Source organism: Rhodococcus sp. Leaf233 (genome assembly GCF_001426165.1).
Classification (GTDB): domain Bacteria; phylum Actinomycetota; class Actinomycetes; order Mycobacteriales; family Mycobacteriaceae; genus Rhodococcoides; species Rhodococcoides fascians.
In genome coordinates this window covers 343,216-400,253 of record NZ_LMRO01000001.1, presented here as the reverse complement: position 1 = coordinate 400,253, position 57,038 = coordinate 343,216, and the positions used below count along the sequence as shown (strand labels likewise).

Sequence of the window (57,038 nt, the reverse complement as noted above, 5' to 3'; positions counted from 1 at the left end):
GGCCCGCAAGAATCCCGAATTCGACGGTCAGTAGTGGCCACCGCGGCTCGGCGACCACCCAGGACGCGATTTCGCCGCCGCCGGCTCCCGCAGCCGCCTGCGGGTCCAGGTCGGACACGTGAGCGAGTACTCGGGCGGCGAGATCGAGTGAGCGCTGTGCCAGCAGTTCGGCGAACAGCCCTTGCTTGGAATCGAAGTTGGAATACACGGCCCCCTTCGTGAACCCGGCCCGATCGGCAATGTCGGTGAGCTTGGCCGCCGCGTATCCGCGCTCGGTGAACTCGTCGGCCGCTGCGGCGAGCAGTCGTTCTCGCACATCGGTGCGCTGCGGCCTGCGCTGTGGCTGTGTCGATCGCCACTCTTCTTGCTGCTCGGCATTCACGATACCTAGAGTATTGAATACCTCGGGTATCGACAAGGTCTTCGAGTCTCGACATGTTCAGGAGCACTTTTCATGCGCAAGATGTCACTACTCGCCGCCGCAGTGCTGGTGCTGCAACTCGGCTTCATCCTCAGCTACGTGTCTGCGTTCCATCAGCCGACTCCCCACGCGATTCCGATCGCCGTGGTGACCGAGGCCGGGCTTCCCGCCGGCCTGGACCAGCAGACCGCCGACCGCCTCGACGCCATCGACGGTGCGCCGCTCGACGCGCGTACGGCAGTGGACACCGCCGAGGTTCGCACTCTGCTCCGCGATCGGGACATCCTCGGTGCCTACGTCGTCGGCTCGAGCGGCACCGACACACTGATCACCGCGAGCGCTGCCGGCAGCTCGGTGGCGACCGCCCTCGAATCGATCTTCACCGAGGTCGATGCCGCTCAGGGACGCCAATTCGTGGTGCGTGACGAGATCCCGGTCGGCGTGCATGACAACCGTGGATTGTCCGGCTTCTACCTGTCGGTGGGCTGGGTCGTCGGCGGCTACCTCCTCGCGGCCGCCTTCGGTCTGCTCATCGGGGCACCCACGACCCGACGCGAAACCTGTTTCCACGTCGGCATTCTCGCCGCGTACTCGATTGCCTCGGGCGCACTGGGAGCACTGCTGACCACCCACGTACTCGGAACCTTTGCCGGACACTGGTTTCCGCTCACCGTGTTGGGCACCGGGGTCGTCTTCGCCACCGGACTGTTCACGATGGGCCTGCGAGCCCTGATCGGAGTGGCTGCGGTACCGGCGGCGATCGTGCTGTTCGTCATCCTCGGAAATCCCAGCGCTGGAGGCGCTTTCGGGGCCCACGTACTGCCGCATGTGTACGCGTCGATCGGCCGGTGGATCACCCCGGGCATCGGCACCGAAGGAGTGCGCAGCATCGTGTACTTCTCGGGTGCGGGGGTCGGGCAGCCGGCACTCGGACTGGGTCTCTACATCCTGATCGGCGTGCTGCTGATGGCTGCGGCAGCGGTTCTGCGCCGTCGTCGCAGCGCCGGTGAATCGATGCCGAGCCAGTAAAGTGGCATCCCATGACTGCCACATTCCCTCTGCCGATGCCCGATCTCGCTGTCCGCACACTCGGTGGCGCAGTGGTGTGGGCGAACGACGAGACGTTCGCCGAGAAGGAAAATCTGATCACACCGGGCAAAGCCGACTACTCGACCGCGACGTTCGGGCACAAGGGGCAGATCTACGACGGGTGGGAGACGCGGCGCCGACGCGAGGCCGGCTACGACGAGGCGATCGTGCGACTCGGAGCTGCCGGCATCGTGTCGGCCGTCATCGTCGATACGTCCTGGTTCACCGGCAACTATCCGCCGGAAGTTTCGATCGAGGCCGCCGAGGTGACCGGATTCCCGTCACCGACCGAGCTGTACGAGACGGAATGGACGACCATCGTCGCCCGTAGTGCCGTCGATGGCGACAGCGAGAACCGATTCGAGGTCGCGTCCGACGCCCGGTGGACGCACGTCAAGCTGTCCATCTACCCGGACGGCGGCGTCGCTCGGCTGCGAGTACTGGGCCGCGGCGTCCCGGACCCGAAGTTCCTCGCCGTCGGGCCCGTCGACCTGGCCGCGCTCGAGAACGGCGCATACGTGTCGGCCTGCTCCAACATGTTCTACAGCTCCCCCAACAATCTGCTGTTCCCCGGCCCGCCGCGCTCGATGGGCGAAGGCTGGGAGACCTCGCGTCGACGCAACGACGCCAACGACTGGGTGCAGGTGCAGCTCGCCGGCACGGGCCGAATCCGGCTGGCCGAGCTGGACACCAGTTGCTTCCTGGGCAACGCCCCCGGCGCGGCATCCCTGCAAGGGCGACTGGGCGACGGCGACTGGATCGAACTCTTGCCGCGAACGACACTGCAGCCCGACACTCGGCATCGCTTCGTTCTCGACCACGACACTCCGGTGTCGGAGGTGCGAATGGACATCTTCCCCGACGGGGGAATGGCGCGATTGAGACTGTTCGGTGATCTCGCGGGAGTGGAGCCTGCGGAATGACCCAAGGAGGCGGGAGTGGAGCCTGCGGAATGACCCAGTTGGGCAAGCTGTCTGCGTAAACGGTCGTGTGGCAATAGGGTTGGGGCATGTCCCGGCTACTTCATCCGAATGCAGCCCACGTTGCCGACACCCTGATTTCTCGTGGTCATCACGGGGTGGTGGTGAACAGTCCCGAGGGCACCCACACCGCCGCCGACGCCGCGGCTGCGTTGGGCGTCGATGTGGGTGCGATCGTGAAGTCGATGGTGTTTCTGCTCGACGACGAGCCGGTGTTGCTCCTGGTGTCCGGGGCTCACAATGTTCATCTCGAGCACACCGGTGAGCGTCTCGGCGGCACGCTCGCCCGGGCCGATCTGCGTACCGCCAAGCACGCCACCGGCCAGCCGATCGGGGGAATCGCTCCGGTGGGCCATCCGACGAATTTGGATACGTTCGTCGATCAGGACCTTGCGGCCCACCCCGAACTGTGGGCCGCGGCCGGGCACATCGACACGATCTTCCGCTCGTCGTACACCGAGTTGCTGCGCATCACCGCAGGTCTGGCGATCGACGTCACCTGAGCTCGAACGACCTAGGAAGCAAGGGTCGGGGCAATTCGGGGTGCGCCGAGGATCGCGTCGACGACGTCGGTGTCGAGGCGGGTGCCGCGCGATTCGAGGAGCGGCAACACTCCCGCGGCCAGGAACGTCGACTGCCTCTCGATCTCGCCGTGTACCTGCAGCGTCACGCCGTCGGCGACGTCGGCCGCGGTGACGTCGGAGATCAAACTCGCCAGTCCCGACGGGGTACCGACGTAGCGGATGGACGACGGGCTTGCCGGCGCGTCGAGTGCGGCGAATTCCCGACGGGCCGTCCTGGCGTCGGCAGCGATGTAGATCTCGAGATCGAGGAAGACCGCGAGATTGTCGGCCGATTCACCGCGGTCGACGGCTTCTGCGTGCAACCGGGCGCGTTGTTGCTGAGCTTCCCGCAGGTCCGAGGCAACGATTCTGATGGTGTTCACCTCGGGCCCGGCGGTCAGCTCGGTCCAGACGTCATCGGATTCGATGGCTATGCGGGTGTGATTGTGCGACATGAGTGGTGGTCCTGATTCGTCGGTCGGGATGCGCATGCGGTCGGAGCGGAGCCGAACTCGAACACGACCCGGACGCAGTGCGGCACAGATCGACATACCTGTTGCACCAGTGGCGATTGCCACGCGACACGACACTCACGGTCATGACGCCATGCTAACTGCCTGTGGGGCTGCACGGGGATCCAACCCCGGCGGCCCCGTCGGCCAGGGCGGGGAACGGCCGAGGGTCCGGAACGGGGTTCCACCACCCGGCTTCTTCGGCGTAAGCCCATGTCGGCCCGGACTCGACGAACGCTGCCAAGGCGTCGACGAGTCGGTCCACGTCGGCCGAGGAACTGCCGAGACCGATACTGGCCCGCACGGCACCGTCGGAATGACCGAGCCGGCGCAGCAGCGGGTGGGCGCAGAACTTTCCGTCGCGCACTCCGATGCCGTGTTCGGCCGACAGGTACGCCGCCACTTCACCGGGGTCGTGGCCGGCGACGGTGAAGGTGACGATGCCGACGACGTCGGGCGCGTCGGCCCACACCTGCAGCAGTTCGACACCCTTCAGTGCAGCCAACCCGTCCCGCAATCGGGTGGACAATTCCCGCTCGTGCGTCGTCGCGGCATCCTCGTCGAACGACGCGATGGCCTCGCACGCCGCCGCCAGCGCGGCGACTCCGAGCACGTTGGGCGTTCCCGCCTCATGACGCTGCGGTGCGGGAGCCCAGTCGGTGTGCTCGATCGTCACACTGCGCACGGCACCGCCGCCGGCCAGGTGGGGCTCGCCCGCGTCGAGCCAATCACGGCTTCCCACAAGCACACCCGCGCCGAACGGGGCGTAGAGCTTGTGACCGGAGAACGCCAGATAGTCCACACCGAGTGCGGCGATGTCCACTCGACGGTGCGGAACGAGCTGTGCGCCGTCGACGACGATCCTGGCACCGTGACGATGCGCGAGATCGGCCAGTTGCTCGATGGGAAGCACTTCGCCGGTGACGTTCGATGCACCCGTGATGGCCAGTAGCGCAGCGGGTTTCGCAGCCAGTTCGGCGTCGAGCCGGGCGAGCGTTTCGGCCAGCGTCGATACCGCGACCACCACTCGGCGATTGCGCCACGGAAGGAGGTTGGCGTGGTGTTCGATATCGAGCACCACGGTATCCCCTGGCACGCACGCGGCCAGCAGATTGAGCGAATCGGTGGTGTTGCGCGTGAATACGACCACTGAATTCGTCTGTGCACCAACGAATCCAGCCACGGTCTCACGCGCCTTCTCGTACGCCGCGGTGCACACCCGGGACGCGTAGCCGGCCCCGCGGTGCACGCTCGAGTAGAACGGCAGCAACTCCGCGATCCGATCGGTCACTGCGGACAGCGCAGGCGCGCTGGCCGCGTAATCGAAATTGGCGTAGGTGCACGTGCCGCCGTGAACCAACGGAACCTGCAACTCCGTGCCGGAAACAGGGGCAAAAGGAGTGCAGGGACGGGAAAGTACAGACGTCATGACAGATCAAGCCCTCACGTTCGAGGGACCCGCAACGGAAGATATTCGTGAACGAGTCCGCGCTTGCCGCACCGATTTTTCGGTGTCAGCCTGGTCGTCACCCGGAGCACCCCACCGCGAAGGAGGGTTGCCGACCAGCAAGCCGGGGCTCGATGCTGGTACTCGTGACCGTGGTCAAGACACTGGCAAACCCGCCACGGTTTTGTCAAGCCGGGGATCGCTCCGACACAGCAGTAGGATTTCCGCGGTGGGAAGGCGCGCTCGTTCACCTGCTGGCAAACAGAACGTGAGATAACCAACGGCGCTGCTTTCCCCAGCACCACAAGAGTCATGTGCCAACGAACGAGAAGGACACCCGGTTGCCTGTGCACCAAGAGAACGATCTGCCGGGTTCGAGCACGGATATCGCACCTGCTCCGGCCGCGTTTCTCCGCTCGCCCCTTGCCCCGCCGGCCCGCACACTGATCGACGTACTGCAGGAGACCGCCGATCGCTTCCCGGATGCACCCGCGATCGACGACGGGACGGTGTCGGTCAGCTACGCCGAACTGCTGGACGACATCGCCGAGGGTGCCCAGTGGCTCGCCGACGCCGGTGTCCGGCGCGGCGACCGCGTCGGCATCAGGATGCCGTCGGGGTCCTTCTCGCTCTATGTCGCGATTCTGTCGATCCTCGACGTCGGGGCTGCGTACGTACCCGTCGACGCCGACGATCCGGAAGAGCGCGCCGAATTGGTCTTCGGTGAGGCGCAGGTGACGGCCATCGTCACTGCGGGCGGAATCGCTGCCGGCACCGCGCCGAAACAGAATGCGCCCGAACTGGGTGCCAGTACTCCGGTGCCCGAGCTGCCCACACCCGAGGACGACGCGTGGGTGATCTTCACCTCGGGTTCGACCGGAACCCCCAAAGGTGTTGCAGTCAGCCACCGTAACGCCGCGGCGTTCGTCGACGCCGAGGCCCGGATGTTCCTGCAGAAGGATCCGCTGGGACCAGGCGACCGAGTGCTCGCCGGCCTGTCGGTCGCGTTCGACGCCTCCTGCGAGGAGATGTGGCTGGCGTGGCGGCACGGCGCCTGCCTGGTGCCCGCCCCGCGCTCCCTGGTGCGATCCGGCTTCGACCTCGGTCCGTGGCTCGTCTCCCGAGACATCAGCGTCGTCTCGACGGTGCCTACGCTGGCGTCACTGTGGCCCGCCGTGGCACTGGAAGCGGTGCGGCTGTTGATCTTCGGCGGCGAAGCATGCCCACCCGAGCTGGCCGAGCGGCTGGCCGTCGAAGGCCGGGAAGTCTGGAACACCTACGGCCCCACCGAGGCGACGGTTGTCGCGTGCGCGTCCATCATGGACGGTAAAGGTCCGGTCCGCATCGGATTACCGCTGGACGGTTGGGATCTGGCGGTCGTCGACGCCTCGGGCACTCCGGTGGCGGTCGGCGAAGTGGGCGAGCTCGTCATCGGCGGCGTCGGCCTCGCCCGGTATCTCGATCCGGCCAAGGACGCCGAGAAGTATGCGCCCATGCCCTCTCTCGGGTGGAACCGGGCGTATCGCAGCGGCGATCTGGTGAAGCTCGAGCTCGAAGGGCTGCTGTTCCAGGGCCGCGCCGACGACCAGGTCAAGCTCGGCGGCCGACGCATCGAGCTGGGCGAGATAGACAATGCGCTGCAAGCACTTCCGGGCGTCGGCGGCGCGGCCGCGGCAGTCCGCAAGACCGCTGCGGGCAACTCGGTTCTGGTGGGATATCTCGCCAGTACCAATCCCGACTTCGACCTGGAGGCCGCGCGCGCCTTGTTGGCCGAGCAGTTGCCGTCGGCGCTCGTACCGCGGCTCGCGCTGGTCGACGAGATGCCCACACGTACCTCGGGCAAGGTCGACCGCAATGCGCTCCCGTGGCCGCTGCCCGGCATGGCGGGCGCGTCGGCGCTCGGTGGTACCGCGGGGTGGGTGGCCGAGTTGTGGACCAACATCCTCGGCGCTCAGGTCAACGACGAGAACGCCGACTTCTTCGCCAACGGCGGCGGTTCACTGTCGGCCGCTCAGCTGGTGACGGCACTGCGCGAGCGGTTCCCCGAGATCACCGTCGCGCAGCTCTACGACCACCCGCGGTTGGGTTCTCTGGCACAGTATCTGGACGACCTGAAGCCTGTCGTGGAGGCAATCCCCCGCGATGTGGCACCGACGTCCCGCACCGCGCAGTGGGCACAGATTCTGGCGACCGTGCCGTTGACGACCCTGACCGGGTTGCAGTGGGTCACCTGGCTCGGCCTGCTGTTCAACGTCATGGCCTGGTTCGACGACGTGCCGTGGGCTCCGACGCTGTCGTGGTGGTGGATTCTTCTCGCGTTCGTCCTGTTCATCACCCCGGTCGGGCGCATGGCCATCTCGGTGATCGGCTCGCGGATACTGCTGGCGGGGTTGAAACCCGGCGCATATCGACGCGGCGGCAGCATGCACATAAGACTATGGGCGGCAACGAGATTGACCGATGCCAGTGGCGCGTCCAACCTGTCGGGCGCACCGTGGATGGTCTATTACGCGCGCGCTCTCGGCTCGAAGATCGGTAAGGGCGTCGACCTGCACACCCTGCCGCCCGTGACCGGCATGCTCGAACTCGGCGACGGCTGCTCCATCGAACCCGAGGTCGACCTGTCCGGTCATTGGATCGACGGCGACCTCGTCTACATCGGCGGCATCGAGATCGGTGCGGGTGCCACTGTCGGTGCCCGCTCCACGCTGCTGCCCGGCACCAAGGTCGGCAAGAACGCGGTTGTGACGGCCGGCTCCGCCGTCGTCGGACGAGTCAAGGCCGGCCAGATGTGGTCCGGCTCGCCCGCGCAGAAAGTGGGCAAGGCCGATCATCCGTGGCCGGCGGAGACCCCGCCGCGCGCCACCAAGTGGGTGTTCGCCTACGGCGTCGCGTCGCTGTTCCTCTCCGGCATGGCCCTGTTCTCCATCGGCGTCAGCCTGGTGCTGATGGGCTGGTGGATTCACACCGCGGACTCCGTGCTGGGGGCCTTCGAGCGCGGCTTGGTGATGCTGCCCGTCGCCACTCTGGTGTCGCTGGCGGTGTTCGCGCTGATCACCGTCGTCGCGGTCCGGTTGCTCGGCATCGGTCTCGTCGGCGGCTACCACCCCGTGCGCAGCCGCATCGGCTGGCAGGTGTGGGCCACCGAACGCCTGATGGATTCGGCGCGCACCTTCCTGTTCCCGCTCTACGCGTCGCTGCTGACACCGCATTGGCTCCGGTTGCTGGGCGCGAAGATCGGCAAGGACGTCGAGGCGTCGACAGTGCTGATGATTCCCAAGTTCACCACCGTGGCCGACGGCGCGTTCCTCGCCGACGACACCATGGTCGCGAGCTACGAACTAGGCGGCGGCTGGATGCACCTGGGCGACGCCAAGGTGGGCAAGCGGGCGTTCCTCGGAAACTCCGGCATGACGGGACCGGGGCGGACCGTCCCGAAGAACGGTCTCGTTGCGGTGCTGTCGGCAACTCCGGACAAGGCGAAGTCGGGCTCGTCGTGGCTCGGTAGTCCACCGGTACGGTTGCGCCGCGCGGCAGGCAGTGCCGACTCGTCGCGGACGTTCGACCCGCCTCGCAAGTTGAAGATCGCCCGTTCACTCGTCGAGACGTGCCGGCTGATTCCCGTCGTCGTGACGTTCGGCATCGGCCTCGGTGTGCTGTTCGGACTGACCGCGATTGCCGACTCGATCGGCTACTGGCTCGCTGCCGCGCTCAGCGGTGTCGTGTTGCTCGTCGCCGGCTTCGTGGCTGCAGCGGTGTCGGCGGCCGCGAAGTGGCTGTGGGTCGGCCGGATCGGCAAGACCGATCATCCGCTGTGGAGTTCGTTCGTCTGGCGCAACGAGGTGGCCGACACGTTCGTCGAGACCGTCGCCGCACCGTGGTTCGCGCGCGCTGCCGAGGGCACCGCGGTGCTCAACATGTGGCTGCGGTGGCTCGGGGCGGACATCGGTCGAGGTGTGTGGTGCGAGACGTACTGGCTCCCCGAGGCAGACCTCGTGACGTTGGCCGACGGTGCGACGGTGAACCGAGGGTGCGTTGTGCAGACGCACCTGTTCCATGATCGGATCATGTCCATGGACACCGTCGATCTCGGCAGAGGCGCAACCCTGGGACCGCACTGTGTCGCTTTGCCTGCATCGGGTATAGGTGATGGTGCGACGGTGGGGCCTGCCTCTCTGGTGATGCGCGGCGATACGGTTCCCGCGCATACTCGTTGGCAGGGCAATCCGATCGCGCCGTGGGCCAAGGGTGATCCCTTTCCGCGGATTCGCGACGACCGAAACGAGGGGTGATCTTCAATGCCGGACAGGCTCGTGGCACCGGTGTTCGACGTCGACTCCAGTGACAATCCGATCGATACGTATCTTCCGCAGAACGGCAATCGCGGCTATCGCGTCTCGCGCTACGAACTCGACCTCGAGTACAAGGTCGAGAGCAACCGATTGACGGGCAAGGCGAAGATCACCGCGGTCACCACGGCGACGGTCTCGAAATTCGCGTTGGATCTCGGCCCGGCGATGAACGTGTCGAAGGTGTCGGTCAACGGGTCACGTTCGGTGAAGTTCAGCCACCAGCGGGGCAAGCTGAAGATCACTCCCGCCAAGCCCATTGCGTCCGGAGCGGCACTGGTGGTCACGGTGGCGTACGGCGGAACACCCAAGCCCATCAACGGTTTCTGGGGTGAGGTCGGCTGGGAGGAGCTCACCGAGGGATCGATCGTCGCGAGTCAGCCGAACGGTGCCGCGTCGTGGTTCCCGTGTGACGACCATCCGGTGTCCAAGGCCAGCTACGGCATCACCATCACCACCGACTCGCCGTACTACGCGGTGGCCAACGGCACGTTGGTACGCAAGCAGACTCGGGCCAGCCGGACCACGTGGGTGTACGAGCAGCCCGAGCCGATGGCCAGCTATCTCGCGACCATTCAGATCGGCCCGTACGAGCATCGCGTCGTCAGCCCGGGACCGGTGCCGATGAACGCGATCACGCCCCCGCGGCTACGAGCTCAGTTCGACCACGACTTCGGCCGTCAACCTCAGATGATGGACACCTTCGTACGGCTCTACGGCCCTTACCCTTTCGCGGCGTACACCGTGGTGGTGACCGACGACGATCTCGAAATCCCGGTCGAGGCGCAGGGCCTGTCCATCTTCGGTGCCAACCACTGTTCGGGTTCCCGGTACTACGAGCGTCTGGTTGCACACGAATTGGCGCACCAGTGGTTCGGCAATTCCCTGACCCTCGGCAAGTGGGCAGACATCTGGCTGCACGAAGGATTCGCCTGCTACTCGGAGTGGATCTGGGCCGAGAACTCCGGCGGCGCAACGGCTCACGACAAGGCCAAGCGAGCTCACACCATTCAGCGAGGGCTCGCGATGGATCTGCAGCTCACCGATCCCGGGCCCGCCCGCATCTTCGACGACCGCGTCTACAAGCGCGGCGCGCTGGCCTTGCACGCACTGCGACGCACCATCGGCGACGAACGATTCTTCGGCCTGATCCAGGAATGGACCTCCAAATACCGCTACTCCACCGTGGCGACCGCCGACTTCACCGACCTCGCCTCTCGCTTCGGTTGCCCCCGAACCCTGTGGGACGCATGGCTTGTGGATACGCAATTGCCGTCGTTGCCGTAGATCCGGCGCTCGAATCGGCTCCCCGGTTTCGGAAATGTGCCTCCGATCAGAGGCATATTTCCGAGTCTGGGGAGCCGATTGTCGTCAGCGATACCCGAGCGACACCGCGAGGCCTGTCACGGCGTAGCCGTACAGCGCGACCGTCGCCAGTGCTTGCAGCCAGAAATTTTGCGGGAACGACGCCGCCCAGCGTCCCTTGCCGTCCAGTTGCAGATCGCAGGGGAAGTCGCTGATGACCATCGCCGAAGCCGGTTGTTTCGAGTGCGCGAGCACCACACCGGTGGTGAACGGCAACCCCCGAACGAACAGGTGCCCGCGCGCATCCCCCACTCGATAGCGTACCGTGGATTCCGTCAATGCTCCTGTGTACCAACGCCGTTGGACGTTCCACCCGGTGGCGTGTGCGAGTCGGAGGTTGCGATCGCCGCGTAGTGCCGTGTCCACGGTCTCGACGTGTGCGATCACTCCCCAGCGCAGCATCGACACCCACGAGGCGATCCGTCGGTAGCGAAACACCAGAGCCCCGAACAGAACGATCGCGAACATGTAGGGCACCAGCGCGGGATACCTCGACCAGCAGGCAGCAGGCACGATCACCGCGACGAGAAACCAGTACGCTTCGCGTCGATTCCAGACCGTGGCAGCAGCTACCAAAGCTGTCGGGGGCACCCGATACGGCGGGACCGTGCGCGAGGACTGCACCATGATGGCGCTGATCCTAGCCTCCCTCGTGCGCGTTGTGCGTCCCTCCAGGTACGCACAACGCGCACGACCCCTAGGGCAGGTGAGCCGACGTTTTCGATCGCACCACCAGGCCACACAGTGCCGCCATCACCGCGCCGAATCCGAAGATGATCGGATACGTGACCACCCCTGGCCAGGTCTCGGTCAGCGCCGACAGCACAGCGGGCACCGCAAAGCCGAGATACGTCAGCGAATAGAACACAGCGGTGAGGCCGGCGAGATCGTCGGGGCCCGCAATGCGTTGCACCTCTTGCAGACCCGAAACCAGCGCCATGCCGTATCCGCACCCGAGCACCGCTGCCGCGATCAATGCCGCGGCGATGGTGAGCACCGACGCTGCCCACGCCGCGACAGCCATACCGACCACCAACAGAGACAGCGCAACCAAAGCGCCGCGGGCATTGGCGGGTGTGTCGATCCGACGCCCGACAGCCTGGATCGCGAATCCGGAACCGAGGGCGATCACCGCCATCGCAGCCGACAGGGCGACGGGGTAACCGCCCCCGGGCTCGTCGGCCAACGCGTCGGCCATCAGAGACGGCAGCACCGCATAGGCGACGCTGGCCGCACCGAAAACCCAGGGGGCCAAGGGCAACACGACGAACAGGAAGCGTCGATGCGACGCCGACGGAATTCTGAGATCGTCGACGAGGCTCTTCCTTCCCGATGATGCTGCGGCGCTGCGTGTCTCGGGGACCGACAGCATGCCGACGAACGCGGCGATGCAGATCAGCACGTGCACGCTGTACGCGAGGTGCGTCGGCCAGGGTGCCCACTGCGCCAGCACACCGGCGACGCCGGCTCCCAGGGCGAAGCCCGCCGTCAACGACATCGCGGCGCGGCGCGCTCCGGCCCCGGGTTTGGCGGTGGCGTCGCGACTGGAAAGTTCCTTGACCCAGCTGCCGCCGACGGCCATACCGATTCCGAGCGCGACGCCGCTGAGCACTCGTCCGCCGAAGAGCATGTAGGCGTTGTCGGGTCCGAGGGCGATCAGAATGGACCCGGCCGCGGCAATTGCGGGCGCGGGCAACATGATCGGGCGTCGGCCGAGTCGATCGGACAACGGACCACAGATCAGCATCGCCGGAATGATGCCCAGAACGTACGCGAACAGGAACGTATCGACCACCACGGCAGAGAAGCCGTGGTCGAGTCGATACATCACCAAGAGCGGTGTGAATTCGTTGCCGCCCCAGGCGACGGCGAACATGCCGACGGCAACCAACAGCCAGCGTTTGGCCGTCGTCTGTCGGACGTCGTCGTCGATCATGTCCTCGGTCATCGTGTTCCCCCTCTGTCTGTGCGCAAGCCGTGCACCCTGAGCATGTGTTGTTCGACGGCTCGCTCGAATTCGTCTGCGTCCCCGGCTTCGATCAGGTCGGCGAGTCTGCGGTGGTCGTCGACGATGCGCGAGATCTGACCCGGATCACGGGTCAGGGATGCCGCGGTCATCCGCCGCTGTCGCTCGCGAAGTCCGTCGTAGAACGCGTCGAGCAACGGGTTGTTGCCGGCGCGGACGACGGTGCGATGGAAATCTGCGTCGGCGGCGCTGAACTCCGCTGCGGTGCCGTCGACTGCCAGCTTGTCCTGGATTCGCAGGTTGTCGCGTAGCGCCTCGACCACTCGTGCGCGGGCATCCGCATCACCGACGAAGGCGCGAACACTGCCGGCCTCGACCAATCGCCTTGCGTCGACGACGCTCTCCGCCTCACCCACCGCGATGGGGACGACCAGCGCCCCGCGCTTGGGATAAAGGCGCATCCATCCCTCGACCTGGAGGCGAAGGAACGCCTCTCGGACCGGTGTGCGGCTGATCTCGAGCCGCGTCGCGATCTCCCCTTCACTGACGAGCTCACCACCAGGAAGTTCCCCCGAAAGGACGAGCTCCTTGACAGTCAGGTACGCCGTATCGGCGGCGGATCTCGTCTCGGACACAACATAGATACTAGATGCGCCTCAGCAGTCCACCCAACTCGACCTATCCCGACGGTCCACTCAACGTGACATTGACCCCCGAAAAGGCCACCACATGTCACATTGACTCCCCGAGGGGAGTCCAGAGGGAGACAGCGGTCAGGGCACCCAGTGCCTGGCGGCGATGTCGTCGATCACCGGGTCTCCGTCGGGGGCTGCGTCCAGTGCTTCGAGGTCGTCGCGCAGTGCGTTCAGGCGGGGGTCGTCGCCCTCTGCCTGCTCGGCGGCCGTGCCTCCGTCGTCGGCGATCTGGGCGAGCAGTTTCGCTCGCACCCGATCTCGCAGTGAGTCGCTCATTCGTCGTCACCCTTCTTGAAGACGCGTCGGGCCGTGGGGATGAGCGCGATGAGCACGCCCAGCAGCACGATGATCGAGAAGATTTGCAGCAGCACAGCAGCCTCCTAGGGATGTCAGGTCGGGGCGAGGGCGGTGCCCCACGCAGTGTTGCGCACCACGGTGAACAAGACCAATAGGGCAACCCCGACGACGACGGTCGGGCGATTGGGACGAGGCAGCGTCAGTGGCGTCTGGGTCCATCGTGCTCGCAGCCACGCGGCCCAGACACCGATCGCGACGACACCGAGCAGCACCGCCACGACGTTGCTCGACGCGGCCGCCGCGATGTCTCCGCGAGTGAGGTCACCGAAAGCCCTGGTCGCGCCGCATCCCGGACACCACAGTCCGGTGAGGGCGTGGAAGGGGCACGGCAGGTACGTCGAGCTTCGGGGATCGCGGACATGCAACAGGATGGCACCGCCGACCGCTGCTCCCGCCACCCCCAGGGGTGCGACGATGCTGCGGGCCCGAGTTGCCATGACTAGCAGTCCATCACGGTTCGACGATGATCGTCGCGGTCATGTCGGGGTGCGGGGTGCAGTGGTAGGTGTAGGTGCCCGCGGTGTCGAAGGTGTGGGTGAACTCCCCCGACTGCATCAGTTCGCTGCGGAACGACTTGTCGTCGGCGACGACGTTGTGCGCCATCGCGCGGTCGGCGAACACCCAGGTCACGGTCTCGCCCGCGGTGATCGTCAAGGTCTGCGGTGTGAACATCCGATCGGCGACGGTCACCTGGTTCTCGGCAGCGGGCTCGGCGGGTGCGGCCGGGGTGGTCGAGGTGGAGCAGGCAGTCGCGGCCAATGTGATCGACAGTGCTGCGAGCAGTCCGAGTGCCTTCATGACGTCGACGGTACCGAAGCGGCTCGCTCTCTCCGATCCAGCAGGTAGGTCGCCGTCAGCGCGATCGAGCGGTCCCCATCCTGAGTCAGCTCGCGCAGAGCCTGCGCCGCCGCCGGACCCGGAATGCTGGCCAGCGCCTGGGTCACCCGTAGTCGTGCCGCGACCTCTTTCGGGCCGTCCATGAGGTCCGCGACCGTAGAGTCTTCGTAGCCGAGCTCACCGAGCACGTCCGCCGCGTCCACATCGTTCGTACCCTCGTGGACCATCTCGATCAGCACCGCAATCGCGTCGACGATTCCTCGGGCACCCAGTTCCAGCGCCGCGAGTCGTCGCACCTGCCCGTCCTCGTGACCCAGCGCCTCCCGCAGCACCTCGGTGGCGTCGGGATGCGGAATCTCGACGACGGTATCGACGGCGCGGCGACGCACCTCGGGATCCGGTGAGTCGAGGCCCTGCCGCAGCGCCGCGAGAGCGTCGCTCCCGGTCTGCGCGAGTGCCCATCGCAGCGCGCCGGCGACGTTGGTCGCGGGCTCGCGCAGCACCGCCTCGGCCAGAGCCTCGGCCGGGATGGGGCGATCCCCGACGGAGGACAACGCTGCCGACTGTCGCTTCCCCGCGCTCACCGAGTCCAGGTCTCCGAGCATGCCGATGACACCGAGGACGTCCTCCCAATCTTCCGGTCGGGCGCTTCCGATGCGGCGCAAACGTGTCAGTAGCTCGGTATCTCGCGCGATGCGCTCTTCGGCTCGGGTAGCCAGCTCGTCGACGAGTCCCGTCGCCGCGAAACTCGGATCGTCCAGCGCGCGTCCGACGTCGTGCAGGGACAACCCGAGCGACCGGAGCGATTCGACGTGGAACAGGCGACGAACGTCGGCCGGGGAGTATTCGCGGTAGCCGGTGCCAGTCCGCGAGGTCGGCTGCACGAGCCCGAGCCGGTCGTAGTGCCGAAGCATGCGCGCGCTGACTCCGGACCGCCGCGCCACCTCACCGATCAACATCTGCCTATCTCACCCCGTCGGGTCGGCTGCGCCAACTACATCGACGCGCTGGGCCTCGAACAACGCAAATCCGCTGTCGGGGTCTCGCAGCAGCGACTCCGTCGCCAGCGCGTGCGCGCGAACAGCAACATCCTTGCTCGACGCGGCCTCGCGCACCATCGGCTCGATCACCGACCCGAGTTCCACCAGTGCGCGGCTGAGGCTGCGCTGCATTTCCCGCCCGCCTCGCCCCAGCTGAGTGGACAGCGTCGTCGCCAACCACTGCTCGCTGCCGTCGGGGACCAGGACGACCGCCGCCCGCCACGCGCTTCGGGCCACCTCGTCGTCGGAGTCGGTGATGAGCGGCTCGGTGATCACCGGCCAGGCCGACCGGTCCTTGACCTTCGACAACGTGTGCAACGCCTGACTGCGAGCCTGTGCGCCGCCGGTGCGCGCTTCATGCATCAGCCTGGGCACCGTCGACGCAGCGGTGAGATGAATCAATGCCCACGTCAACATCTCTCGAACCTGAAAATCCGGTTCGGCGGCGCAACGCTCGAGCAGCGCGTCGAGGAGTTCTGGGTTCTTCGATATTCCGATGTCGAGCGCAGCCCGAAGCCGCACAGAAGAGTTCTGGTGCCGAAGTGAGTCGATCATGGCCGTCAGCCAAGACCTTGTCACCGTGTGAAGGTCAAGCCCGGGTCAGGGCGTACGCGTAAGTCCGAACATTCAGCCGGGCCACCGCTCACCCGCCCTGGCAGATTCCGGATTCGTATGCGAGTACGACGGCCTGCACTCGATCCCTCAAGGACAGTGCTTTCAAAATCCGACTGACATGAACTTTGACGGTCCCCTCGGAGATACCCAGATCGACTCCGATCTCCTTGTTGGACCTACCGTTGGCCAGCGAACGCAGAACGGACAGTTCGCGATCGGACAGTGCACTCACCACGGTGTCGTGGCGCGTCTGCCGTTCCGCCGGAGGCAGCGAGCGGGTGAACTGTTCCACAAGATGCTTTGTCGCGCGCGGAGCCAAGACTACGTTCCCGTCGGCCACGGCCCTGATAGCTGTCAGCAAGTCGACCGGTGCAGCATCTTTGAGCAGAAAGCCTTTGGCTCCGGCACGCAGGCCTGCATGGATGTAGGAATCGAGATCGAATGTCGTCAGAATGAGAACCGATGCAGTCGGGCAACGAGATTCGATGGCTGCAGTCGCAGTAATCCCGTCCACGTTGGGCATCCGAACGTCCATCAGTACGACATCGGGCCGAAGAGCGACCGCCATGGACACCGCATCGGCTCCGTCGCCAGCTTCCCCGATGACTTCGATATCGTCTTCGGCTTCGAGGATGAGGCGATAGCCCAGCCTCAACAAGCTCTGGTCGTCGGCCAACAAGACGGTGATCATCGAGCGCCGACAGCGTCACCGACATACAAGGTTGCCGCGACTGCCCATCCGCCAGTCGGATGAGGACCCGCGGTGAATGTTCCGCCGTGGACGAGGGCCCGTTCGCGCATGCCGATCAAACCGATCCCGGATCCGTCGGTGGCCTTCGCACGAACGCCCGCGCCGTTGTCGCGTACCGACACGTCCACACCCTCCGGTCCGTATCGAACATCGACCTCCGCACACGTTCCAGATCCACCATGCTTGAGAGTGTTTGTCAGGGCCTCCTGAACTATTCGAAACACTGCAAGATGCATCGGCCGGGTCGCCTCGGATCCGGCACCGGACACCGTCAGCGTGGTGGGAACCCCGGCATTGCAGACCCGCTCGATCAACGACTCCAGATCGGCCCGGACGGGTGTCGGATTGCAACCATCGAGTGCTGAATCACGCTGCCGATGAAGTACTCCGAGTAGTCGACGGGTATCGGCGAGCGCCGAACGGCCCGTCTCGGACACCACGCGCATCACCTCGATACCCCTTTCCGGCGACGACGCCGTAGCCGCCGCAGCGCCATCGCTGAGAGCGACCATGACGGTGAGGTGATGGGCGACGATGTCGTGCATCTCGCGACTGATGCGGTCGCGCTCGGCAGCAGCAGCCAACGCGCCTTGCTGATCACGTTCGATCTCGAGATGTACAGCTCGAGAAATCAATTCGGCCAGATACGCTCGGCGGGTCCATGAGTGAATTCCTAGACCTGTCGCCAACCCGACGAGGCCGGACAGCAACAGTGCGTCGACCGTCCGCGACTCGCTCGAAGACGTCAGCGCCGCCGACAAGGCGGCAACCTCCACCAGTGCCGTAGCAGCACTTGCTGTTCGGCGTGGTTGCGTCGCGACAACGGTATAGAGGGCAACCAGAACACCCAAGCCGCCGATCACATGATCGTTCCACAGGACTGCAGCCGAAGCGGCGACGAACACCCATGCGAACACGGGAACGGGATACACCCGCCTGAGCAGCAATGGTGCATGTACGGCAACCAACGCGATCATCGCCGGTGCAACGTTGTGTCGGTCGTCGTAGAAGACGTAGGGAGAGGCGACAGCGAAGGCCACCATCGTCGCGGTGCCATCGAAGATCCACCGACGCCAGGGACGACCGACCGATCGCTCGCCACGTACCAGCCACGTCACTGTGGAAAACACTTGCTCGGCATGGCAACTCCGACCGTGAGATTTTTGTCCGAAACCGTCGAAATCTTCGACTTGGCCGAACCCTATGCCCCAGGAGTCGATATGGGTATCGCCAGATCGGCTCGAAGTTTCGCGCCCTACTACGCCTTCTACCGGCGCGTTGTACGCCTAGCGACCGACCATCTCGAGGTCGGCATCGTCCGAAAGGATGATCTTTGCCTCGGGCGAATACCACTTCGTTCCATTTCTCATGGTCAGCTGCATTCGAGATATCAAGCGAGAAAACGTGATTCAACGTGATCATGGTTGACTGCTGCCGGACATCGCAGTGAACAACTCTCGAAAGGACCGATCGATGATCAGAACCACTCTTGTTAAAACGATGATCTGTTCCGTATTGACCGTGGGGCTTGCAGCTACCGCGACCTCCTGCAGTAACGGAGACCGACCGAATTCGCCTGTGGACACTTCACCCACGTCGGCTGTGAACCCCGCTGATCGACCAGTGGATGCCGCGCTGTCCGCGCGCCTGGATGCGGTAATCGATTCAGCGGTAAAAAAGGCCGGTCTGCCGGGCGCTCTTGTGGGAATCTGGGGCCCGGGCGGTAGCTATGTCGGAGCGCGTGGCGTTGCCGACACTGCCACCAAAGCTCCGATGGAGCCCGGCTTCTACAGCAGAATCGGCAGCGTGACGAAGACCTTCACTGTCACAGCCCTGCTGCAGCTGGTGGACCAGGGGAAGATCGGTCTGGACGATCCGATCGCGAAATATGTCGGTGGAGTCACCGAGGGAGGTCGAATCACGCTGCGGCAGTTGGCCGGTATGCGCAGTGGGCTGGACCCATACACATCCAACGAGCAGTTCGTGACCGATGTCCTGAGCAACCCGGAGCAGTCGTTGACTCCGGAGCAACTACTCGCCTACACGGCCGGCCATCCCCTCCATGTCGAACCTGGGACCGACGTGGAGTACTCCAATACGAACTTGATTCTTCTGGGCATGGTGATCGAAAAGGTCACCGGACGACCGCTCGCCGATGTCATCGGTACCGGAATTCTGACTCCGCTGAAACTGACGCACACGGTGTTCCCTACCGCTAACGAGTTTCCCGAGCCGCACGCACGGGGCTACACGGAGCAAACACTGGACGGAGCCACTGCCGACGCCACCGACTGGAATCCCTCATGGGGTTGGGCGGCAGGTGCGATGATCTCGACCCTGGACGACCTGCGCGTGTGGGTACCCGCCCTCGCCAAGGGCGACTTGCTCGCACCAGGCACTCAGCACCAGCGTCTGGAGACCCACAGCCTCGACCCGCAGGATCCTATGAGCGGATACGGTCTGGGGCTGTTCAACGTTCACGGCTGGATCGGCCACAACGGCAGCTTGCCAGGGTACAAAACCGTCGCCGTGTACCTACCCGAAAAGGACACTACCCTCGTGGTTTTCGTCAACACCGATATCGACGGACCGAGTGACCTCGTGAGCGCTTTGATGACTCCGATCACGGAAATTCTCAGCCCCGAAAATGTCTACAGCTGATCGAGACCCTCACGCAGAGAACCGTCGACGATGCGGTCGAGCCATTTCCCTGACACCGCGCCGAGGTCAGCCCCGACTGAGGACATCGGCCAGGGTCCGATTCATGGTGTTCAGGGCTCGCACCGCGATCCGCACCGGTCCGGGTGAGTTGGTGCTGGTGAGCAACACATCCAATACCGTTGTGTCGGTCACCTTCTCGGGCTGATCGACGCGCTTTCCCGCGATCGCCGCCTGCACTTGCCGGGCGGTGTCACGCACCAGGGTTGCGGCCTCACGCAAAGCCTGGGCCGTCTCGGGCGAGGGCATCGATGCGGGATCGGCGCGCGAGGCGATTACACCCGCTCGCGCCAGGCCGTGTGCGGATCGGCCGCTCACGGTCAGCACCCGCAGTAATCGCTTCGCCCCTCGCCGGCTGCGGGTCGTCGGCCCGAGCACGAGCGGCTTCCCCGCCGTCACGACCTCCTTCAGCGCATTGTCGAGCGTGCGCGTCGACGCCACGAGGTCGGTGGCATTTCCCGGAGTGATCACCGATTCGACGCTGGCGTCGATCAGGGCGTCCAGTTGATCGAGATACGTATCGACTTTGTCCACCAATGTCTTTCGTGTTCCGGTCGAGAAGATGAAGTAGGCGGACGCAATACCGACGGCTCCGCCGACTGCAGTCTCGATGATCCGTAGTTCGAGAACCTCGATGCTGAACGTGCCGAGCAGCCCGTAGAGCATCGCGAGCAGAATGGTCACGAAGAACGACAGCAACGCATACGCGACGGTCACCAGGTAGAACGCGAAGAAGACACAGACGACGATGAGCACCAACTGAACGGATTGGTGATTGCCGACGAGTGCCGCGATCACCACTCCCGCAAGCACTCCCGCCATCGTGCCGAGGATGCGTTGGCCGGCTCTGGTCAGAATCTCGCCGCGCGTCGACGCCCCCGTGAACACCAGGAACGCCGTCAACACGGCCCAGTACCAACGATCCGGTGAGACCAGCTCCCCCAATACCGTTGCCGCGCTGGTCGCGACAGCAACCTGGATTGCCGCCTTCGTGCTGGGGTTCAGGCCGGCAGGCTCGTCCTTGTCCGACGGCTCGGCAGCAGCCTGTCGAGGGCTCGACGTGACAGCCACCGCATTGGTGGTGATGTGATGAATGGCGATGTGTGCCTGCACCGCTCGTTGCGCGGACACCGTCGCGATACCGGCGGGGGTCGACGGGTCGGCGCGCTCGGCCACCGTGGCGGCCAACCGTCGGGCGGCCTTGAGTTGCTCGGCGGACGGGGCGTTCTGCAAGCACGATCCCAGTGCGGTAGTCGCTTGCCCCAGCGCGGTCGGCCACGGCTTGGCCGGATCGAGAGCCCACAGTGAGCTGACGAGTTGTTCGGTGGCGATCTGGGCGTCGAACACACGAAGCGACAGGTCGGTACTCGTCACGCTGAGCAGTTGTCCCGCGTCGTGACGGTCGAGCCAGTCGTCGATCATCAGGGCGGTGTTTCCGAGCCGATCGAGCCTGCGCCGCAACAGTTCCAGATCACGGTCCTCACGCGCCGATGCCGCCGCGAGCACCGATTCCGATACCGCTCGCATGGCGTACAGCAGCCGCCGCACCTCCACGATCGGTCGGTCCGGAAAGACCACCGCCCGTACGAACAGAGCGATGAGCACTCCGCCGACGATCGCCGCGATCAGCATCGGCACTTGCCCCGGGGTCGCCTGAAGGAACAACGCGAAGAAGTACGAGATGAACGCGACCATGCCGAGCGCGGTGCCACGGGGTCCGAATCTGCGCACCCATACGGCCGCGAACAACACCGCGATGAATCCGACGTCGGCCACCGCGCCGAGCCGCGAGAGCAGCGCCGCGACCGTCACTGCCGCCGAGGCGGGCAGCACCATCAGGGCGGTGGTGACGAGCCTGCTGTGCTGGTCTTTGTCCTTGACCGACGCCGACGCCTGCATCGCCACCACGGTGCCGAGCATCGCCACGGTCACCGGCTGGCCGATGGCGCGAGTAGCGAGCAGCAGCACCACCATCGCGAGCAACACCGTCAGCGTCGTCGCCGAGGCACCGCGCAGCCGTAACTGCCCGGGATCCGACGCGTCGAGGATGCGGGCGAGGCGGTTCATTCCCCGATTCTGCGCTACGGCTCAGCCCCGTGCGGCCCGGATAGCGGGGGCCGACGAATGCGGTAGCAGCCTGTTCATGTCCGCCGGCGTGATCACGTCGACCGTCGCCGACTCGTCCAGCCGGTAGGGCTGGGTGGAGATGATGCCGGCGAGGTGCTTGCGCAGGCGGGACATCTCGGCCCGCACGGTGATCGCGCGGCCGTCGTCGCCGAAGAGGTCGGCAGCCATCTGCGACGCGGTGCGTCCCTGCCGGTGGATGGCCAGCAGGTACAGAATCTCGGCGTGCCGGGGCGTCGGCTCGTGGGTCCACTCCCCCACCTCGCTGCGCACCTCCATACGAGGCCTCTGCGAATCGCGCAGGTCGATGCGAATCGTCGTCGTGTTACCGGACTCCGCGACGAACGAGTCCGCCGAGTCGCCAGGAGTGGAGCCGGCGGAACGACCATGAGAAGTGGGTCGCACCAGCCATCCACCGGGCAGGGGTTCGAAGTCGCACACCCCGAGGCTCGGCAGCCAGAAGCGTCCCGTCGCGAGGTCCTCGGGCAGCAGGATGCGATTGCGCAGTGCCACCGATTCGACGGCCGCGACCCACCCGTTCGCGTCGACGGCCAGCGCCGGGGACTGCAGGCGCGCCAGCATCGGTGCGGCCACCGAACGCAGTCGATCCAAGGTGGTTCGGTGAATCTCGCGCAGCTGCGATTCCGCCAACCTCGCCACGGCGTCGACCAGGGCGATGGTGGTGGGGTGCACCGTCTTGGCCGGCCCGCTGACGTCGATGGCGCCGAGCACCTGGCCGGTACGCGGATCGCGAATGGGCGCTCCGGCGCAGGTCCACGAATGATGGCTGCGCACATAGTGTTCGGCCGAGAAGATCTGCACAGCGCGGCGTGAGACCAATGCTGTCCCGATGGCATTGGTGCCCACCGAGTCCTCGGCCCAGTTGGCCCCTTCGACGAACCCGAGACCGTCGGCGCGGTCGAGCACCGACGTCGATCCGCTGCGCCACAGCACTCGACCGTTCCGATCGGCGACGACGAGAATGTTGTCGCCGTCCTGCACCACCGATTCCAGGCCACGGGCGAGGTCGTCCAGAATGTCGAACAACCCCGATTCCCGTCGACTGAACTCGAGATCGGACGCGTCCATCTGTCTCTCGGCAGGATTGCCCAGTTCCGGGTCGATACCGAGGGTCTGCAACCGCCGCCAGGAGTCACCGATGACCTCGCGGGGACGCGCGGGAGACTTCCCGCCGGTCATGGTCGCGTCGTACACGGCAGTGAGAATCTGCGCGTAGCGGCGCGGGTCTTCGCCGGCCGCCAGCGCAGGTTCAGGGCCTGTCGACTGCGTCATCGCTGTCAATTGTGCTCCAGCTCACAAAGCGGATTCATGCGGGGTCACCGGTAGACCAAACCACCATCGATCAACGGTGCCTGTCCGGTCATGTAGTCCGAGTCGGGTCCGGCGAGATACGAGACGAACGCGGCGACGTCCTCGGGAGTCTGCGCCCGACCGAGAGCGATACCGCCGACGAACTTGTCGTAGGTCTCCCCCTCGGCGGCACCGGTCAGCTCGGCGAAGCGCTTGTCGATGGTCACCCACATGTCGGTGCCGACAACGCCGGGGCAGTACGCGTTGACGGTGATGCCGTCCGAGGCGTACTCCTTGGCCGCAGCCTGGGTCAATGCCCGGACCGCGAATTTCGTTGCGCTGTAGACCCCGAGCATCGCGAACCCGTCGTGGCCTGCGATCGAGGAAGCGTTGATGATCTTGCCCTTCTGGCCGAGCGCCTTGAATGTGGCTGCCGCAGCTTGAATTCCCCACAGCACCCCGTCGACGTTGACGGCCCAGATCTTCTTCGTGTCTTCCGAGCGGACGTCGTCGAGCGGCGCAACCTGTGCGATACCGGCATTGTTGACGATGACGTCGAAGCCGCCGAGCGCTTGACGGGTATGTTCGACGGCCGCGAACACTTGATCCCGATCACTGACGTCGGCGACGAATGTCGTTGCCTTCGAGCCTGTTCGACGCACCTCGTCGGCCACGCCGGCGATCTTGTCCTCGGCCAGGTCGACCAACGCGATGTCGTGCCCGTCGTTGGCCAACCGCAACGCGATCGCCCGTCCGATGCCCTGACCGGCCCCTGTCACCAGCACCGCGCTCATGCGGGTACACCCGTCGAGGGGTCGACCAGAACTTTCATCTTGGTGCCTGCGTGCAGCGCCTCGAATCCGTCGTCGATGACGCCGTCGAGCGTGATCTTGTCCACCCAGCCCGTCGTGTCGTAGTGGCCCTGGCTCATCAGATCGATGACGGCCTCGTAGTCGGCGGAGGTGTAGCAGAGCGATCCCTGGATGCGGGATTCGTTCATGACGAGCTTCTGCAGCGGTGTGGTGAGCGGCTTTTCGTAGATCGCGACGCTGACGAGCGGTTTGCGAGCACCGATGCAGCCCAGCGCGGTCTCGACGGCCGGTTGCACACCGGCCGCGTCGTAGATGGCGTCGGCCCCGTTGCCGTCGGTCAGATCGGCGATGAAGGCGGGCACGTCCACTGCCGTCGGGTCGAGGGTCTTGGCACCGAGCGCTTCGATCGAGGCGCGACGCGTCGGCGACGGTTCGACGACGTAGACGTTGTCGAGTCCCTTACCGCGCAACGCGAACCACAGGCCGATGCCGATGGGGCCGGCTCCGAACACCATCGCGGTGTCCTCGGGCTTCGGATCCCCCAGTGTCGCAGCGTGATAGGCAACCGACATCGGTTCGACGAGGGCACCGAGTTCGAGAGAGACGTTGTCGGGTAGGGCGTGAATCATGTCCGTGGGGACCACGGTGTATTCGGCCATTCCGCCGTCGGACATCAGTCCGTGGAAGCCGATCTGCGCGCAGATGTTGTAGTTTCCTGCCCGGCAGGGTCCGCAGTGTCCACAGCGGTAGAGCGGTTCGATGGCAACGCGATCGCCGACCGAGATGCCGGTGACACCCGTGCCGAGCTCGGTGACCGTGCCCGAGAACTCGTGTCCGAGCACCAGGGGCATCTCCTGGCCGGTCAGCGGATGCGGCGAGGTGGGGATGAAGATGGGGCCTGCGTAGTACTCGTGCAGGTCGGTTCCGCAGATTCCGTTGAACCCGACCTTGACCTTGACCTGCCCCGCACCGGGATTCGGCTCGGGTACGTCGGTGATCTCCACCTTGTTCGGGCCGTAATACACAGCTGCACGCATCGGTTCTCACTCCTGACTGAATTGGATGCACACAGGTTTATGTGACGACGACCACTTCCGACAGGGTTGCAGTGCGTTGCATCGAATCGGTCGCACTGCAACCTCCCGCAACCCTGACGGTGGGCTGTGATTCAGCTCATAGTGACGGCGACCCTGTCGACCCACCGAGAAGAGACCCCCATGACCGCAACCGCAGACCGACCCCTCGACGAGCCGAAAACGGCTTCAGCACAGGGCAACTGGCTCATATTCGGACTGGCCAACCTCGCCGTGGTCATGGCCGTGTCGCTGGCGACCTGGTATGTGCTCGCCGATCCCACCACCAGTCCCTGGAACTTCTATCCGCTGCCGTTCAACGCCGCGCTGTTCTGGGCCATTCTCTTCATCGTGTTCATCGGATTCGATTGTGAATTCGCCGGATTCGACTCTCGGAAACAACCGATGCGCGGGCTCGCGATCCTGACTTCGACGGCGGTGTTCGCCGTTGCCGTCACCTGGATCCTCGGCAGCGGCCTCGGGGCGTTGTACCCGGATTTCGCCGGTTCTCGCGAGGGCGGGCTCGGCTACTTCGCCGGAGCGCTGTTCGTGCTGTTCGGATTCGGCACCTGGGTCATGGTGGTCCTCAACTGGCAGCACTGGCCGTGGACCGTGCTGCGCATGAAGCAACCGCTGATCGGGCTGTGCGAGATCGCATTCGTCGCCGTCCCGACCCTCGCGTTGTACTTCGTGTTCGGACTGCCGTCGGTCTCGCTCTCGGCCACCGATCCACTGATGTCCGTGGACACCGCACTCGGCTGGTTCTACTCGATCGTCGTCTCGGTGATCCTGACCGGCCAGACCCTGGACAACTGGCCCTGGAAATTGGCCGGCGGCGGCGGACGGACCGCACTGGCGGCCACCGTCGGCAACGCGGTGCTCGGCACTGCCATCTACTTCCTGATGGTTCCGCTCGCGAAGCTACTCGTCGGTTCGGAAGCCACCGCAGAACTCGGCACGGTGATCAACCAGTTCCCGGCGCAGATCGGAGTCTGCTGGGCATTCTGGATGATCTTTTGGGCGAACGGCTTCGGCAATCGCTTCCCGGCGGCGGGACGCGCAGTACTGACTTTCGCGCTGGCTATCGGCACGTTCCTGGCCTACTACTACGTTCTTGCCGAGCACGTGCTCCACGAACCCGTCGTCGCGGCCGGCATCTCCGGCAACGCACTGGGCTTCGTCGACTGGCTGGTGCTGTGGACATTGATCTACGTCGTTGGATTCCAGTCGTTGGGGTTGAAGAAGCTGTCACCGGCATGAGCCGCTGCAACGCATTGCAACTCTCGACCCGGCTATCCGAAGAGAGTGTGCTGGGTCACATACACGGCACCTCTTCATCGCAAGGAGTTTTCATGACCCAGACCATCGAGCCCGACTCGATCACCCGCACGCACACCCCGCAGGAACGGGTCGACGCCTGGTTGTCGAAGTTCGAGGACGCCCTGGTCACCCGGGACATTCCTCGTGTTGCCGGCATGTTCGCCGTCAGCAGCTTCTGGCGCGATCTCGTCACGTTCACCTGGAACCTCAAGACGGTCGAGGGCCGGGACGGCGTCGCCGACATGCTCGGTGAAAGGCTCGCCGATACCGACCCGACGGGATTTCACACCACCGAGACCCCCGACGAAGCAGACGGCGTCGTCTCGGCGTGGATCGCATTCGAGACGGCGACGAGCCGTGGCAAGGGACATCTGCGTTTGACGACGGACGCCGAGACCGGTGACGACGTGGCGTGGACGCTGCTGACGACGATGCAAGAACTCAAGGGATACGAGGAGCGGCAGGGCAAGTCCCGCATCAAGGGTGCCGTGCACGGCTCGAATGCCGACACCCAGAACTGGGCCGAGAAGAAGGAGATGGAAGAGACGGAGCTCGGCTACAGCGTGCAGCCGTACGTCCTCGTCGTCGGCGGCGGGCAGGGCGGCATCGCTCTCGGTGCTCGGTTCCGTCAACTCGGCGTCCCGGCGATCGTCGTCGACCGTGCCGAGCGCCCCGGAGATCAGTGGCGTGGCCGATACAAGTCACTGTGCCTGCACGACCCGGTCTGGTACGACCATCTGCCCTACCTGCCGTTCCCGCCGAACTGGCCGGTGTTCGCGCCGAAGGACAAGATCGGCGATTGGCTCGAGATGTACACCAAGGTCATGGAGGTTCCGTACTGGACCAAGACGACCGCGAAGTCCGCGACCTACGACGAGGCCGCGAAGGAGTGGACAGTCGTCGTCGACCGCGACGGCGAGGAAGTGATCCTGCGGCCCAAGCAGTTGGTGATGGCCACCGGGATGTCCGGCAAGAAGAACGTGCCCAACTTCCCCGGCATGGACGAATTCGAGGGCGAGCAGCACCATTCCAGCGAACACCCCGGTCCCGACGCCTATGTCGGCAAGCGCGTGGTGGTCGTCGGTTCCAACAACTCGGCGCACGACATCTGCAAGGCGCTGTACGAGACGGGCGTCGACGTCACGATGCTGCAGCGCTCGTCCACACACATCGTCAAGTCGGACTCGTTGTGCGAGATCGCTCTCGGCGATCTCTACTCGGAGCGCGCGGTGGAGTCCGGAATGACCACGGCCAAGGCCGATCTCACGTTCGCGTCGCTGCCGTACCGGATCATGCACGAGTTCCAGATCCCGGTGTATCAGCAGATCGCAGAGCAGGACAAGGATTTCTACGATCGCCTCGAGAAGGCAGGCTTCCAGCACGACTTCGGTGACGACGGTTCCGGCCTGTTCATGAAGTACCTGCGCCGCGGCTCGGGCTACTACATCGACGTCGGCGCATCCGAGCTCGTCGCGGACGGCAAGATCAAACTCGTTGCCGGGCAGGTGGAGCGGATCAGCAAGACCGGCGTCGTACTCGAGGACGGGACCGAACTACCGGCGGACCTCATCGTCTACGCCACCGGCTACGGCTCGATGAACGGCTGGGTCGCCGATCTCATCGACCAGGAGACCGCCGACAAGGTGGGCAAGTGCTGGGGTCTGGGCTCGGACACCACCAAGGATCCCGGTCCGTGGGAGGGCGAACAGCGAAACATGTGGAAGCCGACGCAGCAGGAGAACTTCTGGTTCCACGGCGGCAATCTGCATCAGTCACGCCACTATTCGCTGTACCTGGCGCTGCAGATCAAGGCGCGCTACGAGGGCATCGACACCCCGGTCTACGGGCTGCAGGAGGTGCATCACCTTCGGTGACGGTCGTGCGCGGAAACTCGTAGTGGGCTACGAGTTTCCGCGCACATGGCTGTCTAGTCGTACACGCCGGTCCCCTGCGCCTTGGCGATCAACGCATCCTCGGAGCGCACCTGATCGAGGTTGACCACGCGGGTGGACAGCACCGTCGAGTACAGCCAATCGGTGGCCACGCGCACCCGGGCGGAGGCGGTGGGCAGGGCATAGAGGTGATAACCGCGGGCGACGAACTTCGCGACGGCTCCGGTGAGGGGCACGCCCAAAGGCTTTGCCACACCGTCGAATCCGCCCAGGTCGGCGACCAGTCCCAGATCCTTGTGTCGGTACGGTCGAGCAGTACCGACACCGAGGGACGCGGCGACGTTCTTGGCCACCGCTGTGCCCTGCCGCTGCGCGTGCTGCGCGGTGGGCGGCGTCGGCTTCGACGGGTCGGCGGCGATATCGGGCACCGCGGCCGCGTCACCGATGGCCCAGACGTCGTCCACGCCGGGGACCGTGAGGTCGGGGTTGACCACAAGCCGGCCCTTTTCGGTCGGCAAATCGAGTTGCGCGATGAGGGGGCTCGCAGCCACGCCCGCTCCCCACACCAGGGTGCGTGTCGGTACGACGTCGCCGTCCGTCAGCGTCACCGCGTTCGCCGTGGCCGACTCCACCGACACCCCGAGACGCACCTCGACGCCGCGAGCCGCGAGGACTTCCATTGCTTCCTTGCCGAGTCGCTCGCCCAGTTCCGGCAGCACCGCAGGCGCGAGGTCGATGAGCAACCACCGAATGTCCGACGGGTCGACCGTCGCCCACCGGGTAGCGATACCGCGAATCCAATTCTGCATCTGCGCAACGAATTCGGTGCCCGTATAGCCGGCTCCCACAGCGACGACGGTGAGCCGTTCCTTGCGTTCGGCGCGGCCCTCCGGCGTGTCGGGCAGTTCGTCGGCTGCATCCAACTGCTTCAACACGTGGTTGCGAATGAACACCGCTTCGCTCAGGGTCTTGAGACCGTGTGCGTGCTCGGCGACACCGGGGATGTCGAACTGCCTCGTCACCGAACCCGGGGCCAGAATCAGCTTGTCCCAGGCCAGTTCCGAATCACCGTCGGGGCCGGCGACACGAACGCGTCGATTCTCGAAGTCGACGGACGTGACGTGTCCCAGCACCAACTTGGTGCGCCGCAACGTCTGTCGTGTCGACACTGCGATGTCCCGCGGATCCAGCACGCCGGTTGCTACCTCGGGCAGCAGCGGACTGTAGAGCAGGTAGTCGTTGGGCGCGACCAGGGTGAACGAGGCGCGGTCCGGGCCCAACAGCTTCTGCATCTTGCGCAGTGCGTAGAAGCCGCCGAACCCGCCGCCGACCACCACCACCCGGGCTGGGGATGCGGGAGCCGGGGCGGTGCTGCGATTACGGAGTGGTGAGCGCATGGTCCACATTAACGCCGAGTACCGCAGCTCCGCCCCGTCAAACGTGGACCGGGCGACGAATTTCTAGACCAACCGGGCTTCCGGGGAGCCGGTCTTACCCGCATCGCGCTCGACCGAATCGCCGAGGGCTTCGTCGATCTTGGCGAGTACATCCGCGTCCAGGATGACCTCGGACGCCTTGATGTTCTCGGCGATCTGCTCGGGACGCGATGCCCCGACCAGCGCGGCGGAAATGTTGTCGTTGGCCAGAACCCAGGCAACGGCCAACTGCGCCATGGTGATTCCGAGATCGTCGGCGATCGGCTTGAGTGCCTGCACCCGGGTGAGCGTCTGATCGTCGAGGTAGCGCGCGATCATCTTGTCGCCGCCCTTGTCGTCCTTGGCGCGCGAGCCGTCGGGCAGCGGTTGTCCGGGTAGGTACTTGCCGGTGAGCACGCCCTGAGCGATGGGTGACCAGACGATCTGCGAGATGCCCAGTTCCTTCGACGTCGGGATCACCTGATCCTCGATGACGCGCCACAGGGCAGAGTACTGCGGCTGGTTCGAGATGATCGAGAACCCGTTCTGCCGTGCCAGTTCCTGGCCGGCGCGGAGCTGATCGGCCGTCCACTCCGAGACGCCGATGTAGAGGGCCTTGCCCTGACGGACGACGTCGCCGAACGCGGCGATGGTCTCTTCGAGCGGGGTCTCGACGTCGTAGCGGTGGGCCTGGTAGAGATCGACGTAGTCGGTACCGAGGCGACGCAGCGAGGCATCGATGCCTTCGAAGATGTGTTTGCGGGACAGACCGGTGTCGTTGGGGCCCTTAGGTCCGACGGGGAAGTAGACCTTGGTGAAGATCTCCAGCGATTCGCGGCGCTCGCCCTTCAACGCGTCACCGAGGACCGTTTCCGCAGCCCCGTTGGCGTAGACATCGGCGGTATCGAATGTGGTGATGCCTGCATCGAGAGCCGCACGCACGCACTGGGTCGCGATGTCGTTCTCCACCTGCGAACCATGGGTCAACCAATTGCCGTACGTGATCTCCGAAATCTTCAGTCCACTGTTTCCGAGGTATCTGTAAGCCATGCAGAAAACGGTACTCCGGTAATCAATTCAGTAGTGGCCGACGACCGAGTAACCGGGTTCCGACACCCGCGAGGACCACCGCTACCACTGCCGCGCCCGTGGAGAGCCACAGTTCCATACTGGGCCACGTCGAGTTGTGCAGGGCGGATGTGAGCGGCGTGTACGCCGTCCAATAGTAGGTGACGACCATCGGCACCGTGATTGCCACCGGTACCGCGAGGCCGATGGTCAAGGGCGTGGGGGGCGAGGGAGTGGGAGTAGCCGGCGTGCACGCCACGTACAGATAGACCGCAGCGGCCGGGAAGATCACCAGACTTGCCGCGTAGTGCACGTTGTCCCACGGGGGGCGCTCGAACAGCGCGGTCGTACACACCACTGCCAGGGTCGCGAAGCCGACGATCGGTCGACCCCAGCGCAGCCCGAGTGCCGCGCCCACTGTCACCGCAACTGCCGTGATTGCCACGAGCCCGAGCACCCAGATACCGTCCGACACATCGATGCCCACCCCAGCGGTGGTGGTCGAGGTGAGCAACACGGCTGTCCCGGCGAGCACAAGAATGCCTCCGCGACCCGGTAGCAGAGCGGCAGCACCGAACAACACTGGTACGACGACGAGGCCGAAGTACCAGCTTCCACCGAAGCCGTCTTCAGCTCGAAACAGCATCTGCACGAACAACATATTGAGCAGCAAGCCACCGATCGAGATCAGTAGTATTGCCCCGACCGTGCGGATGCTCCGTTCCGGTGGCACATGGTCGTCGCTGCGGTCGACACGAGCTGCCCAGGCCACTGCAATTACGACCAGTACGCACAGCACCGGAACGACCACCGGCGGACCGATATCGGATTCGGTGAGGTAGTCGGCGTAGCGACGCGGGATACTCGGATGCTGCAAGGCCTCGACCGCGCCTGCACTGAGTAGTCCGACGAGGAACGACCCGATCGACAGTGCTTGCCGAGCTCGTACACCGTTCGCCCGTACTGCAGTGCATCCCAACAGAACTCCGCCTGCCACCACCTCGGCGAGGCCGGAGGGCATCATCAGTGCCGTCACCCCGGCGCCAGTGGCCGCAGCGATGGACAGGCCGGCCAAAATACTGTGCCGACGGACGAGCATAGCCAGACCCGACGCCAGAATCACTGCTACGGCGACTCCCCCTCCGCCGCTGGAGAACACCACACCCCCGACGCTGGTGTCGCCGAAGATATCGACCCCGTCGGATTGCGAGAGCAAACCGGCCAGGAGTCCGGAAAGAACGATCGCGAGCGCTGACATCCCCGAATTATGCACGGCCACCACGGTAGGCGCGGGATGCCGCAACAATCTTCTCCAAAGTCTGTGCAAAAGAACGCAATTCGTCCTCACCCACCGCGGCGCCCACGGCGTCCGACCACGCGTGTTGAGCATCTCGCAGAGCGGCTACGGTCTCGCGTCCCTTCGGGGTGGGCTCGAGGAGCTTCGCTCGCTTGTGGTTCGGATTCTCGATGTAGACAGCCCAGCCCTTGTCCACCAACAAGTTTGCGGTTCGTTGCACACTTTGCCGCGCCAAACCCAGACCGACGCGTCGCGCAATGTCGGCCACCGAGAGCGGCTCGTCGAGAGTGGCCCCGAGAACCTGCCACCAGGCCGGCGTCAATCCTGTCGGTTCGGTGATGTCCTGTGCGGCAGCCAGGAATTCGCCGTTGAGCTCGAAGACCGGCAGGACCACCTCGGTGAGCGCATCTCCCTCCGGCGTTCGTCGGCTCATGCGCCCGTCAGCTGGTCGTAGAATCTGCGCTCCCCCGTCGTGTAGAGCCCATACCATGCGTCGATGATGGGCTGCGGGAACACCTCCAGGCGCTCGAACACCAGCTTGGCGAACTCGATCGGTGCGGTCGCTCCCGCGGTGATGACGGTGCCGTCGGACACTGCCTTCTCCTCACGGTAATGCTCCGCTCCGCGGTATTCAGCAGCCTGAGTGAGGAATTCGGCCGCATTCGAGGTATGCGACCGGTCGTCGAGCAGGCCGGTCCGAGCTAGCCCGTAGGTTGCCCCGCAGATTGCTGCGACCGGAGTGCCCGCGGCAACAAGTTCGGCGGCCAGTTCCAACGCCGCCCCGTTAGCGGATTCCCACGTGCCGGCACCGGGCAGAATCAGCGCGTCGACGGACGGAAGATCGGCCAACGCGACGTCGGGGGTAATCCTCAGGCCGCCCATCGTCGTCACCGCCTCCCCCGACTCCGATGCGACGAGCAACCGGTTGGCGTCGGGATTCTGCTCGCGGGCCATCGCGAGCCCGGCGATGAGGTAGCCGTACTCCCAATCAGCCATGGTGTCGGTGGCATACAGCGCAACGGTGATCACGGAACGGTCCTCACGTCGATTGACAGGATGCTGTCAATACTGCGCGCACGACAGCAGGCTGTCAACCCTTCTGCGATCCTTGTAAACCAATTGGTTGACTACACAGCTCGAGGGGCATATCTTGGCTATATTCGAGGAAGTGGGTGACCGTGGACGACCGTATCGAGCAGCTCAATCGAACCTTTGCAGCGTTGGCGGACCCCACTCGGCGTGACATGGTTGCTCGGCTTGCGGGTGCCGACGCCAACGTCAGCGAACTGGCCGAGCCGTACGACATGAGCCTGCAGGCAGTCTCCAAGCACGTGAAGGTGCTCGAGGATGCCGGGCTGGTGACGCGCAGCAAAGACGCCCAGCGCAGACCGGTGCACTTGGATGCGGAGGTGTTCGGACTGATGGCGAAGTGGATCGAGCGATATCGCCAGGAGGCCGAGCAGCGCTACCGCCGGCTCGACGACCTGCTGGATCACGTTGTAACACAAGACGACTCTCAGAAGGACGTGTCATGACCGAGCACGAAACCGAGATAGTAGCGGACGACAAAGTACCCACAATCGAGATCATCCGGCAGTTCGACGCGTCGCCGGAGCAGGTGTTCCGCGCGCATGTCGACCCCGATCTGTATCGGCAGTGGGTAGGCCCACGGTCGGTGACGACGCGAATTATCGCGTGGGACGCACGAACCGGTGGCGCATGGTCGTTCGCGAACGACCGCGACGGCGAAGAGATCGCGTCGTTCTTCGGCAGTTTCCACGAGGTTCGCGCGAACGAGCGGATCGTGTGGACCTTCACCTACGAAGGCGATCCGGATTCGGTCGCCCTCGAGACCATGGCTTTCGAGGCCCGCGACGACGGCGGCACGCGATTGAGGGTGCTGAGCGTCCTGTCCGACTTCGCAACCCGAGACGGGATGCTCTCCAGCGGAATGGATGTGGGAGTCAGGGAGGGCTACGAGAAACTCGATGCACTGTTGACGGGACCGGCTGCACAGCATGCACGGGACGCCGCCGCGTTCACGGCGTTGGTCGAATCCGTTTCCGGGGACGCGTGGTCTCGGCCCAGTCCGGTACCGGAGTGGAACGCGCTGGGTGTCGTCGAACACCTCGTCGGTTGGTCACGTGGTTTCCTCGGCGGTGTCGAGGGTGTCGAGCTCACCGAACTCGACGTGACGCGCGACCCTGCCGCCGCGTGGGCGCGACACGCCGCCGACATCCAAGCCATCCTCGACGCCCCCGCGGGCCGCATCCTGAGCAATCCGCACATCGGCGACATGCCGGTCGAAGACGCGATCGACCGGTTCTATACCGCTGATGTGTGGATGCACACCTGGGACTTGGCCAAAGCCCTGGGACGCGAACCCGATCTCGGCGAAGAGCGTTGCGCCGCAGCGCTGATCGCCATGAAACCGATGGACCGCGTGCTCCGCGAGAGCGGGCAGTTCGGCCCCGCCGTCGACGTCGACGACAACGCGTCCGCCCAGGACAGGTTGATGGCCTTCATCGGACGCGACCCGTCCTGGTCACCCGACAACTAGGTACCCACAGCCTCGAGCTGCGGACGAATCTTGTTCAGCGAGAACTCGACCGACGCTTTCGATGGTGTATTGAATCCCACCACCGTCGCGTAGTCGACGACGGCAACTCCGCCGCCGGTCGCCGCGGGCAGGCTGGTGAATCCCGGAAGTTGTTCGAGGTCTTCGCGCGTGCCGCCGTTGGGGAGAATGACCACGAGGTCTGCGGTGAGAACGTCCAGCCGTTCGGGGCTCAGCACGATCCGGCCGTGAGAGATGTCGGGCGAGTTCACCAAATCCTGCGGGACGTCGAGACCGATGCTGTCGAAGACCTTCGCGGCACCGTCCTCCGGGTCGGCGACGACCGCAAGCTGCTGACTGTCGAAAACGAACTGCGACAACACAGCCGACTTACCGTCGAGCTCCGGGTACTGCTGACGGATGCCATCGGTGACGGCATGCCCCTCGTCGATGATGCTCTGTGCATCGTCCTCGCGATCGAGCACCCGCCCGAGCGTCTCGATCTGCGATTCCCACGTCTCGACCTTCTCCGCCTTCGGAAATATCGTGGGCGCGACGTCGGACAAGCTCTTGTACGGCTCTATCGACGGTATCCCCGACAGCAGGATCAGGTCGGGCTGTAGCGCCGCGATCTGCTCGGTCGGCACCGAAGCCCCCACCTGATCGACGGCGGCCGAATCGAGCATCTGGGCATCCGCACCCACTGCGGACTGCCAGGGGTAGAGCCCGCGTTCGTCGCCGTTCGATCCGGCGGAGACATACCCGACGGGTTGCACGTCGAATTCGAGCAGCGCGTCCACCCACTGCTGCCCGAATGCGACGATGCGCTGTGGCGTTCCCGTGATCTGCGTGGGTCCGGCGAGTGTGTCGACGGTGACGCTTCGGGTGTCGGAGCCGGCGTCGTCAGCGGTGTTGCTGCTGCACGATGCCAGCGTCAGGGCCGTGGCGACGGCAAAGGCGCACCCCAGGAAGGTCCTTGTCATCGGCAGAAATTAGCACAGCCTTGCCTTCCTGAGGTGAGCTACGTTCACATGTACTTGCGCAGCTCCATCTTCGCGATGGACATCTTGTGTACCTCGTCGGGACCGTCGGCGAGCCGCAGCGTCCGCACGTGTGCGTACATCATCGCCAGCGGGAAGTCGTTGCTGACTCCGCCTCCGCCGTGCACCTGAATGGCGCGGTCGATGATCTTCAGCGCCATCTCGGGCGCAGCAACTTTGATCGCTGCGATCTCGGTACGCGCTTCCTTGTTTCCGACGGTGTCCATCAGGTACGCGGCCTTGAACGTGAGCAGCCGCGTCTTCTCGATCTCGATGCGCGCCTCGGCGATCCAGTCCTGGATGTTCGCACGCATGGCGACCGGCTTGCCGAAGGTCACCCGTGAAACCGCACGGCGACAAAGTAATTCGAGCGCCCGTTCCGCAACACCGATGGTCCGCATCGCGTGATGGATACGGCCGGGCCCCAGCCGAGCCTGACTGATGGCGAATCCCTCACCCGGCCCCTTCAGCACGTCCTTCGCCGGCACCCGCACGTCCTCGAAGAGAACCTCGGCGTGGCCCTCTCGGTCGACGTAGCCGAAGACGGGCAGGTTGCGCAGCACGGTGACGCCGGGCGCATCGATGGGCACGACGAGCATCGACTGCTGCCGGTGCGTTGCTGCCTCGGGATCGGTCTTGCCCATGACGATCAGAACCTTGCAGTTCTTGTGCATCGCGTTCGACGTCCACCATTTGCGCCCGTTCAGGATGAAGTCGTCGCCGTCGCGGTCCATCTTCATTGCGATATTGGTGGCATCGGAACTGGCGACGTCGGGCTCGGTCATCGCGAAGGCCGAGCGAATCTTGCCGTCCAGCAACGGCTTCAGGTACTTCTCTTTGTGCTCGTCGGTACCGAAGAGTGTGAACACCTCCATGTTGCCCGTGTCGGGTGCGTTGCAATTGCATGCCTCGGGGGCGAGCAGGCTGCGGCCCATGATCTCGGCCAGCGGAGCGTATTCGAGGTTGGTCAGGCCGGGGCCCCACTCGGGGTGCGGATGGAACAGATTCCACAGTCCACGCGAGCGCGCTTCCTTCTTCAGGTCCTCGAGAATCGGGGGATGGAAGTGCGGGTCACCGGCTTCGAGCATCTGTTGCTCGTACACCGCCTCCGCCGGATAGACGTGAGAGTCCATGAACTCCAACAGATCCGACTCGTACTTCTTTGCGCGGTCGCTGGTCTCGAAAAATGCCACGTTCAGTTCCCCTGTTGGTTGTCGAGCAAGCTGTCCTGGTAGCGGCGCATGCCGCGCAACCACCGGTCGTAATCGGCACCTTTGTTGCGGTACATGTCCAGTACGTTCTCGTGGGGCAGGATCAGGAACTGCTCCCGGTCCATCGCGTCGAGCACCACGTCGGCGACGTCGAGCGGCTCCAGCACAGCGCCCGCGCTCAGTACCGCGGCAGTTGCGGCCGCTCCCAAGGCATCTCCCGATTCGCGGCCTTCGTAGAGCAGCTTGGTATTGACGCCCATCGGGCACAGGCAGCTGACGCGAATGCCCCGATTGCCGTAGGTGACGTTGAGCCATTCGGCGAACCCGACCGCAGCATGCTTGGTCGTCGCGTATGTCGCGGAACCGATCTGGGTGAGCAAGCCCGCTGCCGAGGCCGTACTGACGAAGTAGCCCTCACCACGTTCGAGCCAACCGGGCACCAACAGCTGCGCAGCGCGGATGTGTGCGCGCACATTGACGTCGAAGGACAGGTCCCAGTCCTGTTCGCTGGCGTCGAGCCCGGGGGCACCACTGATGCCGGCGTTTGCGAAATACAGATCGACCGGACCGAACGACTCTTCGGCGACCGCGATCAGCCGCTCGATATCCCCGATGTCCGACGCGTCGGCCGCGGCAGCGACGGCTGTGCCCGGCCGGTCTCGCTCGATGGCGTCGACCACGGATCGGGCCGTGGACTCGTCCACATCGGAGACGACGACGCGGGCTCCGTGTTCGGTGAGTCTGGCGGCGATGGCTCCGCCGATTCCGCCACCACCTCCGGTGACGATGGCGACCTTGCCTGCAACCTTCATTCCCCAGGTATAGTTGAAGTCAGATTCAAGTTCAACCCTGGTTGAATGAACTGCCAGCTCAGCGCCGGTGTGTCATGCCCTCGGCCGCGTCGGATCGGCGATCCAACCCGACCACGAGCCGGGATACAACGCCGCATCGATACCTGCCAACTCCAGTGCGAGAACCTGATGTGCAGCGGTCACGCCCGAGCCGCAGTAGACGGCGACGTCCTTGCCCTTCGGCACGAGTCCACCGAATGCGCCATCGAGTACCTCCGGGGGCAGGAAGCGCCCGTCGGAATCGACATTGTCGGTCGTCGGCCTGTTGATCGCCCCGGGGATGTGGCCGGCCACCGGATCGACTGGCTCGACCTCGCCGCGGAATCGCTCGGGTGCGCGGGCGTCGAGCAGGACGTTCTCGCGTGCGAAGGCCAGCACGTCCCCGACTTCGAGGACCCGGGCCAGCGGCGGCCGCGCCGTGAACGATCCGGCCGCCACGATCGAGGGCTCGGTGCCGACGGAATATCCCTCGTCGACCCATCGCGCGAACCCGCCGTCGAGGACGCGCACATCCCGGTGACCGAAGTAGCGGAGCAACCACCAGGCCCGCGCAGCCGCAGTTGCCGGCCCCGCGTCGTAGACCACCACCGCGGAATCGTCGCCGACTCCGGCTCCCCGCATCGCCGCGACGAACGTGTCCGCATCGGGCAGCGGATGGCGGCCACGATCGTCCGGCGGTGCCGCCAGTTCCGTACCGAGATCGACGAATTGCGCGGTCGGGATGTGCCCCGCCTCGTAACCTGCTCTGTCGCTACCGTTTTGAAGGGTCCACCGAATGTCCAGGACCACGGGGCCGCGACCCATCTCGAACAGACCGTGCAATTCGGAAGCTGATATCAGCGGCGACTGGCTCATAGTGTTTCGACGCTAACAGTCCGGGAGGGGGAATAGCTCGGAGTCCGACCAGGTTGTGCGCAGGCGTGACCGAAACTGCAACGACAACACCGCACCTGTCCACCGCCGGGCTCTTCGAGCCGTTCGAAGTCAAGTCGCTGAAGCTGCGCAACCGCTTCGCCATGGCGCCGATGACGAGGGCGTTCTCGCCCGACGGCATCCCCGGCCCGGACGTGGCGGAGTATTACCGCAAACGTGCAGCAGGCGGCACCGGCCTCATCATCACCGAGGGCACGTACATCCCCGACCCCGCCGCAGGACCGCACACCCGCGTACCGAGGATCTACGGCGACGCCAGCCTCGAAGGATGGAAGGGCGTCGTCGATGCAGTCCACGCCGAGGGCAGCGCGATCATCCCGCAGTTGTGGCACCTGGGAGTCGAGCGCGGCACCGAGCCACGCCTGTTCCCCGACGTCACCACCGTCAGCCCGTCCGGCATCGCTCTCGACGGCTCCTCCGTTGGTCGCGCCTTCACCGACGCCGATCTCGACGAACTGACCTCGCACTGGGTTCAGGCTGCCGTCAACGCGAAGAACACCGGCTTCGACGGCCTGGAACTGCACGGTGCTCACGGTTATCTCCTCGACGAATTCCTCTGGGCAACAACCAATGTGCGTGACGACGAATTCGGCGGATCTCTCGAGGCTCGGACCCGCTTCCCCGCACAGGTGGTCGCCGCGATCCGCGCCGCGGTGGGTGAGGACTTTGCCATCGTGTACCGCTTCTCGCAGTGGAAGAGCAACCACTTCGACGCTCGACTCGCAGAGAACCCGGCCGAACTCGATCGCGTCCTCACGCCGCTGGTCGACGCAGGCGTGGACGTACTGCATGCTTCGACTCGGCGGCACTGGGATCCGGCATTCCCCGAACTGGACGGAGTGGACGGCAAGCTCGGTCTGGCCGGTTGGACGCGCAAGCTCACCGGCGTTCCGACCATCACTGTCGGCTCCGTGGGCCTCGATTCGGTGTTCACCTCGGCATGGTCGGAGGACGCGGCCTCCGGTGTGACGGGATTGGACGCGCTGGCCGGTCAGTTCCAGGACGGCGAGTTCGATCTGGTGGCCGTCGGACGCGCGCTGCTCTCCGATCCGGAGTGGGTGAACAAGGTCGGCGACGGCCGCGTCGACGAGCGCATCGAATTCACGCGCGACCACATTCGGAACCTGGTCTGACACCCCAAGCCCTGGTCGCCCTCGGGTCCTAGCGACCGAGGGCGACTCTCACCTCCTGCACGACGAGCCCACGATCGGTCGATCGTGGGCTCGCGTGTTGCGCCCGAGCAGGAGACGGCACACCCCGCGCCGGCCAGCAGAATGTTCGCGACGAGGGCGATCGCCCTGCGCCCGCTGAGGCGCGCGACAATCAGTCGCCCGCTGCCCGAGCACGGTGCCGTCGGGCCTTCATCTTGTTGCCACACGTGGCCATCGAACACCACCGCGCGGTGCCTGCACGGGAGCGATCCAGGAGAAACAGGCGGCACTCGTCATTCGCACACGGACGCAGTGCGCCGGGAATAGTCTCACGAATCTCCGCCCAGGCCAGCACTATTCGCGCAGCCAGTCGGCGATCCTCGGCTACCTGCAGATTCCAGTCCAGCGCGTCATCGGTCAGCACCGGCACCCGCGAGAGGCCATCCAAGTACGTTCTCAGCGATGACGGTGACGCCTCACCCCGCACCACCCGCTGAAGGTCGTCACGCAGAGCGCGACACACCCGAAGCTCCTCGGCGCTTCCGGTCCCGCCGCGTGCACTCAGCCAGTCTCGGCCGTCGGCGTCGCCCGCCAGGAGATCGATCGGCTGATCATCCACGACCGGTGTGGTGTTGAGCAGGTCGATCAGCAGTGCCTCATCGATCGCCCGTGCTTCCGCGGTGTCCATGTAACCATCATAGACCGCTTGACAGGTTACGGCCAGTGTGGTTCCGTCATGGAAGTAACCACATCAACTACCCATAGGGGTTATCCATGGTCGCCGTTCATCACCACACCACCACCGTCGACGGACTCGAAGTCTTCTACCGCGAGGCCGGCAATCCCGCCGATCCCACCATCGTGCTGCTGCACGGAACACCCTCGAGCTCTTTCATGTTCCGCCACCTCATCCCGTTGTTGGGCAAGCATTTTCACGTGATCGCACCCGACCTCATCGGCTTCGGATACTCGTCAGCTCCATCCGTCGACAACTTCGACTACACCTTCGACGCGCTCACCGCAGTGACCGATCACCTCCTCGAGCAGCTGGGTCTCGACCGGTACGCGATCTACACCCAGGACTACGGCGCACCCGTCGGATGGCGTCTCGCCCTCAGCCATCCCGATCGCATCACCGCCATCGTCACCCAGAACGGAAATGCCTACGAGGAAGGGTTCGTCGACTCGTTCTGGGCTCCTCTATGGACCTACGCGAATAACCGCACACCGGAAACCGCGGCTCCGTTGCGCGAAGCACTCGAACTGGACGCGGTCCGATGGCAGTACGTCCACGGTGTCTCCGATTCGACGCTCCTGAGTCCCGACGCTTGGATCCACGACCACGCGCTACTCACCCGCCCCGGCATCGACGAGATCCAACTGCGGCTGTTCGCCGACTATCCGACCAACGTCCGCCTGTATCCCGCGGTGCAGCGCTACTTTCGCGATTGCCGTCCCCCGCTCCTTGCTGTCTGGGGCAAGAACGACGAAATCTTCGGACCCGACGGCGCGCGCGCGTTCCTGCGCGATCTCCCCGACGCGGAAATTCATCTACTGGACGGGGGCCACTTCCTCCTCGAAAGCCACCTCGACGACGTCGCCACCCTGATCACCACCTTCCTGCACCGATCTTCCGGGGCGCGACACGCAGCCTGATAGAGAACTTGTTCTCGATTCCGCACCAGCTATTCCCAATAGCCATGTATGCCAACAGCCTCCGAGAAAGGCCAGACGTCATGCGAGCAGATGACGACCACATGCCGAGCCAGTGGCATCCAGGGGAGGAGACGATGCACCGTCTTCTGCAGGTGCCGTACGAGGACAACCCCACTGTCCCAGGGCTGCCCGCCGCATACGGACCCTGGATGAGCCGGAGCCCACTCGTGGCGCTGGGGACGATCGGCGTCGACGGCCGTGTGTGGACAACGCTGCTCGGAGGCGCTCCGGGAACAGCAACCGTGGCCGCGGACAGTGTTCTCCGAGTGAGGTTTCGGACCCGGCTCGAACCTCGCCCCGCAGATCCGGGCGCTCACTGGACGGGTACCGACCCAGTGCTCGAGGGTCTCGTGGGCGACGAAGCCACGAACGAACGAGGAAGGCTGGTCTCGGGCCTCGTCATCGATCTCGAGCACAGGGGCCGGGTCAAGATCGCGGGACGGCTGCACGACGGGATGGTGCTGGAAAGGCGAACGAACACAACGCCTTCGGAGACCAGCGAACCTATCGACGTGCAGGTGAATGTCGCAGTCGACGAAACCCTCGGAAACTGCCCCAAATATCTGAACAAGCGGGCGATAACACCCTACGCGTCATCTCCGCAGTTGATCGCCGATTCACTCCCGCTACCAGCCGACGCCCTCGCCCTCATCGGCAGATCCGACACGTTCCTCATCTCCAGCCGACACGGCGCCCACAGCATGGACACCAACATCCGCGGTGGGGCACCAGGATTCGTCCGGATATTCAGCAACTCCGACACGGAGGGCGTGACCCTGGTGTACCCGGAGTACTCGGGGAACCGCCTCTACCAGACGTTGGGAAACATCACTTCCGACCGGGCAGTGGGACTCACCTTTCCCGATTTCGACACCGGCGACATCCTCTACCTGACGGGACGCGCAGAGGTACTGATCGGAGATGCCGCTGAAAGCGTTCTGCCACATAGCAGTATGGCTGTACGGATCGATATCGAGGCAGTGCGCTTCGTAAGAGAGGGCCTTGCATTCCGAGGCACGCTGCTCGACCCGTCGCCGTACAACCCGCCGGTTCGAAGATTGGCCCGCGAGGTCGGAGGTTCGGGCCGGCGGCCCAGATCAGCGGACAGAATGCTTGCCTCGCTGATCCACAAGCTGCCGATCACACCGACGATATCGCGCTACACATTCCGGCTTTCTCCGGGCGAGTCGTCGACGCCGGTGCGATGGAGTGCAGGGCAACACGTCACCCTCGACTTCTCGCATCGACTCGATCGTGGCTGGTCGCACATGCGCGATCATGACCCGAGCTCCCTCAACGACGACTTCATCAGAACGTTCACGGTGTCCAGCGAACCGAACACTTCGGGCAGCAATGTATTCGAGATAACCGTTCGGGAGCACGGACCGGTCAGCCGCCTGCTGTCGCGGTGGACTCCAGGGTCGGACCTGGCCGTCCCTGTCATGGGCTTCGGCGGCGAGGACGACACCAGATACGCCGATACGCAGCCCGATACCGACGACGTAGTGGTCGTGGCATCGGGGATCGGGATCACGCCCTTCATGGCGCAGGCGCATGCTGCCCACGAATCCGGACTCGCGCTGACCCTGCTGTGGAGCATCCGCGCAGAGGACCTGGCTCTCGCCGTCGACGTCATCGAGCAGGTCGGCCACTTGGGGATGGCGATCACGGTGTTCATCACCGGACAGTTGGACACCGACGGGCATGCCAAGGCACGCACTCTCGAACAGCTCCGAGCCCGGACATACATACGACGAATGACCGAGTCCGACGTCAAAGCCGTAGGCCACGTGGGGCGACGACAGTTCTACGTGTGCGCGGATCGGCCTCTGCACCAAGCAGTTCTGAAGTGGGTGGCCGGTGAAGACGTCAGGTTCGAGGCGTTCGACTACTGAACGCTGCACCTAAGAACGCGGCCTCTAGAAGGGCGGTGCTGTCGTGTCGTCTGTCTCGGGCTGTTCGTTGTCCGGTGGGTCGGGGTAGGCGATGATGCCAGATCGTTTGGGCTTGGTGGGTATGTACGGCCGGAGGTCGTTGCCGATGATGGGTACGGCTGTTCCGTTGGCGGGCAGGGTGATTCGGGCGGTCCTCGAGGTGGAGGTCCACAGAACCGCGCCACCGGGGAGCATAACGGCGGTCCAGTAGCCTGCGGTTTTGACGCTGTGGTGGTATTCGCAGAGGCATTGGAGGTTGTTGACTGTCGTCCAGCCGCCGCCGAGTGGATTGGCGTGATCGAAGGCGATGATGTGGTCGAGTTGGCAGCGTTCGGCAGGTCGGTGGCAGCCAGGAAAGCGGCAATGGCGATCGCGTAGCCGGACGGCGGCGGTGGTGAGGGCGTCAGGTCGGTAGATCAGCGCTCGGTCGGTCAGGGGGTCACGTGCTACGGATTTCCCGAGAGTGGGGTCGGCGGCGATGGCGGCTTCGAGTGCTGCGGCAAGGGATGCATTGCCGAGGTAGATGCCGGAGGAAGGCCGCTGTGCGGTACAGCCTGCGGGGCGGATCGTCGGGTTGTCGGGGCGGACCGCCGAGGATAGGTCGAGGGCAGAGCTGTGCCGTGTGCCCCTGCCGACGGGTGTGTGAGTACAGAACAGGGCTGCAACGGACGCCAAGGCATTCCGACGTCGTTGCCGGTGCTGGGTCTCGTCGTATTCGGTCGGCTCAGGCGGTGTCGGGTCTGGCGTCGAATGCGATTCTGCAGCAACCGAACCCGAACCCTGAACGGGCCCTGCGCCGGGATGCGGTCCTGGGTCCGGTAGCGACGGTGGCGGTACTGGAGGTGGCGGTATCGACGGTAGTGGCGCTGCTGTGTTCGTTGCGCTGCCAGTGCCAGTGCCAGGGCCAGTATCCGTCCGCGTTACTCGCGTATCCGGTTTCGCTGCATTCGGTTCCGCGTTGGTTTGTGTCGCGTCAGGCTCTGGCGCGTCAGGCTCTGTTGCGTCGCGCTCTGCCGGCTCGGGCTCTGCCGCACTCGGCTCGGCTGTCGTTTCTGCCGAGCGCCGTTCCCATTCCCCGGTTTCCGGGTTCTGCACTGCCAGTCCGAGTTTCTCTGCCAACGTCACCGCCTCGGTGAGCAGGACCTGCCAGTGACTGTTGCGCGCCAACTCCCGCGCGAGGTCGGGATCGATGGATCCGTGCCCGGCCAGGTACGCAGGATTCGCCAACAGTCCGATCAGCGTTGCGATGTCGACGGTGACCATCGTCAACGGCACCCGACGATCCGGCAGCTCTGCATCTTTCTTCGGGCAGTCCGCTCGTTGACACAGGCATACCAGCCGGGGTTCTCCGTGCATCCGCGCCATGAAGGCGTCACACAGCCGATCCTGTTTGCCGCGTGGGTCTTTCGGGCAGAGCGTGTCGGCCATTTCCTCCAGGAGCTGCCATGCGGCCGCGGCTTCGGGGGCGGTCAATTCTGCTCGGATCCGCGCCAACTCCCCAGCCGGGGCGTAAGAAACATTGCGGAACCTCTTCGCGAACTCCCGCAACGCTGCCGCTTCCTCCGGTGCCACCCGCAGCAGAATGTCCCAGATCTCCTTCTCCAGCGGCCCCGGTGACGACCGGCGGGCTGTTTCGACGATCTCGTCCTCGACCGACTTCACGATGTCGTCGGAGAGGTTGTCGAGGATCCGGCACACCACCCTCACTCGCGGAAGGTCGATCTCCCCAGCCTCGAATACATTCTTCACCAGCGGCAGTCGAGTGTGCAGGGCGACCCCGACCGAGACATACGCCTCGGCGACCGTCGCCGAACACCCCAACGCCACCGCCATCTCGGTGCGCCCATACCGGCTGTAGTGCTTGTGCTTGGTGTCGAGAGTGATCCAGCTCCGATGGACGGAGTAGCACGCGGAAATCTTGCGAGCCGCCAGCCGATTCTCTTCCCGCGCAGCAGCGGTCAACGCATCCAACGACACCGTCGGTATCGCCATCTCTTCACCCCCCAGTGAATCGAAACAAGAACGCATGTTCGAACTGGAAGAAGAGTATCCCGACCCACCGACAAGAACGCCGGACCCGTCGAACCCCAGGTCGTCGGACCGACGCGGCGATGATCGCGTACCCGAGCCACATCCCCCGAATACTCGACAACGCCTATCCTCGGTACGTGCCCACCCTCTGCACTTCATCGACGAGTACCACGTGACCGGTTCGGCAGTGGCGTGGCTGGAGAAGTTCCAGATCCCGCTGTACCTACTGGCGTTGGCCGTCGGAGTTGTTGTCGGGTTGGCGGCACCGGCATCGGCTCCCGCATTCGAGATCGCCATCAATCCGGCGCTGATCGTCTTGCTCTACGCAACGTTCCTCGCAGTTCCGTTCTCCGCCATCGGCGATTCGCTACGCGACCGGAATTTCTTGCTGAGCGTCGTGGTGCTCAATTTCGTACTCGTCCCGATCGTCGTGTTCGCACTGACCCGGTTCGTTGCGAGTAACGAAGCGGTGCTCGTCGGGATACTTCTCGTGCTGTTGGCTCCGTGCATCGACTACGTCATCGTCTTCAGCGGATTGGCCGGGGCGGCATCGGAACGACTTCTCGCCGCTGCTCCATTACTGATGCTGCTGCAGATCGCGTTCTTGCCGCTCTACCTCTGGTTGTTTGTCGGATCCGAGGTAATGGAGATCGTCGACGTCGCACCGTTCGTCGAGGCGTTCGTCCTACTGATCGCGCTGCCACTGACATTGGCTGCGGCAACGCAGTGGTTGGCACGACGCACACGCCTCGGCACTCACATCATGGACGCCATGGCCGCGGCAATGGTGCCGATCATGATGGCAACCCTCGCAGTCGTCGTCGCATCTCAAGCCGACGCAGTCCGCAGCGAGGCATCTCAGCTGATCGCAGCAGTGCCGATCTTCGTGGCGTTTCTGGTCGTCATGGCCGTCGTGGGACTCGCGACGGCTCGGGTCACCCGCCAGGACGTGCCCGCGACCCGGGCTTTGATCTTCTCCGGGGCGACCCGGAACTCGCTGGTGGTGCTGCCTCTCGCGCTCGCGCTGCCGCCGGCTCTTTCCCTCGCCGCAGTCGTTGTGGTGACGCAGACGTTGGTGGAGCTGATCGGCATGATCGCGTACGTCAGAATTGTTCCTCGCCTCGCACGGGCGACTTAAACTCCGTACATGACCGAACCCACGCCATCCGACCTGACCGCGCTACGTGCACGGGCTGCGGGCGGTGACCAGGACGCGATCGACGAATTGGTGGAGCAGGGCACCGTCGACGATCTGCGTTCACTTGCCGCAGCCGGCAACAGCGACGCCGTCGACATCCTCGTCGAAAGCGCCGGAGAGCGCGAGGACCGCGACGAACTGCAGCGGCTGGCAGCCGGCGGAAGCCAGGATGCCGCAGACATTCTCGAAGAACTGGACGGCTAGATCGGATCAGGACGGGTGCCCACCTGCAGGGTGAGCCGATGCGCCGCGTCGAGCAGCATCTTTCCCAACTCCCGACGTCTGTCCTCTCGAAACCTCGTTTCCACACCGGTCAGACTCAACGCCCATGCCGGCCTGCGGCCGCGGTCGAACACCGCCGCGCCCAGTCCCCAGCTGCCTTCCACGAGCAACGCCGGGTTGACGGCGTAGCCCGAGGACCGCGTCTGCTCGATCCGGTGGCGAATCGCCGACTCCGAATGATCGGCTCCCCACTCGGGCACCAGATCGACTCCGTCGAGGTAGTCGTCGACCTCGCGGTCCGGGAGATGAGCGAGAACGGCCAAGCCTGCGGAGGCCACACCCAGCGGTAATCGGATGCCCTCGTACAGCACATGCGACCGTAGCGGGAAGCTGCCCTCCACCCGAAGCAGACACACCGTCTCGCCACCTCGACGCGCGGACAGGAACGCGCTCTCGCCGCTCCGCATTGCCAAGTCCTGCACGATATCTCGGGCCTGATCGGTGACGTCGTAGCGCAACGCGGCCATGGAGCCGAGGAGATAGATTTCCGGTCCCAGTGCCCACCGTCCGGTTCCCGTATCGCGGTCGACGAATCCCTCGTCGGCCAATTCCGTCAACAGCCGATGCGCCGTCGGCCGCGCAACGCCAGCAGACCTCGCCAACTCGGTGGTCGAGGTACCGGCCGCCTCCGCCGCACTGGCGGCACGCAGCAGAGCACACACTTTGGCGATGACGCCTGCGTTGGCATCGAGCACAGTCACCGCACCACTGTACGTCCACTGAGTGAACGCCGACGCACTTCATGTTCGACAATCGAGCAGAATTTCCCAACACCTCCGCAATGCCCGCAGGTCGAGTTCACTGGACCCATCGTTTGCTCAACGAACACATCAGGAGTTCACGTGACAGGAAAGACCTACGACTCCGCAGCCGACGCGGTGGCGGACATCGGTAGAGGAGCGACCATCGCGGTCGGCGGCTTCGGCCTGTGCGGCATCCCCGATGCCCTCATCGAGGCCATCACCGACACCGACGCGGACGAATTGGAGGTGTTCTCCAACAACTGCGGCGTCGACGGCTACGGATTGGGAATTCTGTTGGCAGCCGGACGTATTCGCCGCGTCACTGCGTCGTACGTCGGCGAGAACAAGGAGTTCGCCCGGCAGTACCTCGCCGGCGAACTCGAAGTGGAATTGACACCGCAGGGCACGCTCGCCGAGCGTCTCCGCGCCGGCGGCACCGGCATTCCCGCCTTCTTCACCCCCGCCGGGGTCGGCAGCCCCATCGCCGACGGCGGAATGCCGTGGCGCTACAACGTCGACGGTTCCGTCTCGATCGAGTCACCGCCCAAGGAAACACGGGTGTTCGGCAACAAACGCTACGTGCTCGAGGAGGCGATCAACGCCGATTTCGCTCTAGTGCACGCCGAGATCGGCGACACCGCAGGCAATCTCGTGTTCGACAAGACAGCGATGAACTTCAACCCGCTGGCAGCGATGGCGGGCAGGATCACCATCGCTCAGGTGGAGAAGCTCGTCGAGCCGGGCGAAATCGACCCGGCCCAGGTGCATCTTCCCGGAGTGTTCGTCCAACGTGTCGTACATACCGGTCCACAGGACAAGCGCATCGAAAAGCGCACCGTCAGTTCAGGAGTTCGAGCATGACCGCAGGATGGACCCGAGACCGGATGGCCGAGCGTGCGGCGGCCGAGATGGTCGACGGCGAATACGTCAACCTCGGCATCGGCTTGCCGACGCTGATCCCGGGCTACCTCACCGACAAGGTGAACGTCACTCTGCATTCGGAGAACGGCATCCTCGGCACCGGCCCCTACCCCACCGAGGACGAGGTCGACGCCAACCTCATCAATGCCGGAAAGGAGACCGTCACCGTCAATCCCGGTGCGTCGTACTTCGATTCGTCGCTGAGCTTCGGCATGATCCGAGGCGGCCACATCGACACAGCCGTTCTCGGCGGCATGCAGGTCTCCCGTAACGGCGACCTCGCCAACTGGATGGTCCCCGGCAAGATGGTCAAGGGCATGGGCGGCGCGATGGACCTGGTGCACGGGGCTCGACGCGTCATCGTGGTCATGGAACACACCGACCGCGACGGCAATCCGAAGATCCTCGACGCGTGCACCCTGCCGCTGACCGGCCAGGGCGTCGTCGACCGCATCATCACCAACCTGGCCGTCATTGACGTCGTCGGCAACGGCACGCTGAAGCTGGTGGAACTGGCACCGGGCGTGACCACCGAACAGGTCATCGCCGCAACCGGATCAACCCTGAAGCACTGAAGCACTGAAGCACCGAAGCACCGAAGCACTGACAGCCGTCCGAACAGCACTGTGGGCCCGAACGTCCGAAGACGCTCGGGCCCACAGTGTTACGTTCTAGTCCGGGATCATGTCGAACGTGTCCGGATTCGGACCGTTCCGGCCTTCCTCGCCCTTGTCGAGTGCAGTGATCGCATCGACGTCGGCCGAGCTCAGCTCGAAATCGAAGATGTCGAAGTTGGCCTTCACGCGCTCCGGTGTCACCGACTTCGGGAAGATGATGTTGCCCCGCTGAATGTGCCAGCGCAGCACCACCTGTGCGACGGATTTGCCTGTGGCGTCGGCGATTCGCTTCAGTTCCGCGTCGTCGAGAACGTTGCCCTGAGCGATCGGCGACCACGCCTCGGTGGGGATGGCATGTTCGCGACCGTAGGCCCACACGTCGTGGTTGACGAAGTACGGGTGCACCTCGATCTGGTTCACCGCGGGGACCGTCTCGGTCTCTTCGGCGAGGCGATCGAGGTGAGCGGGCTGGAAGTTCGAGACGCCGATGTTGCGGGCCCGGCCGTCGGCGGCGAACTCCTCCAACGTCTTCCACGTGGAGACGAAGTCGCCGTCGTACCGGGTGGGCAGCGGCCAGTGGATGAGGAAGAGATCGACGTAGTCGGTCCCGAGGTCGCTGAGCGTCTTGTCGAACGCCGAGCGCGCGTCGTCGGGCCGGTGGAAACCGTTGTTGAGCTTGCTGGTGACGAACACCGATTCGCGGTCGATGCCGGAGTTACGAATGCCCTCGCCGACCTGCTTCTCGTTGCCGTACATCTGCGCGGTGTCGATGTGTCGGTAGCCGATCTCGAGCGCCGTTTCGACGGCCTTCGCGGTCTCGTCGGCGTCGATCTGAAAGACGCCGAAACCGAGCTGGGGAATCTGCTTGCCGTTTCTGAGCGTGACGTTGGGTACCTGAGTCATATCGCCGGGGTGCCCGCCCACTGTGGCCTTCAAACCGGGTGGAACAATGCCATCGTGATAGTGCAGCGCATCCGGCGCGTCGTAGACGGAGTTGCCGAGAAATTCGGTCGGTCCACCTCTGCTCTGACAGCTCCCGAGCGCAGTTTCGATCCGGGGCACCCATGGTTCCTGACCGCGCCCGAGCGAGGCAACGACGACACCCGAATTTCGGCCTGGACCGAGGGCAATCGCGTCGAGAACCTCGTGCACGGCAAGACGTACTTCGCGGCACTCGCACGGGCCCTCGAGCAGACCGAGCGCGACGATCTGGTGCTCTTCACCGATTGGCGCGGGGACCCGGAGCAGCTGCTCACCGACGACGGCGTGACCGTCGAGGATGCCCTGGCCGCCGTCGCGCACCGCGGTGGCGTCGTCAAGGGCATGGTGTGGCGCTCCCACATGGAAACCCTCGGTTTCACCGGTCCGAAGAACCGCAAGCTCGCGCTGCGGCTGGAGGAGGCGGGCGGCGAGGTCATTCTGGACCAGCGCGTGCTGGTCACCGGAAGCCACCATCAGAAGTTCGTGGTCGTGCGGTACGGCAGGACTGATTTGCCCGACGTCGCTTTCGTGGGCGGTATCGATCTGGCACGTGCTCGACGCGACGACGCCGATCACTTCGGCGATCCCGTCTCGCGCCCCTTCCCTCCCGAGTACGGCGAGATTCCGGCGTGGCACGACGTGCAGGTGCAGATCGAGGGCCCCGCAGTCCGGGATGTGGAGGACGTCTTCCGGGAACGGTGGGAAGATCCCGCGGCGCTCTCGCGTCTACCGTGGCACGCCATTCCCGATTTCCTGCGCGGAGTCAGGCGTGAACCGTCGGAGTTGCCACCCGCTGCCGCCGCCCCGGAGCCGCAGGGCACGTGCTCGGTTCAGCTGCTGCGTACCTACCCGCGTCGACGCCCCGCCTACCCGTTCGCGACGAGAGGCGAGCGCAGCGCTGCCCGCGCATACGCCAAAGCCCTCGACCGCGCCGCCGAGCTGATCTACATCGAGGACCAATATCTGTGGTCCGTCGACGTCGCGCGCGTGTTCGCCGCGGCACTGCGCCGCAAGCCGAACCTGCGGCTGGTGGTGGTGGTCCCCAAGCACCTGGACGACGACAGCAACTTGACCATTCCCTCTGCGCTGCTGGGACACTCGGCGGCGCTCGGGGTCATCCGCGCAGCCGGCGGTGACCGCGTACTGGTACTCGACATCGAAAACGACCGTGGCATACCGGTATACGTGCACTCGAAGGTCTGCATCATCGACGACGTGTGGGCGGCAGTGGGGTCGGACAACTTCAATCGCCGTTCCTGGACCCATGATTCGGAGCTGACCGCAGCCATCGTCGACGAGCAGCGCGACGATCGGGCACCGCTCGACCCAGCGGGCCTCGGCGACGGTGCCAGAACCCACGCGCGCAACCTGAGACTCGAACTGATCCGCGAACACCTCGGGCGGGCCGACGGCGACGACGCCGACCTCGTCGACCCGCAGCAGTTCTTCGACGTGATCTCGGCGAGCGCGACGGCCCTGGACAACTGGCACCGCAACCCGTCCGCGAAACCCCGGCCCGTCGGCCGTCTGCGAATGCACGAGATCACGGTGCCGCCCGTCTGGCAGCAGCGACTCGCCGCACTCGCCTATCGGTTGTTCGTCGACCCCGACGGACGCCCCATCGGGATGCGCCTGCGTCGTCGATTCTGAGTCCACGTTTTCGAGTTGTAGCTGTTTCGGACCTGACATATCGGGCATTCGCTCACGATGTCCACCTCCTCTCGCGCACCGAGCGCGCTCGTCTTCGCGCCGTCCCCACTACTGACGGTGACCCTCGACGCTGCCCCCAACGGCAGTACCGAACTGCACGTGCACGCGGGCGGTCAGGGTCACTGGATCGCCAGGATGGCGTCGGTGCTGGGTCTCGATGTCACACTCGCCGGGGTGTTCGGCGGCGAGATCGGTGCCGTATTGCGGGGCATCGTCGAGAGTGAGGGCATCTCCGTCGTCTCCGTCGACATCGGCCAGGAAAGCGGCTCCTACGTGCACGATCGCCGCAGCGGAGAGCGCGAGGTACTGGCTACGGTCGATCCGCCGCCGCTGGCCAGGCACGCGCTCGACGACCTGTTCGGCGCGGCACTGGCCACCGGTGCCCGCAGCGACGTGGCAATTCTCGGCGGTCCGCACGCCGACAACATCGTGCCGCCCGAGGTCTACGAGCGACTGTGCGCAGACCTACGTGCGCTCGACGTCCCGGTGGTGGCGGACCTGTCCGGACCGACGATGCTAGCCGCCCTCGCCGGCGGTCTCACGGTGCTCAAGGTCAGCCACGAGGACCTCATTGCCGACGGCGGAGCCGAGTCCGAGGACCCGAAGCACCTGATCGATGCGATGCGAAAGATGCACGACGACGGTGCCGAGGTGGTTGTGATCTCCCGAGCGGGAGACCCCGCCTTGGCGTTGGTCGACGGAGACGTGCTGGAGATCGTTACCCCGGGTCTACAGATGGTCGACCATCACGGCGCAGGCGATTCGATGAGCGCCGGGATCGCCGCCGGAATCGCCCAGGGAATGTCGATGCCGGAGGCGCTCCGCCTGGGCGGCGGCGCGGGCACCGCCAACGTCACCCGCCGCGGCCTCGGTAGCGGCCGAAAAGACCTGGTTCTCGGACTCACCGAATCGGTCGACGTGCGTCCGTACGGCAAGGCGGGCAAGAAATGAGAGCCCTGATCACCAACGACGACGGTGTGGACAGCGCAGGCATCGCGCTGCTGGCGCGGGTCGCGCTCGACGCCGGCCTCGACGTCGTGGTGGCCGCTCCCCACGAGGAACGCAGCGGTGCCAGTGCATCGTTGACGGGGATGGGCGTCGACGATCACCTGGGTATCGGGCGAACCGAGATCGAGGGGTTGCGCGGTGTCGAAGTGTATGCGGTACAGGCCTCACCGGCCCTCATCGCGTTCGTCGCCACTCGAGGTGCGTTCGGCGATCCACCCGACGTGGTCCTCTCCGGCATCAATCACGGCCCCAATACCGGTGCGGCCGTGCTGCATTCGGGGACGGTGGGCGCGGCGCTGACAGCCCTGACGCACGGGGTTCCCGCCATGGCGCTGTCGTCGCTCGCCACCCGGCCGTCGCACTGGGACACCGCCGAACACGTCGCGCATCTGGCGGTGACATGGATGATCTCGCATCTGACCGTCGATGCGGTCGTCAACGTCAACATTCCCGACGTTGCACGGTCGGATTTTGCCGGGATCGTTCCGGCCTCGCTGGCCCGGTACGGCGCGGTGCAGGCCGAAATAGGCGATCGCGGAGAAGATTTCGTCACCGTCCGGTTCGACGAGATCCACGCCGAGGACGACGACTCCGACGCCTCCCTGCTGGCACGGAACTGGGCGACCGTCACCGCGCTGCGTCCCCCGAGCGAGGTGGACAGTATCGATCTGTCGACGCTGCGTGAGTGAGCTCGGTGCGGTGGACCCGAATGTGTCGGTGCCCTCGGGCACACTGGGAACCATCACCGCAGATGCCACGGACCTAGGGGGTCACCGCACATGACGACAGATACCGATTCCGGATCGTTCCGCAGGCTCCACTCGCATGGCGTAGTTCCACCGTTTCTGCTCGAGCGTCTGCAGGGAGCCGGTGCCCGCGCGACTCTGCTGGCCGACCGCGAGATGCGGGCGGGCCGAGAGGTCGTCCAGGCCCGTACCGCTATCGCACCGCGGACCGGCGGCACCCTCGAACGCACCATCTCCGATGCGAAAGCGACCCGCGACCTCCCGGGTAAGCAGGTTCGCGCCGAGGGTGAGGATCCCACCGGCGATGCTGCGACCGACGAGGCATACGACGGTCTCGGTGCCACGTATGCGTTCTTCGACGAGGTGTACGGCTACTCGAGTCTCGACGGCAGCGGCCTGCCCCTCGATGCGACGGTGCATTACGGCCGGGACTACGACAACGCGTTCTGGGACGGCTCTCGCATGGTGTTCGGCGACGGCGACGGCGAAGTGTTCGCCCGCTTCACCGTTTCTCTGGGCGTCATCGCGCACGAGCTCGCGCACGGGTTCACGCAGTACACCACCCCGCTCGAATACAAGGACCAGGCCGGCGCACTGAACGAATCCATCTCCGACGTGTTCGGTGCACTCGTGGAGCAGTACACCGCGAAGCAGAACGCCGAGGACGCGTCGTGGTTGATCGGCGAAGGTCTGTTCCTGCCTGCGGTGCAGGGCAAGGCGCTGCGCTCGCTCCTCGAGCCCGGTACCGCGTACGACGACGATGTACTCGGCAAAGACCCACAGCCGGCCAGCATGGACGATTTCGTCGTCACCACCGAGGACGACGGCGGTGTGCACATCAACTCGGGCATTCCCAACCGCGCGTTCGCCGTCGCCGCAACCACCTTGGGTGGCCCGGCGTGGGACCGCGTCGGGCAGGTCTGGTTCGACACCATGACTGTCGGGGGTCTGGCACCGACGGTCGACTTCGCGGGTTTCTCCGCGGCGACGCTGCTCGCAGCGCAGAAGCGATTCGGTGCCGATTCCGACGTCGCACGGGCCGTGGCCACCGGTTGGTCTACCGTGGGAGTTCAGTCAACACGGGAGCCGAGCGACGATCGGGTGTGATCGAGGGGCATGAGCCTGCGCATCGAGGTACTGCGAACCGGCGGGATCGCCGGAATGTCCAAGCGCGGAGTGGTCGAGACCGACGAGCCGGAATGGCAGTCGCTGGTCGAAGCTGCGCGCCCGTACCTGGCTGAGCCGCCCCCACCCGAGCCGGCCGAGTCGCAGGCCCGCGACACCTTCGTGTGGAACGTGTCGGTGGGCGAGCAATCGTGCCGGGTCGGCGATTCGGCCCTGACCGGGCCGCTACGCGACCTCGCGGAGCGCACACTCCGAGAGGGTCGCGTCAGGTAGTTCAGCAGCTCGGCTCAAGCTTTCCATTCCGCGGAGCGTTCCGGGGACGCCTCGGCCAACGCCTTCACGGTGTCGTCGACGCCGAAGTCCTTGCCGTACACCGGGGTTCCCGGTTGCTGACGCCAGGACTCGGCGAGAGAACCGGCATCGACCGGGTCGAAGCCGAGCTCGTCGATCACCGAGAACACCAACTTCTTCGACTCTGCGTCGTCCCCGGCGATCGGCAGTGCGATGCGCTTGTCGGTTCCGGCAGGAACACCCTTCTCGAGCAGATGCTTGTACCAAATTCCGTTGAACGCCTTGATCACCGGCTCACCGAGCTGCTGCGACACCCATACGCTCTCGGGTGTGCCGCCTTCGATGTCTTCGATCAGACCGTCGCGCTGCTGCGGGTAGTAGTTGTTCGTTTCGATGATCGGCGCTCCGGGCTTGCGTGCGCCGGCGATACCGGCGGCGAGGTCGGGCACGTTCTTCTGCGGGATGCTGAGGATGACCAGGTCCGCATCCTGCGCCGCGTCCGCTGCCCACACCGCCGTCGCTCCGGTTTCCGACGCCAGCTCCGCCAGAGTCTCCGGGTCGCGTGAGTTCGAGAATCGAACCTCGTGACCGAGCGCCGTCAACCGGCGCACGAGCGTTCCACCGATGAATCCACTTCCGATGATGCCAATTTTCATGTCCGGAACAAACGATCAGGGACTCGATCTATTCCCGTCAGGAAGCGACCGCGACCTTCGATCGAGGCCGCCCGAACTTCATCGCCTTGTCGACGAGCTTGCCGTACCGCAGAACCGGCAGGTCGCGGAAGTAATTCATCCGCAGCTTCCACGGAGTTTCACTGCCCTGCCTCGGGAAGTTGTCCACGGCCCGCAGCACGTAGCCGGCGGCGAAATCGAGGAACGGCTCTTCGTCCACGGACGGGTCGCGTTCGAGCTCGACGGTGCTGTACCCGTTCTCGTCCATGTGTGCGAGCAGGCGCATGACGTAGTTCGAGACCATGTCGGCTTTGAGCGTCCACGACGCGTTGGTGTACCCGACGACAAAAGCGAAGTTGGGGATTCCGGTGAGCATCATGCCCTTGTACGCCATGGTGCTGGGCAGATCCACGTCTCTACCGTCGACGCGGAAGGTCGCGCCGCCGAGTGCGGACAGGTTCAATCCCGTTGCGGTGACGACGATATCGGCGTCGAGGTGCTGGCCGGACCTCAGCTTCAGGCCGGTCTCGGTGAAGCTGTCGATGTGATCGGTGACGATCGAGACCTCGTCCTTGCGGATCGAGCGGAACAGATCGTTGTCGGGCACCAGGCACAGACGCTGATCCCACGGGTTGTACGACGGGGTGAAGTGGGTGTCCAGGTCGTATCCCTTCGGCAGCCAGCCCTCCTGCATCTTCCGGATCCGCTTCTTCATGAATTCCGGGTACTTCTGGCTCAACGTGAAGATCAACATGGCCATCGACACGTTCTTGAGCCGAGTCACGCTGTACGCCAACTTCTTCGGCAAACGCTTCCGCAGTGTCTGCGCAATCGGATCCTTCGAGGGGAGCGAGAGGATGTAGCTCGGCGAGCGCTGCAGCAACGTCACGTGCTCGGCCTCACGCGCGAGGTTGGGAGCCAGCGTGATCGCCGTTGCACCGCTACCGATGACGACGACCTTCTTGCCCGCGTAATCCAGATCCTCGGGCCAGTGCTGCGGGTGGATCACCTGCCCACCGAAGTTCTCCTGGCCGACGAACTCCGGGCTGAAACCCTTGTCGTAGTTGTAGTAACCACTGCAGGAGAACACGAACGACGCGGTGATCGTGACGGTCTCGTTGGTGTCGCTGCGCTGCGCCGTGACCGTCCAGAACTGCTGCTCGGACGACCATTCGAGGGCGACGACCTTGTGGTGGTATCGAATGTGCTTGTCCACACCCGCTTCTCGCGCGGTTTCGACGATGTAGTTACGGATGTCGGAACCGTCGGCGATGGACTTCTCTCCCGTCCACGGCTTGAAG

General features: G+C 65.0%; 54 protein-coding genes and 1 riboswitch (2 of these 55 only partly in view). Of the genes, 22 read left to right on the top strand and 32 right to left on the bottom strand.

Annotated elements, in window-relative coordinates; genetic code table 11:
- On the bottom strand, positions 1-382 hold the 5' portion of the coding sequence (locus ASH04_RS01910; protein WP_179273890.1) for a TetR/AcrR family transcriptional regulator. The gene continues 263 nt to the left of window position 1, outside the view; only the first 382 of its 645 coding nucleotides appear in the window; the start codon lies at positions 380-382; its stop codon lies off the left edge, out of view.
- Between the two features lie 72 nt (positions 383-454).
- Here ASH04_RS01910 and ASH04_RS01905 point away from each other — a divergent pair, with 72 nt between their 5' ends.
- The 3 genes from ASH04_RS01905 to ASH04_RS01895 all read left to right on the top strand — a co-directional run bounded on the left by ASH04_RS01905 (position 455) and on the right by ASH04_RS01895 (position 2,993).
- Positions 455-1,450: a hypothetical protein gene (locus tag ASH04_RS01905; protein WP_057472619.1), complete on the top strand. Its 996-nt coding sequence runs from the start codon at positions 455-457 to the stop codon at positions 1,448-1,450.
- 11 nt (positions 1,451-1,461) lie between these two features.
- On the top strand, positions 1,462-2,433 hold the full coding sequence (gene alc / locus ASH04_RS01900) for an allantoicase (RefSeq protein WP_057472618.1): 972 nt from the start codon (positions 1,462-1,464) through the stop codon (positions 2,431-2,433).
- An 86-nt stretch (positions 2,434-2,519) separates the two neighbouring features.
- Complete coding sequence (locus ASH04_RS01895) at positions 2,520-2,993, top strand: YbaK/EbsC family protein (RefSeq protein WP_032364486.1); 474 nt, start codon at positions 2,520-2,522, stop codon at positions 2,991-2,993.
- A gap of 11 nt (positions 2,994-3,004) precedes the next feature.
- Here the strand turns inward: ASH04_RS01895 and ASH04_RS01890 are convergent, their stop codons facing one another.
- Positions 3,005-3,508: a hypothetical protein gene (locus ASH04_RS01890; protein WP_057472906.1), complete on the bottom strand. Its 504-nt coding sequence runs from the start codon at positions 3,506-3,508 to the stop codon at positions 3,005-3,007.
- A gap of 154 nt (positions 3,509-3,662) precedes the next feature.
- Positions 3,663-4,994: an aminotransferase class V-fold PLP-dependent enzyme gene (locus tag ASH04_RS01885; RefSeq protein WP_057472617.1), complete on the bottom strand. Its 1,332-nt coding sequence runs from the start codon at positions 4,992-4,994 to the stop codon at positions 3,663-3,665.
- 54 nt (positions 4,995-5,048) lie between these two features.
- Positions 5,049-5,164: riboswitch (SAM riboswitch) on the bottom strand.
- Between the two features lie 195 nt (positions 5,165-5,359).
- Here ASH04_RS01885 and ASH04_RS01880 point away from each other — a divergent pair.
- Both ASH04_RS01880 and ASH04_RS01875 read left to right on the top strand, forming a co-directional pair.
- Positions 5,360-9,304 carry a Pls/PosA family non-ribosomal peptide synthetase gene (locus tag ASH04_RS01880; RefSeq protein ID WP_235579933.1) on the top strand — a complete coding sequence of 1,315 codons (3,945 nt, stop codon included), beginning with the start codon at positions 5,360-5,362 and terminating at the stop codon, positions 9,302-9,304.
- 6 nt (positions 9,305-9,310) lie between these two features.
- The gene (locus tag ASH04_RS01875) at positions 9,311-10,648 is read left to right on the top strand and encodes a M1 family metallopeptidase (protein WP_032364488.1); all 1,338 of its coding nucleotides are present in this window, start codon (positions 9,311-9,313) and stop codon (positions 10,646-10,648) included.
- Positions 10,649-10,732: 84 nt separating this feature from the next.
- Here the strand turns inward: ASH04_RS01875 and ASH04_RS01870 are convergent, their stop codons facing one another.
- From ASH04_RS01870 to ASH04_RS01825, 10 genes are all read right to left on the bottom strand, one after another.
- Positions 10,733-11,353: a hypothetical protein gene (locus tag ASH04_RS01870; RefSeq protein WP_057472616.1), complete on the bottom strand. Its 621-nt coding sequence runs from the start codon at positions 11,351-11,353 to the stop codon at positions 10,733-10,735.
- A 70-nt stretch (positions 11,354-11,423) separates the two neighbouring features.
- Complete coding sequence (locus tag ASH04_RS01865; protein ID WP_057472615.1) at positions 11,424-12,674, bottom strand: MFS transporter; 1,251 nt, start codon at positions 12,672-12,674, stop codon at positions 11,424-11,426.
- Entirely contained in the window at positions 12,671-13,327 is a 657-nt protein-coding gene (locus ASH04_RS01860) for a GntR family transcriptional regulator (protein WP_057472614.1), read from the bottom strand. Before ASH04_RS01860 ends, ASH04_RS01865 begins: the two co-directional genes overlap by 4 nt.
- Before the next feature lie 138 nt (positions 13,328-13,465).
- Positions 13,466-13,663 carry a hypothetical protein gene (locus ASH04_RS01855; RefSeq protein WP_027494394.1) on the bottom strand — a complete coding sequence of 66 codons (198 nt, stop codon included), beginning with the start codon at positions 13,661-13,663 and terminating at the stop codon, positions 13,466-13,468.
- A gap of 113 nt (positions 13,664-13,776) precedes the next feature.
- Entirely contained in the window at positions 13,777-14,181 is a 405-nt protein-coding gene (locus ASH04_RS01850; RefSeq protein WP_057472613.1) for a DUF2752 domain-containing protein, read from the bottom strand.
- 13 nt (positions 14,182-14,194) lie between these two features.
- Positions 14,195-14,542, bottom strand: coding sequence for a cupredoxin domain-containing protein (locus ASH04_RS01845; protein ID WP_057472612.1), 348 nt, complete (start codon positions 14,540-14,542; stop codon positions 14,195-14,197).
- Positions 14,539-15,540, bottom strand: a complete 1,002-nt coding sequence (locus tag ASH04_RS01840) for a HEAT repeat domain-containing protein (RefSeq protein WP_057472611.1) — start codon at positions 15,538-15,540, stop codon at positions 14,539-14,541. The genes ASH04_RS01845 and ASH04_RS01840 overlap by 4 nt, the downstream gene beginning before the upstream one ends.
- Positions 15,541-15,549: 9 nt before the next feature.
- On the bottom strand, positions 15,550-16,176 hold the full coding sequence (locus tag ASH04_RS01835; RefSeq protein WP_057472610.1) for a HEAT repeat domain-containing protein: 627 nt from the start codon (positions 16,174-16,176) through the stop codon (positions 15,550-15,552).
- A gap of 88 nt (positions 16,177-16,264) precedes the next feature.
- Positions 16,265-16,927, bottom strand: coding sequence for a response regulator (locus ASH04_RS01830; RefSeq protein WP_032364494.1), 663 nt, complete (start codon positions 16,925-16,927; stop codon positions 16,265-16,267).
- Positions 16,924-18,105, bottom strand: a complete 1,182-nt coding sequence (locus ASH04_RS01825) for a sensor histidine kinase (RefSeq protein ID WP_057472609.1) — start codon at positions 18,103-18,105, stop codon at positions 16,924-16,926. Before ASH04_RS01825 ends, ASH04_RS01830 begins: the two co-directional genes overlap by 4 nt.
- Positions 18,106-18,565: 460 nt before the next feature.
- Between ASH04_RS01825 and ASH04_RS01820 the strand changes: the two genes are divergently transcribed.
- Positions 18,566-19,648, top strand: a complete 1,083-nt coding sequence (locus ASH04_RS01820; RefSeq protein ID WP_230072944.1) for a serine hydrolase domain-containing protein — start codon at positions 18,566-18,568, stop codon at positions 19,646-19,648.
- Positions 19,649-19,714: 66 nt separating this feature from the next.
- On the opposite strand, the gene ASH04_RS01815 is transcribed toward ASH04_RS01820, so the two are convergent.
- From ASH04_RS01815 to ASH04_RS01800, 4 genes are read right to left on the bottom strand one after another with little or no spacing between them, the layout of a single operon-like run.
- The gene (locus tag ASH04_RS01815) at positions 19,715-21,772 is read right to left on the bottom strand and encodes an FUSC family protein (protein ID WP_057472608.1); all 2,058 of its coding nucleotides are present in this window, start codon (positions 21,770-21,772) and stop codon (positions 19,715-19,717) included.
- A 21-nt stretch (positions 21,773-21,793) separates the two neighbouring features.
- A complete protein-coding gene (locus tag ASH04_RS01810; protein WP_032369368.1) occupies positions 21,794-23,122 on the bottom strand; it encodes a GAF domain-containing protein in 1,329 nt (442 codons plus the stop codon).
- 44 nt (positions 23,123-23,166) lie between these two features.
- Positions 23,167-23,934, bottom strand: coding sequence for an acetoin reductase (locus ASH04_RS01805; RefSeq protein ID WP_032369367.1), 768 nt, complete (start codon positions 23,932-23,934; stop codon positions 23,167-23,169).
- Positions 23,931-24,989: a 2,3-butanediol dehydrogenase gene (locus tag ASH04_RS01800; RefSeq protein ID WP_027494401.1), complete on the bottom strand. Its 1,059-nt coding sequence runs from the start codon at positions 24,987-24,989 to the stop codon at positions 23,931-23,933. Before ASH04_RS01800 ends, ASH04_RS01805 begins: the two co-directional genes overlap by 4 nt.
- A 180-nt stretch (positions 24,990-25,169) precedes the next feature.
- Here ASH04_RS01800 and ASH04_RS01795 point away from each other — a divergent pair, with 180 nt between their 5' ends.
- The gene (locus ASH04_RS01795; protein WP_057472607.1) at positions 25,170-26,285 is read left to right on the top strand and encodes a hypothetical protein; all 1,116 of its coding nucleotides are present in this window, start codon (positions 25,170-25,172) and stop codon (positions 26,283-26,285) included.
- 92 nt (positions 26,286-26,377) lie between these two features.
- Positions 26,378-28,219, top strand: a complete 1,842-nt coding sequence (locus ASH04_RS01790) for a flavin-containing monooxygenase (protein WP_032369364.1) — start codon at positions 26,378-26,380, stop codon at positions 28,217-28,219.
- Between the two features lie 53 nt (positions 28,220-28,272).
- Here ASH04_RS01790 and ASH04_RS01785 read toward each other — a convergent pair whose 3' ends face one another.
- The 5 genes from ASH04_RS01785 to ASH04_RS01765 form a co-directional block, all read right to left on the bottom strand.
- Complete coding sequence (locus ASH04_RS01785) at positions 28,273-29,634, bottom strand: NAD(P)/FAD-dependent oxidoreductase (RefSeq protein ID WP_048317293.1); 1,362 nt, start codon at positions 29,632-29,634, stop codon at positions 28,273-28,275.
- Between the two features lie 63 nt (positions 29,635-29,697).
- Positions 29,698-30,702 (bottom strand): aldo/keto reductase family protein, encoded by a 1,005-nt coding sequence (locus ASH04_RS01780; RefSeq protein ID WP_027494405.1) that lies wholly within the window; start codon positions 30,700-30,702, stop codon positions 29,698-29,700.
- 22 nt (positions 30,703-30,724) lie between these two features.
- Entirely contained in the window at positions 30,725-31,978 is a 1,254-nt protein-coding gene (locus ASH04_RS01775; RefSeq protein WP_057472606.1) for a hypothetical protein, read from the bottom strand.
- A gap of 7 nt (positions 31,979-31,985) precedes the next feature.
- Entirely contained in the window at positions 31,986-32,450 is a 465-nt protein-coding gene (locus ASH04_RS01770) for a MarR family winged helix-turn-helix transcriptional regulator (protein ID WP_027494407.1), read from the bottom strand.
- Positions 32,447-33,046: a DJ-1/PfpI family protein gene (locus ASH04_RS01765; RefSeq protein WP_027494408.1), complete on the bottom strand. Its 600-nt coding sequence runs from the start codon at positions 33,044-33,046 to the stop codon at positions 32,447-32,449. Before ASH04_RS01765 ends, ASH04_RS01770 begins: the two co-directional genes overlap by 4 nt.
- Before the next feature lie 149 nt (positions 33,047-33,195).
- Between ASH04_RS01765 and ASH04_RS01760 the strand changes: the two genes are divergently transcribed.
- Both ASH04_RS01760 and ASH04_RS27485 read left to right on the top strand, forming a co-directional pair.
- Positions 33,196-33,552, top strand: a complete 357-nt coding sequence (locus tag ASH04_RS01760) for an ArsR/SmtB family transcription factor (protein WP_032364507.1) — start codon at positions 33,196-33,198, stop codon at positions 33,550-33,552.
- The gene (locus ASH04_RS27485) at positions 33,549-34,577 is read left to right on the top strand and encodes a TIGR03086 family metal-binding protein (protein ID WP_082519135.1); all 1,029 of its coding nucleotides are present in this window, start codon (positions 33,549-33,551) and stop codon (positions 34,575-34,577) included. The genes ASH04_RS01760 and ASH04_RS27485 overlap by 4 nt, the downstream gene beginning before the upstream one ends.
- Here the strand turns inward: ASH04_RS27485 and ASH04_RS01745 are convergent.
- From ASH04_RS01745 to ASH04_RS01730, 4 genes are all read right to left on the bottom strand, one after another.
- Positions 34,574-35,557, bottom strand: coding sequence for an ABC transporter substrate-binding protein (locus ASH04_RS01745; RefSeq protein WP_082519134.1), 984 nt, complete (start codon positions 35,555-35,557; stop codon positions 34,574-34,576). The genes ASH04_RS27485 and ASH04_RS01745 overlap by 4 nt on opposite strands.
- Before the next feature lie 44 nt (positions 35,558-35,601).
- Complete coding sequence (locus tag ASH04_RS01740) at positions 35,602-36,747, bottom strand: acyl-CoA dehydrogenase family protein (RefSeq protein WP_239536539.1); 1,146 nt, start codon at positions 36,745-36,747, stop codon at positions 35,602-35,604.
- A 62-nt stretch (positions 36,748-36,809) separates the two neighbouring features.
- Entirely contained in the window at positions 36,810-37,637 is an 828-nt protein-coding gene (locus ASH04_RS01735; RefSeq protein WP_027494413.1) for an SDR family oxidoreductase, read from the bottom strand.
- A gap of 72 nt (positions 37,638-37,709) precedes the next feature.
- Positions 37,710-38,531: a sulfurtransferase gene (locus ASH04_RS01730; protein WP_057472605.1), complete on the bottom strand. Its 822-nt coding sequence runs from the start codon at positions 38,529-38,531 to the stop codon at positions 37,710-37,712.
- A 65-nt stretch (positions 38,532-38,596) separates the two neighbouring features.
- On the opposite strand from ASH04_RS01730, the gene ASH04_RS01725 reads away from it, so the two are divergent.
- Positions 38,597-39,742 carry an NADH:flavin oxidoreductase gene (locus ASH04_RS01725; protein WP_027494415.1) on the top strand — a complete coding sequence of 382 codons (1,146 nt, stop codon included), beginning with the start codon at positions 38,597-38,599 and terminating at the stop codon, positions 39,740-39,742.
- Positions 39,743-39,932: 190 nt separating this feature from the next.
- Here the strand turns inward: ASH04_RS01725 and ASH04_RS01720 are convergent, their stop codons facing one another.
- Complete coding sequence (locus ASH04_RS01720; protein ID WP_057472604.1) at positions 39,933-40,448, bottom strand: CGNR zinc finger domain-containing protein; 516 nt, start codon at positions 40,446-40,448, stop codon at positions 39,933-39,935.
- 86 nt (positions 40,449-40,534) lie between these two features.
- Here ASH04_RS01720 and ASH04_RS01715 point away from each other — a divergent pair, with 86 nt between their 5' ends.
- Both ASH04_RS01715 and ASH04_RS01710 read left to right on the top strand, forming a co-directional pair.
- Positions 40,535-41,416, top strand: a complete 882-nt coding sequence (locus tag ASH04_RS01715) for an alpha/beta fold hydrolase (RefSeq protein ID WP_032369354.1) — start codon at positions 40,535-40,537, stop codon at positions 41,414-41,416.
- A 134-nt stretch (positions 41,417-41,550) separates the two neighbouring features.
- The gene (locus ASH04_RS01710) at positions 41,551-43,371 is read left to right on the top strand and encodes a pyridoxamine 5'-phosphate oxidase family protein (protein WP_162247512.1); all 1,821 of its coding nucleotides are present in this window, start codon (positions 41,551-41,553) and stop codon (positions 43,369-43,371) included.
- A 24-nt stretch (positions 43,372-43,395) separates the two neighbouring features.
- Here the strand turns inward: ASH04_RS01710 and ASH04_RS01705 are convergent, their stop codons facing one another.
- The gene (locus ASH04_RS01705) at positions 43,396-45,402 is read right to left on the bottom strand and encodes an HNH endonuclease signature motif containing protein (protein ID WP_057472602.1); all 2,007 of its coding nucleotides are present in this window, start codon (positions 45,400-45,402) and stop codon (positions 43,396-43,398) included.
- Between the two features lie 211 nt (positions 45,403-45,613).
- On the opposite strand from ASH04_RS01705, the gene ASH04_RS01700 reads away from it, so the two are divergent.
- Both ASH04_RS01700 and ASH04_RS01695 read left to right on the top strand, forming a co-directional pair.
- Positions 45,614-46,579 (top strand): arsenic resistance protein, encoded by a 966-nt coding sequence (locus ASH04_RS01700; RefSeq protein ID WP_027494420.1) that lies wholly within the window; start codon positions 45,614-45,616, stop codon positions 46,577-46,579.
- Between the two features lie 9 nt (positions 46,580-46,588).
- A complete protein-coding gene (locus ASH04_RS01695) occupies positions 46,589-46,843 on the top strand; it encodes a hypothetical protein (RefSeq protein WP_057472601.1) in 255 nt (84 codons plus the stop codon).
- Here ASH04_RS01695 and ASH04_RS01690 read toward each other — a convergent pair.
- Positions 46,840-47,622: an IclR family transcriptional regulator gene (locus ASH04_RS01690; RefSeq protein WP_235579900.1), complete on the bottom strand. Its 783-nt coding sequence runs from the start codon at positions 47,620-47,622 to the stop codon at positions 46,840-46,842. The genes ASH04_RS01695 and ASH04_RS01690 overlap by 4 nt on opposite strands.
- A 141-nt stretch (positions 47,623-47,763) precedes the next feature.
- Here ASH04_RS01690 and ASH04_RS01685 point away from each other — a divergent pair, with 141 nt between their 5' ends.
- The gene (locus ASH04_RS01685) at positions 47,764-48,525 is read left to right on the top strand and encodes a CoA transferase subunit A (protein ID WP_057472600.1); all 762 of its coding nucleotides are present in this window, start codon (positions 47,764-47,766) and stop codon (positions 48,523-48,525) included.
- A complete protein-coding gene (locus ASH04_RS01680; RefSeq protein WP_057472599.1) occupies positions 48,522-49,160 on the top strand; it encodes a 3-oxoacid CoA-transferase subunit B in 639 nt (212 codons plus the stop codon). Before ASH04_RS01685 ends, ASH04_RS01680 begins: the two co-directional genes overlap by 4 nt.
- A 96-nt stretch (positions 49,161-49,256) precedes the next feature.
- Here ASH04_RS01680 and ASH04_RS01675 read toward each other — a convergent pair whose 3' ends face one another.
- Complete coding sequence (locus ASH04_RS01675; protein WP_027494425.1) at positions 49,257-50,105, bottom strand: aldo/keto reductase; 849 nt, start codon at positions 50,103-50,105, stop codon at positions 49,257-49,259.
- 54 nt (positions 50,106-50,159) lie between these two features.
- Between ASH04_RS01675 and ASH04_RS01670 the strand changes: the two genes are divergently transcribed.
- The 5 genes from ASH04_RS01670 (at position 50,160) to ASH04_RS01650 (ending at position 55,045) form a co-directional block, all read left to right on the top strand.
- Entirely contained in the window at positions 50,160-51,833 is a 1,674-nt protein-coding gene (locus ASH04_RS01670) for a phospholipase D family protein (RefSeq protein ID WP_057472598.1), read from the top strand.
- 57 nt (positions 51,834-51,890) lie between these two features.
- Positions 51,891-52,844, top strand: a complete 954-nt coding sequence (locus ASH04_RS01665) for a 1-phosphofructokinase family hexose kinase (protein ID WP_032369347.1) — start codon at positions 51,891-51,893, stop codon at positions 52,842-52,844.
- A complete protein-coding gene (gene surE / locus ASH04_RS01660) occupies positions 52,841-53,590 on the top strand; it encodes a 5'/3'-nucleotidase SurE (protein ID WP_032369346.1) in 750 nt (249 codons plus the stop codon). The genes ASH04_RS01665 and surE overlap by 4 nt, the downstream gene beginning before the upstream one ends.
- Positions 53,591-53,680: 90 nt before the next feature.
- A complete protein-coding gene (locus tag ASH04_RS01655; RefSeq protein WP_048316658.1) occupies positions 53,681-54,754 on the top strand; it encodes a M4 family metallopeptidase in 1,074 nt (357 codons plus the stop codon).
- Between the two features lie 9 nt (positions 54,755-54,763).
- Positions 54,764-55,045, top strand: coding sequence for a protealysin inhibitor emfourin (locus ASH04_RS01650; protein ID WP_027494430.1), 282 nt, complete (start codon positions 54,764-54,766; stop codon positions 55,043-55,045).
- Positions 55,046-55,059: 14 nt separating this feature from the next.
- Here the strand turns inward: ASH04_RS01650 and ASH04_RS01645 are convergent, their stop codons facing one another.
- Positions 55,060-55,719 (bottom strand): NADPH-dependent F420 reductase, encoded by a 660-nt coding sequence (locus tag ASH04_RS01645; protein WP_027494431.1) that lies wholly within the window; start codon positions 55,717-55,719, stop codon positions 55,060-55,062.
- 37 nt (positions 55,720-55,756) lie between these two features.
- Positions 55,757-57,038, bottom strand: partial view of a flavin-containing monooxygenase gene (locus ASH04_RS01640; RefSeq protein WP_057472597.1) — the 3' portion only. The gene runs 209 nt beyond the window's last position; the window shows 1,282 of its 1,491 coding nt (coding positions 210-1,491); the start codon falls outside the window, past its right edge — the gene reads right to left on this strand; it ends in the stop codon at positions 55,757-55,759.

Coding starts and splice junctions, on each gene's coding strand:
- ASH04_RS01905 (WP_057472619.1), top strand. CDS start 455: ATGCGCAAGATGTCACTACTCGCCGCCGCAGTGCTGGTGCTGCAACTC.
- alc (WP_057472618.1), top strand. CDS start 1,462: ATGACTGCCACATTCCCTCTGCCGATGCCCGATCTCGCTGTCCGCACA.
- ASH04_RS01895 (WP_032364486.1), top strand. CDS start 2,520: ATGTCCCGGCTACTTCATCCGAATGCAGCCCACGTTGCCGACACCCTG.
- ASH04_RS01890 (WP_057472906.1), bottom strand. CDS start 3,508: ATGTCGCACAATCACACCCGCATAGCCATCGAATCCGATGACGTCTGG.
- ASH04_RS01885 (WP_057472617.1), bottom strand. CDS start 4,994: ATGACGTCTGTACTTTCCCGTCCCTGCACTCCTTTTGCCCCTGTTTCC.
- ASH04_RS01875 (WP_032364488.1), top strand. CDS start 9,311: ATGCCGGACAGGCTCGTGGCACCGGTGTTCGACGTCGACTCCAGTGAC.
- ASH04_RS01870 (WP_057472616.1), bottom strand. CDS start 11,353: ATGGTGCAGTCCTCGCGCACGGTCCCGCCGTATCGGGTGCCCCCGACA.
- ASH04_RS01865 (WP_057472615.1), bottom strand. CDS start 12,674: ATGACCGAGGACATGATCGACGACGACGTCCGACAGACGACGGCCAAA.
- ASH04_RS01855 (WP_027494394.1), bottom strand. CDS start 13,663: ATGAGCGACTCACTGCGAGATCGGGTGCGAGCGAAACTGCTCGCCCAG.
- ASH04_RS01850 (WP_057472613.1), bottom strand. CDS start 14,181: ATGGCAACTCGGGCCCGCAGCATCGTCGCACCCCTGGGGGTGGCGGGA.
- ASH04_RS01845 (WP_057472612.1), bottom strand. CDS start 14,542: ATGAAGGCACTCGGACTGCTCGCAGCACTGTCGATCACATTGGCCGCG.
- ASH04_RS01840 (WP_057472611.1), bottom strand. CDS start 15,540: ATGTTGATCGGTGAGGTGGCGCGGCGGTCCGGAGTCAGCGCGCGCATG.
- ASH04_RS01835 (WP_057472610.1), bottom strand. CDS start 16,176: ATGATCGACTCACTTCGGCACCAGAACTCTTCTGTGCGGCTTCGGGCT.
- ASH04_RS01830 (WP_032364494.1), bottom strand. CDS start 16,927: ATGATCACCGTCTTGTTGGCCGACGACCAGAGCTTGTTGAGGCTGGGC.
- ASH04_RS01815 (WP_057472608.1), bottom strand. CDS start 21,772: ATGAACCGCCTCGCCCGCATCCTCGACGCGTCGGATCCCGGGCAGTTA.
- ASH04_RS01810 (WP_032369368.1), bottom strand. CDS start 23,122: ATGACGCAGTCGACAGGCCCTGAACCTGCGCTGGCGGCCGGCGAAGAC.
- ASH04_RS01805 (WP_032369367.1), bottom strand. CDS start 23,934: ATGAGCGCGGTGCTGGTGACAGGGGCCGGTCAGGGCATCGGACGGGCG.
- ASH04_RS01800 (WP_027494401.1), bottom strand. CDS start 24,989: ATGCGTGCAGCTGTGTATTACGGCCCGAACAAGGTGGAGATCACCGAC.
- ASH04_RS01795 (WP_057472607.1), top strand. CDS start 25,170: ATGACCGCAACCGCAGACCGACCCCTCGACGAGCCGAAAACGGCTTCA.
- ASH04_RS01790 (WP_032369364.1), top strand. CDS start 26,378: ATGACCCAGACCATCGAGCCCGACTCGATCACCCGCACGCACACCCCG.
- ASH04_RS01785 (WP_048317293.1), bottom strand. CDS start 29,634: ATGCGCTCACCACTCCGTAATCGCAGCACCGCCCCGGCTCCCGCATCC.
- ASH04_RS01780 (WP_027494405.1), bottom strand. CDS start 30,702: ATGGCTTACAGATACCTCGGAAACAGTGGACTGAAGATTTCGGAGATC.
- ASH04_RS01775 (WP_057472606.1), bottom strand. CDS start 31,978: ATGTCAGCGCTCGCGATCGTTCTTTCCGGACTCCTGGCCGGTTTGCTC.
- ASH04_RS01770 (WP_027494407.1), bottom strand. CDS start 32,450: ATGAGCCGACGAACGCCGGAGGGAGATGCGCTCACCGAGGTGGTCCTG.
- ASH04_RS27485 (WP_082519135.1), top strand. CDS start 33,549: ATGACCGAGCACGAAACCGAGATAGTAGCGGACGACAAAGTACCCACA.
- ASH04_RS01745 (WP_082519134.1), bottom strand. CDS start 35,557: ATGACAAGGACCTTCCTGGGGTGCGCCTTTGCCGTCGCCACGGCCCTG.
- ASH04_RS01740 (WP_239536539.1), bottom strand. CDS start 36,747: ATGGACTCTCACGTCTATCCGGCGGAGGCGGTGTACGAGCAACAGATG.
- ASH04_RS01735 (WP_027494413.1), bottom strand. CDS start 37,637: ATGAAGGTTGCAGGCAAGGTCGCCATCGTCACCGGAGGTGGTGGCGGA.
- ASH04_RS01730 (WP_057472605.1), bottom strand. CDS start 38,531: ATGAGCCAGTCGCCGCTGATATCAGCTTCCGAATTGCACGGTCTGTTC.
- ASH04_RS01720 (WP_057472604.1), bottom strand. CDS start 40,448: ATGGACACCGCGGAAGCACGGGCGATCGATGAGGCACTGCTGATCGAC.
- ASH04_RS01715 (WP_032369354.1), top strand. CDS start 40,535: ATGGTCGCCGTTCATCACCACACCACCACCGTCGACGGACTCGAAGTC.
- ASH04_RS01710 (WP_162247512.1), top strand. CDS start 41,551: ATGCACCGTCTTCTGCAGGTGCCGTACGAGGACAACCCCACTGTCCCA.
- ASH04_RS01705 (WP_057472602.1), bottom strand. CDS start 45,402: ATGGCGATACCGACGGTGTCGTTGGATGCGTTGACCGCTGCTGCGCGG.
- ASH04_RS01695 (WP_057472601.1), top strand. CDS start 46,589: ATGACCGAACCCACGCCATCCGACCTGACCGCGCTACGTGCACGGGCT.
- ASH04_RS01680 (WP_057472599.1), top strand. CDS start 48,522: ATGACCGCAGGATGGACCCGAGACCGGATGGCCGAGCGTGCGGCGGCC.
- ASH04_RS01675 (WP_027494425.1), bottom strand. CDS start 50,105: ATGACTCAGGTACCCAACGTCACGCTCAGAAACGGCAAGCAGATTCCC.
- ASH04_RS01665 (WP_032369347.1), top strand. CDS start 51,891: ATGTCCACCTCCTCTCGCGCACCGAGCGCGCTCGTCTTCGCGCCGTCC.
- surE (WP_032369346.1), top strand. CDS start 52,841: ATGAGAGCCCTGATCACCAACGACGACGGTGTGGACAGCGCAGGCATC.
- ASH04_RS01655 (WP_048316658.1), top strand. CDS start 53,681: ATGACGACAGATACCGATTCCGGATCGTTCCGCAGGCTCCACTCGCAT.
- ASH04_RS01650 (WP_027494430.1), top strand. CDS start 54,764: ATGAGCCTGCGCATCGAGGTACTGCGAACCGGCGGGATCGCCGGAATG.
- ASH04_RS01645 (WP_027494431.1), bottom strand. CDS start 55,719: ATGAAAATTGGCATCATCGGAAGTGGATTCATCGGTGGAACGCTCGTG.